We start from the raw sequence: 43258 nt of genomic DNA on the forward strand, positions 1-43258 counted from the left end.
TCCAGGGGTTCGGGCGGGGCCGCCGCCGCGGGCCCGCGGGTGCCGTCCCGGCTGCCGGTCGCCAGGCGCCCGGCGGACAGCGCCATCGCCGCGACCACCGAGGTGATCACGCCGAAGGCGCCCTCGGAGGACAGGCCCTCCGCGAGCCAGCCCGTGACGGCCGGGGCGGTCAGCACCGACAGGTAGGTGATGGTGGCGACGCCCGCGACGCCCTCGCCGGGCGTCCGGCCCCGGTCGCCCGCCGCCGCGAACACCAGCGGCAGGACGGTCGCGACCCCGATGCCGATCAGCGCGAAGCCCGCGATGCCCGGCACCGGGGTGCGGGCCGTCACCACCAGGACGCCGCCGAGCACCGCGGTCGCGCCGCCGTAGCGCACGACCCGGACCGGCCCGAACGCGCGGACGAGCCGGTCGCCGGCCAGCCGCGTCGCCGCCATGAACGCCATGAACCCGGTGAAGCTGGCCGCCGCCACCCCGGGCCCGGCGCCGGCCACCTCGGTGAGGTAGACCGCCGACCAGTCGGCGCTCGCGCCCTCGGCGAACGTCGCGCAGAAGCCGACGAGCCCGATGCCGAGGATGGACCGGTTCGGCAGCGTGTACCGGCGCGGCGCCGGTGCGTCCGCCGCCGCCCGGTGCGCGAGCAGGCTCCGGCCCGCGAGGAGGCCGGCCGCGAGCAGGGCGGCCGCCATCAGACCGAAATGGACGCGGGCGTCGACCCGCTCGTGCGCCGCCAGGACGCCGATGCCGCCCGCCAGCATGCTCCCGACGCACCACAGCCCGTGCAGTCCCGACATGATCGGGCGTCCGAGATGCCGCTCGACGTTCACCGCGTGCCCGTTCATGACGACGTCCGAGGTGCCGGCGGCCGCGCCGTAGAGGAACATCGCGGCGAACAGCCAGCCGGGCGCGGGCGCCAGCGCGGGCAGCAGCAGGACCCCGCACCACAGCACGATCAGGATGCGGACGGCGGGACGCTCCCCGATGCGGTGCGCGAGCCGGCTCGCGGTCGGCATGGCGAGGAACGCGCCGATGGACGGGCACAGCAGGGCGAGGCCGAGGACGCCGGGGCCGAGGTCGAGGCGGTGCTCGATCCAGGGGATGCGGGTCGCGAGGGTCCCCGCCACGGCCCCGTGGACGGCGAAGACGGCGGCTATCGCGCGGTGGTGGCTCATGGCCCGAGAAACTAACAGGCAGGCTTCCTGATGAAAAGAGTTTTTCGGCAGGGAGCCTGACTAATATGGGCGCCGTGAAGACCGCCGACCCCACGATGGCCCGGGCGATCAACGACCGGCTCGCCCTCGACCTGCTGCTCGAGCACGGCCCGCTGACCGCGACGCAGCTGCGCACGCTGACCGGGCTCTCCCGCCCGACCGTCGCGGACCTGATCGAGCGGCTGCGCGAGAGCGGGCTGATCGAGCCGGCGGGGGAGACGGGCGCCGACCGGCGCGGCCCGAACGCCCGCCTCTACGGCCTCGTCGCCGGACGCGCGCGCGTCGCGGGCGTCGACCTGCGCCGCGACGCCGTGCACGCGGTCGTCGCCGACATCGCCGGGACCGAGACCCGCACCGTGACGCGGCCCCTGCCGCCCGCCCCCGACCTGCCCGCGTTCATCGACGGGGTGATCACCGAGGCGCTCGGCGAGGCCGGGGCGGGCCCGGGCGCGCACACGATCGTGCTCGGCACCCCCGGGCTCGTCCGGCCGCGCACCGGCCTGGTCACCGCGAGCGGTGTCCCCGGCGGGCGCCCCGACCTCGGCCGGGAACTGGAGGCGCGCACCGGCGCGCGGGTGATCCTGGAGAACGAGGTCAACCTCGCCACCATCGCCGAGCACCGCGCCGGCGCGGCGGCGGGCCGCGCCGACTTCGCGCTGCTCTGGCTGGACGACGGGATCGGCGCCGGGATCGTCCTCGACGGGCGGCTGCGGCGCGGCGCGTCCGGCGGCGCGGGCGAGGTCGGGCTGCTCAAGGTCGGCGCCACCGACTTCTGCGGCCTGCTGGAGACGTCCGCCGTCCGCGGCCTCCCGCTGGACGCGGTCGCGGAGCGGATCGCCCGGGGAGTGTTCGCGCTCGTCGCCGTGCTGGATCCCGGTCTCGTCGTGCTCGGCGGCGCGTTCGGCCGCGCGGGCGGCGACGAGCTGGCCGCCCTGGTCGCCGCCCGGCTCGGCGAGCTGTCCCCGGCCGACACCGAGATCCGGCCCGCGGTCGTCGCGGGCGACCCGATCCTGCGGGGCGCGGTGCTGACCGCCCTCGACGCGGCCCGCGACGCCGTCTTCGGCCGCGCCGCGTCCCCGGAGCCGGCGCGGTAGGCCGCGGCGCCCTGCACCCGCCCGCCCGCTCTAAGCCCGGGCGGGGGCGACCGGACGAACGCGGGCGCCCTCCCGGCCCGCCCCGGCCCCGGTCAGCCCTTGGGCAGCCGCTCGCCGGTGCGCAGCCGGTCCAGGCCCAGCCAGATGAACTCCACCGCCATCTGCTCCGCCCGTTCGCGGGGCGTGTCCGGGTGCTCCAGCCACCACGACACCATCGACAGCATCGACCCGTACATGAGCGGGACGAGCAGCCGCGCCCGGTGCTCGTTCACCGCGAGGGCGGCGGGCGACAGCTTGGGGTCGGCGCGGCGCCGCCGCAGCAGCAGGTCGGCGAACGCGGTGCCGAGCCGGTCGCGCAGCTCCCGCAGTTCCGGCCCCACCTCGGGCTTGTCGAGGTGCCGGATGACCAGCGCCCACGCGTCCGGTTCCGCGGTGGCGTAGTCGAACAGCACCCGGATCATCGCCCGGATGCCCTCCCGGGAGTCGTGCTCGGCGAGCACCGCCGCGTTCAGCCGTCCGGTGAGCTCGGCGACGATCGCCTCGGTCACCTCGACGAACAGCTCCTCCTTGGAGGCGAAGTGCTGGTACAGCAGGGCCTTGGACACCTGCGCCGCCGCCGCCACGTGCTCCATCTGCGTCAGGTGGTAGCCGCGGCGGCCGAACTCGGCCAGCGCCACCTGCAGCAACTGCTCGCGCCGCCGGGCGTACGGCATCCGCCGCCGCACGCCCGGGGACGCGTCCCCCGTCGATCCGCTCATCTACCGTTCGTCCGCCGATCGGTCACTTGCCGAGGTACTTGCCCAGTTCGGCGCGGGCCACGGACCGGACGTGCACCTCGTCGGGCCCGTCCGCCAGGCGCAGCGTCCGCAGGCCGGCCCACATGGCGGCCAGGGGGGTGTCGTCGCTGACGCCCGCGCCGCCGTGCACCTGGATGGCGCGGTCCACGACCTCGAGCGCGACGCGCGGCGCGATCACCTTGATGGCGGCGACCTCCGACCGGGCCGCCTGCACGCCCTGCTCGTCGATCATCCAGGCCGTCTTCAGGGTGAGCAGCCGCGCCTGCTCGATCGCCATCCGCGACTCGGCGATCTGCTCCCGGACGACGCCCTGCTTGGCGAGCGGCCCGCCGAACGCCTCCCGCGACACCGCGCGCTCGCACATCAGCTCCAGCGCCCGCTCGGCCATCCCGATCGCGCGCATGCAGTGGTGGATGCGGCCGGGGCCGAGACGGGCCTGCGCGATGGCGAAGCCGCCGCCCTCCTCGCCGATCAGGTTCTCCACCGGGACCCGCACGTCGGTCAGCCGGATCTCGCAGTGGCCGTGCTGGTCCTGGTAGCCGAACACGGGCAGCGGGCGGACGATCTCGACGCCCGGGGCGTCGACCGGCACCAGCACCATCGACTGCTGCCGGTACGGGTGGCCGTCCGGGTCCGTCTTGCCCATGACGATCATGATCTTGCAGCGCGGGTCGGCGGAGCCGCTGATCCACCACTTGCGCCCGTTGATCACGTAGTGGTCGCCGTCCCGCTCGATGCGGGTGGAGATGTTGCGGGCGTCGGAGCTGGCGACGTCCGGCTCGGTCATCGCGAACGCGCTGCGGATCTCGCCGTTCAGCAGCGGCTTCAGCCACGTCTCCTTCTGCTCGGGCGTGCCGAACAGGTGCAGCACCTCCATGTTCCCGGTGTCGGGCGCCGCGCAGTTGGTCGCCTCCGGGGCGAGGTTGGGGGAGCGGCCCGTCACCTCGGCCAGGGACGCGTAGTCGGTGACGCTCAGGCCGTGCGCCGGGTCGTCGCTGTCGGGAAGGAACAGGTTCCACAGCCCGCGCCCGCGCGCCTCGACCTTGAGGTCCTCGACGACCTGGGGCACGTGGTGCTCGCGGCCCCGCTCGCGCAGCTCGCGCCGCTGGGCCGCGTAGACCGGCTCGGCCGGGTAGACGTGGGAGTCCATGAAGTCCTGGAGGCGCCCGAGGTAGTCCTGCGCCCGCTCGCTCAAACCGAAGTCCATTCCGCTAGAGTAACTGACGAGTCAGTTACTTTGGAGGGGAGTCCCCATGAGCGTCGACCGCAGCGGCTTCGACGGCACGGGCAAGGTCGCGCTGATCACCGGCGGTGCCAACGGCATCGGGGCCGCGGTCGCGCGGCGGCTCGCCGCCGGGGGCGCCCGGCTCGTCATCGCCGACGTGGACGAGCGGGGCGGCGCCGCCCTCGCCGACGAGCTGGACGGCGCGTTCGTGCGCTGCGACGTGCGCGAGCCCGCCGACAGCGAGGCGGCCGTCGCCGTCGCCGTCGACCGGTTCGGCGGGCTGGACGTCGCGTTCCTCAACGCGGGCGTCGCCGGGGGAGGCGGCGTCGGCGACGACTTCGACCCCGTGGCCTACCGCCGCGCGATGAGCATCAACCTCGACGGCGTCGTGTACGGGGCGCACGCCGCCCTCCCCGCGCTGCGCGCCCGCGGCGGCGGCGACATCGTCGCCACCGCCAGCATGGCCGGGCTCACCGCCACCCCGTTCGACCCCGTCTACGGCGCCAACAAGGCCGCCGTCGTCGGCCTCGTCCGCGCGCTCGGCCCCACCTACGCGCCCGAGGGCATCCGGGTGAACGCGCTGTGCCCCTCGTTCGCCGACACCGACATCCTCGAGGGCATCCGCGGGCACCTTCGGGAGACCGGCTTCCCCATCCTGGAGGTCGCCGACGTCGTCGAGGCGTTCATGGCGATCCTCGCCGGCGACGCCGCGGGCGAGGCGTGGTACGTCGTCCCCGGCCGCCCGCCGGAACCCTTCCGCTTCCGGGGCGTCCCCGGCCCCCGCTGACCAGCCGCCCGAGCAGAACGGAGACACCGAGAACCATGCGCGCCGTACAGATCACCGAGTTCGGCGGTCCCGAAGTGCTGAACGTCACCGAGCTGCCCGACCCGGTCGCCGGGCCCGGGCAGCTGCTCATCGACGTCGCCCGCGCCGGGATCAACTACGCCGACACCCACCAGGCCGAGAACAGCTACCTCGCCGAGTCCACGCTGCCGATGGTGCCCGGCGGCGAGGTCGTCGGCACCGCCCCGGACGGGCGCCGCGTCGTCGCGCTCGTCGGCAGCGGCGGCTACGCCGAGAAGGCCGTCGCGCCCGAGACGCTCGCCTGGGACGTCCCCGACGCCGTCGACGACGTCACCGCCCTCGGCATGGTCGTGCAGGGCGCGTCCGCGTGGGTGCTGCTGCGCCGCAACGTCCACCTGGCGCCGGGCGAGTCCGTCGTCGTGCACGCCGCCGCGGGCGGCGTCGGCACCCTCGCCGTGCAGCTCGCCAAGGCGTGGGGCGCGGGCCGCGTCATCGCCACCGCCTCGTCCGAGGAGAAGCGGGCGCTCGCCCTCGAACTCGGCGCCGACGTCGCCGTCGACGCGAACGAGCCGAACATGAAGGACGCGCTCATCGAGGCCAACGGCGGCCGCCGCGTCGACACCGTCCTGGAGATGACCGGCGGGACCGTCACCGACGAGAGCATGAAGGCCCTCGCCCCGTTCGGCCGCCTCGCGTTCTACGGCATGGCGTCCCGCAAGGAGCCCAGCCCGGTCCGGCCCGCCGCGCTGATGTCGCACTCCACCACGATCTCCGGCATGTGGCTGGCGCACGTCTTCCGGCTGCCCGGCGACGTCATGCGCACCGCCCTCACCGAGCTGTTCGGCCTCGCCGCGGACGGCCGGCTGCGGGTGATCGGCGGCGGAGAGTACGGCCTCGACGAGGTCCGCCGCGCCCACGAGGACCTGCGGGCCCGCCGCACCAGCGGCAAGCTCGTCCTCGACCCGTCCCGGTGACCGGCCCGGATCAGCCGCCGACGAGCCCGTTCTCGTACGCGTAGACCACGGCCTGCGTGCGGTCGCGCAGCGCCAGCTTCGTCAGGACGTGCCCGACATGCGTCTTCACGGTCTGCTCGGCCAGGACCAGCTCCGCCGCGATCTCCGCGTTCGACAGCCCGCGGGCGATGAGCCGCAGCACGTCCCGCTCCCGGGGCGTCAGCCCGGCCGTCGCCTGCGGGCTCGGCCGCTGGTGCCGGCGGCGCCGCGCGAAGTCGCCGATCAGCCGCCGGGTGATGGACGGCGCCAGCAGCGCGTCGCCCGCCGCCACCACCCGCACCCCGTTCACCAGGTCGGCCGCCGACGCGTCCTTCAGCAGGAACCCGCTCGCACCCGACCCGAGCGCCTCGTACACGTACTCGTCCAGGTCGAACGTGGTGAGGACCAGGACCTTCGGCCGCGCGCCCGCCGGGTCGGCCTCCCCGTTCGCCTCGCCGAGGGGCGTGCCGACCAGCTCGGCGGTGGCGGCCAGCCCGTCCATCTCCGGCATCCGGATGTCCATCACGATCACGTCGGGGTCGAGTTCGCGGGCCATCTCCACGGCCTCCCGGCCGTTCCCCGCCTGCCCGACCACCTCGATGCCCGGATCGGAGGACAGCAGCGCCGCGAGCCCGTCGCGGATCATCACCTGGTCGTCGGCGATCAGCACCCGAATCGTCACGACGCCACCTTACGGCGCCGCGCGCACCGGCCGCCGATCAATCGCCGTCGCCGTACGGGAGCTGCGCGACGACCGTCCAGCCCTTCCGGCGGCCCTCGCCCTCCGCGCCGTCCTCGCCGTCCTCGCCGTCCACGGGCCCCGCCTGCAGGTCGCCGCCCAGCATCATCGCGCGCTCGCGCATCCCGACCAGGCCGTGGCCGCCGCCGTGCGACTCCGCGGGCGTGCTGCGGGCGCCGTCGTCGGCGACCGTGACCCGCAGCGACGCCGGCCCGTACCGCACCTCGATGTGCACCCGCGAGCCCGGCGCGTACCGGGCGGCGTTGCTGAGCGACTCCTGGACGATCCGGTACGCCGACAGGTCCACGCCCGCGTTGAGCGGCCGCGGCATCCCGGCGACCACCGTGGCGACCGACAGCCCCGACCGGCGCGCCGTCGAGACCAGGTCGTCCAGCAGGTCCAGGCCCGGCTGCGGCGTCCGCTCGGCGCTCTCGTCCTCGGAGCGCAGCAGCCCCACCACCCGCCGCGTCTCGGTCAGCGCCTCGCGCGCCGCGTCCCGCACGACGCCGAACGTCTGCCGCGCCGCCTCCGGCAGCTCGGGGATCTTGTACGGGGCGGCCTCCGCCTGCATCGCGATCACCGACATGTGGTGCGCGACGACGTCGTGCAGCTCCCGCGCTATCCGCGCCCGCTCCTCCAGCACCGCCTGCCGGGCGAGGTCCTCGCGGTGCTGCTCCTCGCGGCGGCGCAGCTCCGCCATCGCCGAGTGCCGCCCCCCGACCGCGTCGCCGAACGTCAGCGCCAGCGCCGCGAGCGCGGCGAGGATCGTCCCGAACCAGCCGGGCGTCCCGAACAGCACCGCGGGCGCGATGACCCCCGCGATCGTGACCGCGCCGACGCCGACGGTCGTCTCCCGGTCGCAGCCCACCCCGACGAAGAACAGGATGACCACCATCGCCAGGATGGCCGTGACCGGCCACGGCATGAACCCCTCGCCGTGCCGGACGAGGACGATCAGCAGCATTCCCGCCGCCGCGGTCCGCCACGCCCGCAGCGGCCACCGCGCCGCGAAGATCAGCGGCGCCGCCTGCAGGACGCCGAGCGGCCAGGCGACGCCGGGGTCCATGCCGTCCGACACGATGGAGATCGCGATGGACCCGGCGGTGAACCCGATCGTCAGGGCGAACAGGAACGCCATCAGGGGGTAGCGCAGCGCCGGCTGCGAGGGCAGGAGCGTGACGCCCGGCTCGTCCCCGCCCGGCAGGACGGCGGAGCGCACGCCGGCCGTCAGCCGCGGCCGTCCCGCGTCGAAGTGGTCCGTCTCGTTCATTTGGAAGGAAGCCTAGGACGTGCGGGAACGGGCACGCCTGCACCCGTGGAGGGAGATCCGGACCGCCTCCCGGGTATCGGGCGCGCCGGCCCCGGCGCGGCGATCTTGCGCGCGCTCCAGGTCCGGGCGGACACTGCGCACATGACGGACCTGAGGCATCCGATCTTCGCCCGGCTCTACCCGCGGATCGCCGCCGCGTCCGCGAAGGCGGGCTCGGACGCGCACCGCGCGGAGCTGCTCGCCGGCGCGTCCGGCCGCGTCCTGGAGGTGGGCGCCGGGCACGGGGCCAACTTCCCGCACTACCCGCCGGAGGTCACCGAGGTCGTCGCGGTGGAGCCGGAGCCCCGGCTGCGCCGGGCCGCGATGGCCGCCGCCGCCCGGGCGCCCGTCCCGGTCTCGGTGCGTCCAGGACGCGCCGAGGACCTCGGCCTGGACACCGCCTCGTTCGACGTCGTCGTGGCGTCGCTGGTGCTGTGCTCGGTGCGGGACCCGCTGCGCGCGCTCGCCGAGATCAGGCGCGTCCTGAAACCGGGCGGCGAACTGCGCTACTACGAGCACGTCCGGGGAAGCTCGCCGCGCAAGGTCCGCTTCCAGCGGTACGCCGACCTCGTGTGGCCGTTCCTGTCCGGCGGCTGCCGCGTGGCCCGGCCGACCGACGCGTTCATCCCGCGCGTCGGCTTCACCGTCCGCGACGAGCGCCGGTTCGAGTTCCCCGGCTCGGGCCCGCCGAACCCGGCCTCCCCGCACGTCCTGGGCGTCGCCGTCCGCGACTGAGCGCGCCCGCCGCCCGCCTCGCGGGCGCCGCCCGCGCCGGCGCCCCGCATAAGACCGGCGCTCCCGGGAAGATCGCCGGGCATGACGGCATCGGACGGCGACGGGCCGGCGGCGCAGGAGGCTCCCCCCGGCCGGCCCCCCTCCCATTCGGCCGCGACCGCCGTGCTCCTCGCGGGCGCGGCGGCCCTCGGCGGCTTCCTGTTCGGCTACGACTCCTCGGTGATCAACGGGGCCGTGGGCGCGATCGAGGACCGGTTCGGCCTGAGCGAGTTCGCGGTCGGGTTCGTCGTGTCGGCGGCGCTGCTCGGCTGCGCCGCCGGAGCCTGGTTCGCGGGCCCGCTCGCCGACCGGCTCGGCCGGGTCCGGGTCATGCAGATCGCCGCGATCCTGTTCGTGCTCAGCGCCCTCGGCTCCGCGCTGGCGTTCAGCGCGGTCGACCTGACGTTCTGGCGGGTCGTCGGCGGGCTCGCGATCGGCGCGGCGTCCGTCATCGCCCCCGCGTACATCGCCGAGATCGCCCCCGCCGAACTGCGCGGGCGGCTCGGCTCGCTCCAGCAGATGGCGATCGTCCTCGGCATCTTCGCCGCGCTGGTCGTCGACTACGTCATCGTGCGGGTCTCCGAGGGCGGGGCGAGCGGCGACTTCCCCTGGGGCGGGACGGCGTGGCGGTGGATGTTCGGCAGCGAGGTCGTCCCCGCCGTCGTCTACGGCGTGATCGCCACGACCATCCCCGAGTCGCCCCGCTACCTGGTGAAGCGGCACGAGACGGCACGGGCCCGGGACGTCCTGGCCAGGCTCATGCGGCCGAGCGAGGTCGAAGCGAAGATCGGGCAGATCCGCCGGTCGCTGCGCGCCGACCGGCCGGTGCGGCTGAGCGACCTGCGCGGGCGCACGTTCGGCCTGCTGGCGGTCGTGTGGGTCGGCATCCTGCTGTCGGTGTTCCAGCAGTTCGTCGGCATCAACGTGATCTTCTACTACTCGTCCTCGTTGTGGCAGGCCGTCGGCTACAGCGAGAGCGACGCCATGTTCACCTCCGTGATCAACTCGGTGGTCAACGTGGTGTTCACGCTGGTGGCCATCGCGCTGATCGACCGGATCGGGCGGCGGCCGCTGCTGCTGACCGGCGCCGCCGGCATGACGCTGTCGCTGGGCACGCTCGCCGTCTGCTTCTCCACGGCGACCGTGGTGGACGGGGAACCGGCGCTCGGCGACGTCGCCGGCCCGGTCGCGCTCGTGGCCGCGAACGTCTTCGTCGCCTCGTTCGCCGCGACCTGGGGCCCGGTCGTGTGGGTGATGCTCGGCGAGATGTTCAACAACTTCATCCGCGCGGCCGCCCTCGCCGTCGCGACCGCGTCGCAGTGGATCGCGAACTGGGTCATCACGACGACGTTCCCCGAGCTGTCCAGCGTGTCGCTCGTCCTCGCCTACGGGCTGTACACCTTCTTCGCCGCGCTGGCGTTCCTGTTCACCTGGAAGGTCGTCCCGGAGACCAAGGGCCGCGAGCTTGAGGACATGGACAAGCTCACCGTGAGGTCCCGCCGCGCGTGACGCCCGCGCGCGGCGGCCCGCGCGCGACCGGTTCGTCCGATACATTGGGACCATGCGAGCCGCGCACGCCGACGTGTTCGAGACGACGACGCCGGGTCACCCCCGGCGCTGCGGCCGCATGTCCTGACATTGCACGCGGTGAGGCCCCGGGAGCGATCCCGGGGCCTCACCGCTTTCCGGGATCGCGCCGGAGCCCGCCCCCGGACGAAGGAGGCAGGCGAATGGACGAGCCGAAGGGGCGGGATGCGTCCGGCGCGGTTCCCGACTCGATAGCATCGGAACCCGCCGACCCCGAACCGTCATCGCGAGGAGTACCCGTGTCCACCGTGTCTGAGCTGCGCATCACCCTCGACGGGAGCGAACGGGTGGTTCCCGCCGGCTCGACCGCCGGGCAGGCCCTCGACGCAGACGGCCGCACCGTCATCGCCGCGCGGGTGAACGGCGAGCTGCGCGACCTGGCCGGTGAGCTGCACGACGGCGACAGCGTCGAGCCCGTCGAGATCGGGTCCGACGACGGCCGCGCCATCATGCGGCATTCCGCCGCGCACGTGATGGCGCAGGCCGTCCAGGAGCTGTTCCCCGAGGCGAAGCTCGGCATCGGCCCGCCCGTCGAGAACGGCTTCTACTACGACTTCGACGTCGCCGAGCCGTTCACCCCCGAGGACCTCAAGCGCATCGAGAAGAAGATGCGCGAGATCGTCAAGCAGGGGCAGCGGTTCGCCCGGCGGCCGGTGTCCGACGACGACGCCCGCGCCGAGCTGGCCGCCGAGCCCTACAAGCTCGAGCTGATCGGCCTCAAGGGCGGCGGCGCCGAGGACGCGGCCGAGGGCGCGGACGTCGAGGTCGGCGCCGGCGAGCTCACCATCTACGACAACCTCGACGCCAAGTCCGGCGAGCTGCGCTGGAAGGACCTGTGCCGCGGCCCGCACCTGCCGAGCACCCGCGTCATCCCGGCGTTCAAGCTGATGCGCTCCGGCGGCGCCTACTGGCGGGGCAGCGAGAAGAACCCGCAGCTCCAGCGCATCTACGGCACCGCGTGGGAGTCCCGCGAGAAGCAGGACGAGTACCTGAAGTTCCTCGAGGAGGCCGAGAAGCGCGACCACCGCAGGCTCGGCGCGGAACTCGACCTGTTCTCCTTCCCGCCGGAGCTCGGCAGCGGCCTGCCCGTCTTCCATCCCAAGGGCGGAATCATCCGCAAGGAGATGGAGGACTACATGCGGCGGCGGCAGCAGGAGGCGGGCTACGAGTTCGTCAACACCCCGCACATCACCAAGTCGTCGCTCTTCGAGACCTCCGGTCACCTGCCGTACTACGGCGACGACATGTTCCCGCCCTTCGAGGTGGACGAGGTCGAGTACCGGGTCAAGCCGATGAACTGCCCGATGCACAACCTCATCTTCCGGTCGCGCGGACGGTCCTACCGCGAGCTGCCGCTGCGCCTGTGCGAGTTCGGCTCGGTCTACCGGTACGAGAAGTCCGGCGTGGTGCACGGGCTCACCCGCGTGCGCGGCATGACCCAGGACGACGCCCACATCTACACCACCAAGGAGGAGATGGGCGACGAGATCAAGTCGCTGCTGGACTTCGTGCTCAGCGTCCTGCGCGACTTCGGTCTCTCGGAGTTCTACCTGGAGCTGTCCACCAAGGACGACTCCGGCAAGTTCATCGGCGACGACGCCGACTGGGCGGAGGCGACCGCGGCGCTGCGCCGTGCGGCCGAGGAGTCGGGCCTCGATCTGGTCGACGACCCGGGCGGCGCGGCGTTCTACGGGCCGAAGATCTCGGTGCAGGCCAAGGACGCCATCGGCCGGACCTGGCAGCTGTCGACCATCCAGCTCGACTTCAACCAGCCGAAGCGGTTCGGGCTGGAGTACCAGGCCTCCGACGGGACCCGGCGGCAGCCGGTGATGATCCACCGGGCGCTGTTCGGCTCGATCGAGCGTTTCCTGGGCGTGCTCGTCGAGCACTACGCGGGCGCGATGCCGCCGTGGCTGGCGCCCGTCCAGGCCGTCGGGATCCCGATCGGCGACGCGCACGTCCCGCACCTGGAGAACGTCGCCGCGGCGCTGCGCGAGCGCGGGATCCGGGTGGAGGTCGACACCTCCTCCGACCGCATGCAGAAGAAGATCCGCAACGCGCAGAAGCAGAAGATCCCGTACATGCTGCTGGCGGGCGACGACGACGTCGCCAAGGACGCGGTGTCGTTCCGCTACCGCAACGGGGAGCAGAAGAACGGCGTGCCGATCGGCGAGGCGGTCGAGGAGATCGCCGGGGCCGTCGAGGCCCGCGTGCAGATCTGAGGCGCCCGGGCGGGCGCCCGCCGCCGGACGCGCGGTGGGCGCCCGCCCGAGTTGGTAGCCTCGACGCTCATCGCGCGGGCGCGTCGCGCGGGGGAGCGAGAGAGGCTGGACGCGGATGAAGACCAGGAGGCCGGTGCGGAGCGGCCGGTCGATCTGGGGGCGGATCGCCGGGTACGGCGGCGCGGTCCTGCTCGCCGCGGCGGCCGTCGCGGTCCTGCTCATGCCCATGCTGGAGGACGGCGGCGGCGCGGACCCCGCGGGCGCCCGGGGCCCCGCGAACGGTGCGACGACGCCGGCCGACGCGCCCACCCGGCACACCGCGCCGCCCCCGACCATCGTGACGCCCGGGGCGACCGCGCCGGGGACCGGCGGGACGCCGGGCGGCGGGAGCGGCTCGTCCGGCGGGCCGGCCGGGAACGGCGGGCCGCCGATGCCCGGCGCGGGCGGCGGTACCGGCGCGTCGTGGTGCCCGCAGGGGACGGCCGTCTACCGCGCGACCGGCACGGGCGTCGACGTCGTCGTCGCGGTGGCGTCCAGCGGCGCCGTCCGGGCCGAACTCCAGCTCCAGGGGGCCGACCCGCAGTCGCAGCAGACGACGATCCGGGGCGGCAGCCCGCACACGTTCCGCTTCACCGGGGTGTCCCCGCAGCGCCTCGAACGCGTGAAGATCACCACCGTGTCGGTGGGCGTGGCGATGCAGACGTGCTACGCCCGCGCGGCCGCCTGACCGGTTCTCAGGCGGGCGGCCTGCGGACGTCCTCGACCGACACGTTGACGGCCGCGACGCGCATCCCGAGCATCAGGCCCGCCATCCGCGCCGCGTTCTCCTGCACGGCGCCGGCCACGTCCCTGATCACGCTGCCGTAGGCGACGACGATGCCGAGGTCGAGCGTCACCTCGTCGTCGCGGGTCCGCACGCGCACCCCGCCGTCGCCGTCACCGGGCGGCGCGGACAGCGCGACGACGCCGCGCACGTCCAGCGCGGCGAGCTCGGCGATCCTCGCGACCACCGCGTCCTCGATCGCGATGCGCCCCTCCACGCCCGTCCCGCCCTGCTCTCCCGCCGGACGCGCGTCGCCGTGCGGGCGCGGGGGCGGGACGGGCGCCGCGGGCTGCCGGTCGCCCGCGAACCCGGGGGCGGCGGGCGGCGGCGCGGACAGCGGCGTGCCGGGAGGCGGCGTCGGTCCCGGCGGGCCGGAGAAGAACCGCATCGGGCCGGTGTCCGGGCGCGGGGCCGGGCGGCCGGGCTCGGCGGGACGCTCGTCGGGCTCGCTCATGATCGCTCCCATGGGACGGGTCGGACCGCCATGATGGCGGACGCGGGCGGCGGACGCCGGTGGCGATCATCATCGTGGCGGAAGGCCGGGCGCGGCGTCACGGAGCCCCGCGGTCACCGGCGCGTCCGGGACGTCCGCCGGAACCCGCCTGCGGCCCCGCGGGGGCGTCTCTCTATGCTGCTGGACAGGCCGTGAACAAAGGAGACCGCCGCCTTGACCGCAGAGCCGGAGGAGCCCGTGGAGCGCGAGGAGCGGCACGGGCGCGAAGAGCCGTCCGGGGCGGACCCCGGTGACCGGCGCAGCCCCCGCCTCGAGGAGGAGCGGGGCGGAGCGGGCGTGCCCGACAATTTCCAGCGGCTCTGGACCCCGCACCGGATGGCCTACATCAAGGCGACGGGATCGGGAGGCGGCTGCCCGTTCTGCGAGATCCCGAAGATGACCGACGAGGAGGGCCTCGTCGTGTCCCGGGGTGAGACCGTGTACACGGTGCTCAACCTGTACCCGTACAACTCCGGGCACCTCATGGTCGTCCCGTACCGGCACGTCGCCGACTACGGGGACCTGGACGAGGCGGAGTACGTCGAGCTCGCGGAGTTCACCCGGCTGGCGCTGGCGGCGCTGCGCAAGGCGAGCGGCGCGCAGGGCTTCAACATCGGGATGAACCTCGGCCTGGTGGCGGGGGCGGGGATCGCCGCGCACCTGCACCAGCACATCGTCCCCCGGTGGGGCGGCGACACGAACTTCATGCCGGTCGTCGGGCACACCAACGTGCTGCCGCAGCTGCTGCGCGAGACCCGCCGGATGATCGCCGACTGCTGGCCGGGCGAGGACTGAGCGCGCCCCCGCCGTGGCGGGGGCGGACGGCCGTCTCGGCCGCCCCGCCCCCGCCGGCGTCCGGTCAGCCGGGCTCGTGCGACGCGGCGGCGACCTTCTCGGTCAGGTGCGACGGGAGCGGCTCATAGCGCAGGAACGCGCGGCTGAACGTGCCGGTGCCGTGCGACATCGAGCGCAGGTCGATCGCGTACCGGACGATCTCGAGCTGCGGCACCTCCGCCTTGATCGCGGTGCGCCCGCCGGGGATCGCGCGGGAGCCGAGGACGCGGCCGCGCCGCGAGGTCAGGTCCGACATGACCGTCCCGACGTGCTCGTCGGCGATCAGCACGTCGACCTCGTCGACCGGTTCGAGCAGCAGGATCGGCACCGACGCCGCGGCGTCCTTGAGCGCCTGGGCGCCCGCCGCCTGGAAGGCCATGTCGGACGAGTCGACCGAGTGCGCCTTGCCGTCGCGCAGCGTGACCTTGATGTCGACCAGCGGGTACCCGGCGGACACGCCGCGCTCCATCTGGTGCCGCACGCCCTTCTCGACCGACGGGATGAACTGGCGGGGGATCACCCCGCCGACGATCTTGTCGACGAACTCGAAACCCGCGCCGGACGGCAGCGGCTCGACCTCGATGTGGCAGATGCCGTACTGGCCGTGCCCGCCGCTCTGCCTGACGTGCCGGCCGAGGCCCTTGGCGGAGCCGCCGAACGTCTCCCGCAGCGGCACCCGCAGCTCCGCCCGGTCGACGTCGACGCCGTAGCGGGTGTGCAGCCGCTCGATCAGCACCTCGGCGTGCGCCTCGCCCATGCACCACAGGACGAGCTGCCGGGTCTCCGAGTTGTTCTCCAGCCGCAGCGTCGGGTCCTCGGCGACGAGCCGGGCGAGCGCCTGGCTGAGCTTGTCCTCGTCGGCCTTGGAGTGCGCCTTCACGGCGACCGGCAGCAGCGGGTCGGGCATCGACCACGGCGCCATGATCACGGGGGAGCCGGGGTCGGAGAGGGTGTCGCCGGTCTCGGCGCGGCTCAGCTTGGCGACGGCGCAGATGTCCCCGGCGATGCACGACGACACCGTCCGCTGGGTCTTGCCGAGCGGCGAGGTCAGCGCGCCGACCCGCTCGTCGACGTCGTGGTCCTCGTGCCCGCGGTCCTCGAGGCCGTGCCCGGACACGTGCACGACGGTGTCGGGCCGCAGCGTCCCGGAGAACACCCGGACGAGCGAGACGCGGCCCACGTACGGGTCGGAGGCGGTCTTGACGACCTCGGCGACCAGCGGCCCCTCCGGATCGCAGGCGACCTCGCGCGGCGGGCCGCCCGCGACCGGCGTCACGGTCGGGATGCCGTGCTCCAGCGGCGACGGGAACGCCTGGGTGATGACCTCCAGCAGTTCCTGCATGCCGATCACCGGGCCGGGACGGTCGCCGTGCGGCACCGACGTCGCCAGCACCGGGTAGAAGCTGCCGCGCGCCACCGCGGTCTCCAGGTCCTCGATCAGCGCCTTGACGTCGATCTCCTCGCCGGACACGTACCGGTCCATGAGGGTCTCGTCCTCGCTCTCCTGGATGATCCCCTCGATCAGCGAGGCGCGCTGCTCGGCGATCTGCTCCAGGTAGCGCGGGTCGGGCTCGCACTCGGTGCGCCGCCCGGTGGAGTAGTCCAGGCAGCGCTGCGTCAGCAGCCCGATCAGCCCGGTCGGGCCGCCGTCCCCGTCGGTGGGGAAGTAGACGGGGGCGACGCCCTCGCCGAAGGCGTCCTGGCAGGCCAGGACCGTGTCGTCGTAGTCGCCGCGCTGCTGGTCGATCTTGGTGATGACGACCGCGCGCGGCATCCCCACCGCCGCGCACTCCTCCCACAGCATCCGGGTGAGCCTGTCGATGCCGTCCACCGCCGAGATCACGAACAGCGCGGCGTCCGCGGCGCGCAGCCCGGCCCGCAGGTCCCCGACGAAGTCGGCGTATCCGGGGGTGTCGATCAGGTTGATCTTGATGCCCGCGTGCTCGAGCGGGGCGAGCGCGAGGTTGACCGAACGCCGCCGCCGCAGCTCGGCCTCGTCGAAGTCGCTGACGGTGGTGCCGTCCTCCACCCGGCCGGCCCGCTGGATCGTGCCGGTGGCCGCGAGCAGCGCCTCGACGAGCGTCGTCTTGCCCGCCCCCGAATGGCCGACCAGCGCGACGTTGCGCACCTTGTCGCACCCGCCGGCCGCCGGTGCCCTGCCGGCGCCTCCGGTGTGGCCTCCCTTGTCCGCCATGGCTACCTCCTCGGACGGGTCGCGGCGCGCACCTCCGCGCGCGGGCCCGCGTACGGTGGGGCCTGACCCGGCGGGCCCGGCCCTGACGTCCGAGTGCGGCGTCCGGCCTCGTCCTCGGCGTGACCGACGTCACACCCGTGTCACCACCTTTTCCCGGGATACGCGGGATCACAAGAGGTGAACGGCAAACAACGCGAATCCGTCGCGGACGAAACGGGTCGAACCCGAGGGAAGTGGTCGTTCGAGGCCCCTGCGGAGGCCGGGCCGGACGGCCGATCCCGGCGGAACCGGCGCCGCCGTGCAGGCGAACGCGGAGCGGGCCCGGGCGCACTACGATGGGCGCGCTGCGGGAGCCCGCGGGGGGTCTTCACCAGACACACGAGAACGGACGGCGATGCTCAACAAACTGAGGCCCGCGCTGGGGCGGATCCTGACGCCCATCGGGCGTGCGGTCGCGCGGACGGGGGTCTCGCCCAACGCCATCACGGTCATCGGGACCGCCGGCGTGGCCGCCGGCGCCCTCGTGCTGTTCCCGCGCGGCGAGTTCTTCTGGGGCACGATGGTGATCACCGCCTTCGTGCTGTTCGACATGCTGGACGGCGCGGTCGCCCGCGTCACCGGGAAGATCTCCCGTTTCGGCGCCTTCCTGGACTCCACCATGGACCGGGTCGCCGACGCCGCCATCTTCTCCGGGCTGATGATCGGCCTGTACCGGGACGGGCAGGAGGCGCTCGCGGGCGTCGCGCTCTACTGCCTGGTGTCCGGGGTCGTCGTCTCCTACGCCAAGGCCCGGGCCGAGGGCCTCGGCTACACCTGCGACGTCGGCATCGCCGAGCGGGCCGAGCGGCTCATCGTCGCGCTCGTCGCCGCCGGGTTGTCGGGCCTCGGCGTCCCCTACGTCCTGGCCGTCGCGCTGTGGGCGCTGGCGGCGCTCAGCACCGTCACGGTCGGGCAGCGGTTCGCGACCGTCTACGTCCAGGCGAAGGCCGACCCCGCGCCCGTCCCGCCCGGCGCCGCCCCGGCCCCCGCCGCCGACCGGCCCGACGAATCCGCCCGTGACGAGGCCGCCCGTGACGAAGCCGCCCCTAACGGCGCCGCCGACGCCGCCGAGAGCGACGATGCGGCCCGGGCGGGCGACGCCCGCGACGGTGACGCCCGCGACGGTGACGCCCGCGACGGTGACGCCCGCGGCGATGGCGGCGCCGAGACCGGCGGCCCCGGCGCGCGGGCGGCCGCGAACGCCGGCGCGGAGCGGCGGCGATGAACGTCCCGTACCGCGACGAGGCCGCGGACGCCGCCTACGCGATCGGCTGGACGGTCGTCCGCAAGATGCCCGAGCGGGCGGCCCGGCTGGCGTTCACCGCCATCGCCGACCGCACCTGGCACCGCCACGGCGCCGGGGTGCGGCAGCTCGAGAAGAACCTGTGCCGGGTCCTCGGCAAGGACGCCGTCGACGACGAGGTCCGCGTCCTCAGCAAGAAGGTCATGCGGTCCTACTTCCGCTACTGGCTGGAGGTGTTCCGTCTCCCCGAGTACGACCGGAGGCGGATCGTCGGGAAGATGCGCGTCACCGGCGAGAAGAAGATCTTCGCGAACCTCGAGGCGGGCCGCGGCGTGATCCTCGCCCTGCCGCACATGGGCAACTACGAGCACGCCGGCGCCTGGCTCGTCCACAACGGGCACCCCTTCACCACCGTCGCGGAGCGGCTCAAGCCCGAGTCGCTGTTCGACCGGTTCGTCGAGTTCCGGGAGGGGCTCGGCATGGAGGTCCTCGCGCACAAGGGCGCGTCCGCCTACGGGCGGATGGCGCGGCGGCTGCGCGAGGGACGCCCGGTCTGCCTGGTCGTCGACCGCGACCTCACCGACAGCGGCGTGGACGTCGAGTTCTTCGGCGCCACCGCCCGCATGCCCGCCGTGTCCGCCGCCCTGGCGATCCAGACCGGCGCCGCGCTGATCCCCGTGACGCTGTGGTACGAAGGGGAGTACTGGGCGGCGCGCGTGCACGAGGAGATCCCCGTGCCCGCCGAGGGCGCCAGACAGGAGAAGATCCGCGCCATGACCCAGGAGCTCGCGGACGTCTTCGAGGAGGGCATTCGCGCCCACCCCGAGGACTGGCACATGCTGCAGAAGGTGTGGCTCGACGACCTGCCGGGGAGCCCGGCGGAGGCACCCCGATGAGGGTCGGCATCGTCTGCCCCTACACCTGGAACGTCCCGGGCGGCGTCCAGCGGCACATCGCCGACCTCGCCGAGGCGCTCATCGCCCTCGGCCACAGCGTGTCGGTGATCACCCCGGCCGACGACGACGCCGACCTGCCGCCGTACGCGGTCCCGGCCGGGCGCGCCGTCCCCGTCCCCTACAACGGCTCGGTCGCGCGGCTGGCGTTCGGCTTCCTGTCGTCGAGCCGGGTCCGGCGCTGGATCCGCGAGGGCGGCTTCGACGTCCTGCACGTGCACGAGCCGGCCGCGCCGTCGCTCGGGCTGCTGGCGTGCTGGGCGGCCGACGGCCCGATCGTCGGCACGTTCCACGCGTCCTACGAGAAGTCCCGCGTGGTGTCGGTCACCGCGCCGATCCTGCAGAGCGCCCTGGAGAAGATCACCGGGCGGATCGCGGTGTCGGAGGCGGCCCGCACCACGCTCGTCGAGCACCTGGGCGGCGACGCCGTCCTCATCCCCAACGGGGTCGCCACCGAGCGGTACGCGATGGCCGATCCGCTGCCGGGCTGGCCCGGCCGCGCGGACGGCTCCGGGGACGGCTCCGGCGAGGAGGCGATCGGTTTCCTAGGCCGCATGGACGAACCCCGCAAGGGCCTGCAGGTGCTGCTGCGCGCGTTCGAGATCCTCGGCCGCGCCCGCCCCCGCCTGCGGCTGCTGATCGCGGGGCCGGGCGACGCCGACGACGTCATGTCGCGCGTCTCCCCGGAGCTGCGCGACCGCGTCGTCCTGCTCGGCATGGTCAGCGAGACGGACAAGGTCCGCGCGTACCACTCGGTGGACGTCTTCGTCGCGCCGAACCTCGGCGGGGAGAGCTTCGGGATCGTCCTCGCCGAGGCGATGGCGGCGGGCGCCCCCATCCTGGCCAGCGACATCGAGGCCTTCGACCGGGTGCTGCGCGGCGGCCGCGCCGGGGCGCTGTTCCCCACCGGCGACCACGAGGCGCTCGCCGCGGCGGCCGCCGACCTGCTCGACGACCCCGCCCGCCGCAAGCAGCTGTCCGCCGAGGCCCGCGCCGCCGTCCGCGACTACGACTGGTCGGCCGTCGCCCGCGACGTGCTGCGGGTGTACGAGACCGTGTCCCTCGACCACGCCGGCGTCGTCGAGTCCGGTCCCGGGGCCTAGGAGAGCACCGGATGCCCGACTGGATCATCGACGTCCTGTTCTGGATCGCCGTCGCGTTCCTGCTCGCCGTGTACGTGTCGTGGCGCGCGACCCGGCTCGACCGGCTGCACGTCCGCGTCGAGACGGCCCGCGCCGCGCTCGACGCCGCGCTCGTCCGGCGGGCGGCCGCCGCGCTCGAACTGGCCGCGTCCCGGCTGCTGGACCCGGCCACCAGCCTGGTCCTCGCCACCGCCGCGCACGAGGCCCGCACCGCCGACGCCGAGCACCGCGAGTTCGCCGAGAGCGACCTGTCGCGGGCGCTGCGCGCCGTCGTCGACCAGCCCGGCTTCGTCGACGCCCTCACCGGGCCCGGCGACGGGGACGGCAAGGCGGTGCTGGAGGAGCTGTCCTCCTCCGCCGCGAAGGTCGCCTACGCCCGCCGCTTCTACAACGACGCCGTCTCCCAGGCCCGCATCGCGCGCCGCAAGCCGCTGATCCGGGTGCTGCGGCTGGCCGGGCGCGCACCGCTGCCGGGCTTCTTCGAGATCGACGACGACCCGCCCGGCATCTGACCGGGCCGCGCCGGCCGGACGGGGCACGGCGCGCGTTTCGCTACCCTCTGGCAGACCTCGCGAAGGAGGGATCAGCGTGCGCACCACCCGAGGCGGGACCGCCGCCGGCCGGACGGCCGCGGGGATCGGGACGCTCGTCCTCGCCGCCGCGCTCGCCGCCTGCTCCGGCGGTGACGCGGGCCGGCGGGCCGAACCGCCGAGCGCGCCGGGCGGACCCGGCGCCGGGGCCGCGACCCCCGCGCCGACGACCCACCCGTTCGACGGCGGCACCGAGGGCCTGCGCGCCCCGGTCCTCGCCGTGAAGATCGCGAACACCCGGCGGGCGATGCCGCAGTCCGGCGTCGAGGACGCCGACATCGTCTACGTCGAGCAGGTCGAGGGCGGCGAGACCCGCCTGATGGCGGTGTACTCGTCGAAGCTGCCCGAACGCGTCGGGCCCGTCCGCAGCGCCCGGATCTCCGACCTGCACATCCTGGCGCAGTTCGGACGGCCCGCGTTCGCGTTCTCCGGCGTCCAGAGCAAGATGAAGAAGCACATCCGGCAGGCGCCCTCCTATGACGTCTCCCAGGAGAACGGCGGATCCGCCTACTTCCGGGCGGGCCCGAAACCGATCCCGTACAACCTGTACGCCGATCCCCGTGACCTGCTGGAACTCGCGCCCGAGGCCACCGGTCCGCGCGACATCGGCTTCCGGTTCGGGCCCGCGCCGGACGGCGGCGAGCCCACGCGGTCGTTCACCGCGAAATGGCCCTCGGCGACGATGGGGTTCACCTGGTCGGGCGAGGAGAAGCGCTGGCTCGCGAGCTTCGACGGCCGTCCCGACGTGTCCGCCGAGGGCGGCAGGCTCGGCGGCGCCACCATCGTCGTCCAGTACGCGAAGACCACGCGCTCGAAGTTCCACGACTCCCTCGGCCACTACACGCCGCTGATACAGACGACGGGGACGGGGCGCGCGCTCGTCCTGCGCGACGGCAAGGGATACGACGCCCGCTGGTCACGGCCGTCCGAAGGGCAGGGGACGACGTTCACCACCGCCGACGGGAGGCCGATGACGTTCGCGCCCGGCCAGGTCTGGGTCGTGCTCGTCAACGACGGCGGCCCCGTCATCCCCTGAGGCGGCCCGGCCTCCGGGATGCCGGGCGGCCGCGTCGGGCGCGGAGACCGGACGGTCTGTAAACCGGACGATCCTCGCGTTGACGGTCTGCCGGGTCCAGAGGTGGCACAAGCAGGCAATATCATGGATATCGACTAGTCATTCCGCTCACGTGAGGATTTGCCCGTGTCCACTTCCAGCCCCGCTTCCCAGAACACCGCGCCGGAGACCGGGACCGCCCGGGTCAAGCGCGGCATGGCGGAGATGCTCAAGGGCGGCGTGATCATGGACGTCGTCACGCCCGAGCAGGCGAAGATCGCCGAAGACGCCGGCGCCGTCGCCGTGATGGCCCTGGAGCGGGTCCCCGCCGACATCCGCGCCGAGGGCGGCATCTCCCGGATGAGCGACCCGGACATGATCGACGGGATCATCGACGCGGTCTCCATCCCGGTCATGGCCAAGGCCCGCATCGGCCACTTCGTCGAGGCCCAGGTGCTGCAGGCGCTCGGCGTCGACTACATCGACGAGTCCGAGGTGCTCACCCCCGCCGACTACGAGAACCACATCGACAAGTTCGCGTTCACCGTCCCGTTCGTGTGCGGCGCGACCAACCTCGGCGAGGCGCTGCGCCGCATCACCGAGGGCGCCGCGATGATCCGCTCCAAGGGCGAGGCCGGCACCGGCGACGTCTCCAACGCCACCACCCACATGCGCCAGATCCGGCAGCAGATCCGCCGGCTGCAGAACCTGCCCGAGGACGAGCTGTACGTCGCGGCCAAGGAGCTGCAGGCGCCCTACGAGCTGGTCAAGGAGGTCGCGCAGGCCGGGAAGCTGCCCGTCGTGCTGTTCACCGCCGGCGGCATCGCGACCCCCGCGGACGCCGCGATGATGATGCAGCTCGGCGCCGAGGGCGTGTTCGTCGGGTCCGGCATCTTCAAGTCCGGCAACCCCGCCCAGCGCGCCGAGGCGATCGTGAAGGCCACCACCTTCCACGACGACCCCGACGTCATCGCCAAGGTGTCCCGCGGCCTCGGCGACGCGATGGTCGGCATCAACGTCGCGTCCCTCGGCGAGGACCAGAAGTTCGCCGGCCGCGGCTGGTGATCCGCTGACGTCCCGGAGGCGGTCGCCCGGCGCGGGCGATCGCCTCCGGCCCCTCCACAGCGCGTCATTCCGGGGTTACGCTTGCGGCGCGGCCGGCGCGGGACCGGGCGCAGGGCGCGATCCCGCGGGCGGTGCCCGGCCGCGGGAGGGGAGAGCATGGCTTGGTCGGTCGCGCTGGCCTGTGCGAGCGCCGGGGAACCCGCCGACGTCTTCGGCCCCGGTCTGCGACCCGATCCGGACGCCGCCGCGCGCGTCGCCCGCGGCCTGCACCCGGCGGGCGCCCTCACCGAGACCGGCGACACCGTCCTCGACTTCGCCCTCTGGCCCTACGAGGACGAGCTGTTCGTCGGGGCCTTCGGCGCCGCCCGCGACGAACGGGCGCTGCTGGTGTGCGACCGCCGGCTGTTCCGCCTCGACGACGACGCGCGCCGCGTCGCCGACGCCACCGCCGCGGCGCTCCCGGGCGCCCGCTGCGGCGTGCTCGTCCTGCACAACGTCGTCCGCGGCTGCTGGTTCCGCTGGTACGAGGACGCCGAACTGCGCCGGGACGTCTTCCTCACCGCCGAGGACGGCGTCATCGTCGACCAGGGCGCCCGCCTCCCCGCCGAGCGCCCCTTCTGGCGCGACCTCGACGCCGGCGCCCCGGACGTCCCGCTGCCGTTCGACCCCGAGGAGTTCGGGCTCGCGCTCGCCGCCGCCCACATGTTCGGCCGCGGCATCGCCGACCGCGGCAAGGACGGGTTCCTGCCCCTGGAACTGCCCCTGCGCCGCTTCAAGCTCGGCGCCCGCGACCGGGCCGGGACCGGCGACGCCCGGTGACGCCGGGGACCCGGATCGGGAAGACGCGCACCTGACCGGGGCGTTGGACAAAGCGTCCGGACGACGGAACGTCTAGGGTTGGTCCGTCCGCATCCCCCGGAAGGTTCATTTGTGACTGCCGTACCGACCATCGGCGTCCTGGCGCTGCAGGGCGACGTGCGCGAGCACGCGCGCGCCCTCGAACAGGCCGGGGCCCGGCCCCTGAACGTGCGCCGCGCCGCGGAGCTGGAACGGGTCGACGGACTCGTCCTGCCCGGCGGGGAGTCCACCACCATGTGGCGGCTGGCCCGCGCGTTCGACCTGCTGGAGCCGCTGCGCAAGCGGATCGAGGGCGGCATGCCCGCCTACGGCTCCTGCGCCGGCATGATCATGCTGGCCGACCGCATCCACGGCGGAGCGGACGGCCAGGAGACCGTCGGCGGGATCGACATGACCGTGCGGCGCAACGCCTTCGGCCGGCAGGTCGACTCCTTCGAGTCCGACGTGCCGCTGGCCGGGATGGGCGACACGCCGTACCACGCCGTATTCATCCGCGCCCCCTGGGTGGAGTCCACCGGCGACGCCGTCGAGATCATCGGCCGCGCCGAGGGCGGCCCGAACGCCGGTAGGATCGTCGCCGTCCGTCAGGGCCGGCTGATGGCCACGGCGTTCCACCCGGAACTGACGGGCGACTTCCGCGTGCACCACTACTTCGCCGATCTGGTGCGCCGGGCGATGGTTGAGGAGGATTGAGATGTCCGGCCATTCCAAATGGGCGACGACCAAGCACAAGAAGGCGGCCCTCGACGCCAAGCGGGGCAAGCTCTTCGCGAAGCTGATCAAGAACATCGAGGTGGCGGCCCGCACGGGCGGTGGCGACCCCGACGCCAACCCCACCCTGTACGACGCCATCTACAAGGCGAAGAAGAACTCGGTCCCCAACGACAACATCGAGCGCGCGCGCAAGCGCGGCGCCGGTGAGGAGGCCGGGGGCGCGGACTGGCAGAACATCACCTACGAGGGCTACGCGCCCGGCGGCGTCGCGGTGCTCATCGAGTGCCTCACCGACAACCGCAACCGCGCCGCCTCCGAGGTCCGCGTCGCCCTGACCCGCAACGGCGGCTCCCTCGCCGACCCGGGCTCGGTGTCGTACATGTTCAACCGCAAGGGCGTCGTGATCGTCCCGAAGAACGGCACCAGCGAGGACGACGTGATGATGGCCGTCCTCGACGCCGGCGCCGAGGAGGTCAACGAGCTCGACGAGGACAACTTCGAGGTCGTCAGCGAGGCCGGTGACCTCGTCGCCGTCCGCACCGCCCTCCAGGAGGCCGGGATCGACTACGAGTCGGCCGAGAGCAAGTTCCTGCCGAGCGTCACCGTCCCCCTCGACGAGGAGAACGCGAAGAAGGTCTTCCGCCTCCTGGACGCCCTGGAGGACTCCGACGACGTCCAGGACGTCTACGCGAACTTCGACGTCCCCGACGAGGTCATGGCCGCGATCGACGCCTGAGCACGATCGTCGTCGCCGGACGCCGCCGCGCAGCCCGACCGCGCGGCGGCGTCCGCGCGTTCCCGCGCGTTCCCGCGAGTCCCCGTGAGGGCCGCCTCGCGGGCGCGGGCCGGCGGGCGCGCCCGTCCGGTGACACACGCGGGCGGGCGCTGCGCGATGTCGGCGCGGATTGGTAGCGTTGGCGGCCCGAACAGATGATCGAGAGGGGCGGCCGTGCGGGTGATGGGGGTGGACCCCGGGCTCACCCGGTGCGGGGTGGGCGTCGTCGACGGCGCCCCGGGCAGGCCGCTCCGGCTGGTGCACGTGTCCGTCGTCCGCACCGGCCCGGACGACGACCACGCCCTCCGGCTGCTGGAGGTCGAGCGCGGCATCGAGGCCGTCATGGACGAGCTGCGCCCCGAGGCCGTCGCCGTGGAGCGGGTGTTCTCGCAGCACAACGTGCGCACCGTGATGGGCACCGCGCAGGCCGCGGGCATCGCGATGCTCGCCGCCGCGCGCCGCGGGCTGCCGGTCGCCCTGCACACCCCCAGCGAGGCCAAGGCGGCCGTCACCGGCAACGGGCGCGCCGACAAGGCGCAGGTGACGAAGATGGTGACGCGGCTGCTCGCGCTCGACGCGGCGCCGAAGCCCGCCGACGCCGCCGACGCGCTCGCCCTCGCGATCTGCCACGTGTGGCGCGGCGGGGCGGCACGGCAGCCGGCGCACGCGTTCCGGTCGCGGATCGAGGAGGCGGCCCGGGCCGAACGCGAACGGCTCGCCGCCCGCAGAACAGGAGGGACCGTCCAGTGATCGCCTTCGTCAGCGGCGAGGTGGCCGCCGCCGGACCCGACGGCGCGGTGATCGACGTGCACGGCGTCGGCCTCGCGGTGCAGTGCACCCCCGCCACGCTGGCCGGGCTGCGCGTCGGCGACCACGCCCGGGTGCCGACGTCGCTGGTCGTCCGGGAGGACTCGCTCACCCTCTTCGGGTTCGCCGACGACGACGAGCGGACGGTGTTCGAGCTGCTGCAGACCGCGAGCGGCGTCGGACCCCGGCTCGCGCTGGCGATGCTGGCCGTGCACACCCCGAACGCGCTCCGCCGCGCCGTGGCCGCCGAGGACCTCGCCGCCCTCACCAAGGTCCCCGGCATCGGCAAGAAGGGCGCGCAGCGCATCGTGCTCGAGCTGAAGGACCGCCTCGGCGGCCCCACCGGCGACGACGCCGGCGGGGCGCGGGCGCCCGTCCGCGCCGAACCGTGGCGCGAGCAGGTGCAGATGGGCCTGATCAACCTCGGCTGGTCGGCCAAGGACGCCGACGCGGCCGTGGACGCGGTCGCCGCCGACCTCGACGGCGCCGAGACCCCGCCCGTCGCCACCCTGCTGAAGTCGGCCCTGAAGAAGCTGAGCAAGTGAGCGAGGACGAGCGGCTCGTCTCGGCGGACGCCGACGGGTCCGAGGAGCAGGTCATCGAGGCCGCGCTGCGGCCGAAGAAGCTCGGCGACTTCGTCGGCCAGGAACGGGTCCGCGAGCAGCTCGCGCTGGTTCTGCACAGCGCGCTGCGGCGCGGCCGGACGCCCGACCACGTGCTGCTGTCCGGCGGGCCCGGCCTCGGCAAGACCACCCTCGCGATGATCATCGCGGCGGAACTGGGGCAGCCGCTGCGGATCTCCTCCGGCCCCGCCATCGAGCGGGCCGGCGACCTGGCCGCCGTCCTGTCGACGCTGGCGGAGGGCGAGGTCCTGTTCATCGACGAGATCCACCGGCTGGCGCGGCCCGCCGAGGAGATGCTCTACATGGCGATGGAGGACTTCCGCGTCGACGTCGTGGTCGGCAAGGGGCCCGGCGCGACCGCGATCCCCCTCGACATCGCCCCGTTCACCCTGGTGGGCGCGACGACCCGGGCCGGGATGCTGCCGGGACCGCTGCGCGACCGGTTCGGGTTCACCGCCCACATGGACTTCTACGAGCCCGCCGAACTGGAGATCATCGTCCGGCGTTCGGCGGGCCTGCTGGGCGTGGAGATCACCGACGAGGCCGCCGCGGAGGTCGCCGGGCGCGCCCGCGGCACGCCCCGGATCGCGAATCGGCTGCTGCGGCGCGTCCGCGACTACGCCGAGGTGCGCGGCGACGGGACCGTCACCCGGGAATCGGCGCGGACGGCGCTGTCGTTGTACGAGGTGGACGAACGGGGTCTCGACCGGCTCGACCGTGCCGTGCTCGGTTCCCTGCTGCGCAAGTTCGGCGGCGGCCCGGTGGGGCTGTCGACGTTGGCCGTCGCGGTGGGGGAGGAGCCGGAGACGGTCGAGGTGGTGGCGGAGCCGTTCCTGGTGCGGCAGGGGCTCCTGGCCCGGACGCCCCGCGGCCGGGTCGCGACCGGCGCCGCGTGGGCGCATCTCGGGCTGACCCCGCCGCCGACGGCGCCGCTGGCCGGGACGCTGTTCGACCTGGACGACGACGCCGACCGGCCGTGACGGCGATCATCGGTAACGGGTTGGGAACTTCCCGGCACCACCGGTCGTCACGTCGTTGCCGGGGTCTGGCGTAATCTCTAGACTCCGGGTCCTGGTCCACCGTCTTCCAGCCGACGGTTCCAATGATGTGGCCGATCCGGTCACGGGCTGGGCAATCGATACCGGAAGGATGCCCCATTAATGGGCGGCGACATGATCATTGCAGCGGAGTCGGGCGGCAGCGGGGCCTTCAACCTCCTGCTTCTGCTGGCCATTCCGCTGGTCTTCTACTTCCTCCTCATCCGCCCGCAGAACAAGCGGCGCAAGGAGCAGCTGCAGATGGAGAGCTCCCTGCAGCCGGGCGCGCGCGTGATGACGACCAGCGGCATGCGCGCCACCGTGCTGTCGGTGGACGACGACGGCGTGCTGCTGGAGATCGCGCCCGGCGTCGAGGTGAGCTTCGTCAAGCAGGCCGTCATGCGGGTCCTCCAGGACGACGACGCCAAGGGCGCCGACGCCGAGGAGCTCGACCTCGACGAGGACGACGATGACCGCGACGACGCCGAGCGCGACGGTGACGCGGTCGACCTCACCAAGGACGACGCGGCCGCCGGCGCCGACGCCGACGACGAGGACGGCGACGGCGAGGCGAAGGCCGGTGCGAAGGCCGGGCGCAAGTCCTCCGACTGACGCCCCTCCGGCACCGATTCGAGACGGGAAGTAAGACGACACGTGGCTCCCCCCAAGAACGTCCCCAAGCCGGGACGCACCCTCCTCGCGCTCTTCGCGATTCTGGTGGTCCTGGCGGGAACGGCCGTACTGCAGGGAGCCACGACGCCCAAGCTCGGGCTCGACCTCGCCGGCGGGACGACCGTGACGCTGTCCGCCAGGACGCCGAACGGCGCCGCCCCGCCGGCCGAGCAGATGGAGCAGGCCGTCAAGATCATGACCCAGCGGGTCAACGGCCTGGGCGTCTCGGACGCCGAGGTGCAGAAGCAGGGCGGCGACAACATCGTCGTCAACGTGCCGGGGGCGGGCCAGAGCCGCGTCGTCAACATGATCGGCACCACCGCGAAGCTCCAGTTCCGGCAGGTGTTCGCGGCAGCGGACGGACGGCCGGCGACGGGGACCTCCCCGGCGCCGTCGCCGTCCGCGGGCGGAGGCGAGCGGGCCGACCGGGGAAGCGGTGATCGCGGCGACGGCGACGGGGACCCGAACCCCGCGCCGTCCGCCTCGGCGTCCGCCGGGGAGCCGACGCCCTCGTCGTCCGCGGCGCCGCGCGGCCGCGCCGCGTCCGGCGCGCTCACCGCCCCCACCCCCTCGGCGAACCCTTCGGAGAACCCCTCGGCCACGGCCTCCCCGTCGCCCGAGCCTCCGGCGTCGCCCGGGGACGCCGGCGCGTCCGGCGGAACCGACACGTCCGCGCTCTACCCGGGCGTCCGCGACCAGGCGGTCATCAAGCAGTTCGAGGCGCTCGACTGCTACAACGGCGACCGCCGCGCCCCCGGCTCCAACGACCCCGGCAGGGACTGGGTCGTCGCCTGCGACCAGAAGTCCGAGAACGGCGAGGTCACCAAGTACATCCTCGGTCCCGTCCGGGTGCTCGGCGAGAACGTCGACGGTGCCGAGGCGCTCCCGCCGAACGCCCAGCAGGGGCAGCCGAGCTGGTCGGTCTCCCTCGACTTCGACGGCAAGGGCGCCGACCAGTTCGGGCAGGTCACCACCGAGGCGTACGGCGCCTACCAGCAGGACCCCACCTCCGCGCGGGCACAGATCGCGATCGTCCTGGACGGCCAGGTCGTCTCCGCGCCCGCCATCAACCAGGGCCCGATCACCGGCGGCACCGCCAGCATCGACGGCCCGCCCGAGAGCTTCGGCCAGCAGTACGCCACCGACCTGGCGAACGTGCTCAAGTACGGGGCGCTGCCACTGGAGTTCGAGCAGAGCTCCATCGACGAGGTCTCCTCCACGCTCGGTTCCGACCAGCTCACCGGCGGCCTGATCGCCGGCGCCATCGGTCTCGCCCTCGTGGTCCTCTACTGCATGGTCTACTACCGCGGCCTCGGCCTGGTCGCGGTCTCCAGCCTCGCGGTCGCCTCCGCGATCACCTACCTGGCGGTGGTGGTGCTCGGCGAGAACATGGGCTTCCGGCTCTCGCTGCCGCACATCATCGGACTGATCGTGTCGATCGGCATCACCGCCGACTCGTTCATCGTCTACTTCGAGCGGCTGCGGGACGAGCTGCGCGCGGGCCGCAAGCTCCGGCCGTCCGTCGAGACGGCCTGGAAGCGCGCCCGCCGCACGATCCTGGTCGCCGACGCGGTGACGTTCCTGGCCGCGCTCGTGCTGTACTTCCTCGCGGTCGGCGGCGTCGCCGGGTTCGCGTTCGCGATGGGACTGACCACCCTCATCGACGTGATCGTGGTGTTCTTCTTCACCAAGCCGCTCGTGGCGGTGCTGTCGCGCACCAGGTTCTTCGGCCAGGGCCATCCGCTGTCCGGGGTCGACGCCAGACGGTTGCGCCGCGAACCCGGGGCCGTGCCGGCCTCCGCCGCCCGCCCGACGAGCCAGGAGGTCTGAGCCATGGCGACGCGCGCGATCATCTCCCGGATCTACCGGGGCGAGGTCAGTGCCGACATCGTCGGCCGGCCGAAGCTGTGGTACTCGATCTCCGGGCTGCTGCTCGTCCTGTCCATCGCCGGCCTGGTCGTGCAGGGCCTCAACTTCGGCGTGGAGTTCAAGGGCGGTTCGGTCTTCACCTTCCAGGCGCCGAGCGCGTCGATCGAGCAGGTGCGCGGCGCCGTCGCCGACGGCGGCGCCCACCAGACGATCGTGCAGGAGGCCGGCGACAAGTGGCGGGTGACCACCGAGAGCATGTCCTCCGCGGAGGTCACCGAGGTCAAGCAGAGCGTCACCGAGCGGCTCGGCGTCCCGGGCGACAAGGTCAGCACCCAGGTGGTCGGCGCCTCCTGGGGCGGTGAGATCCAGTCGAAGGCGTGGCAGGCCCTCGCCGTCTTCATGGTGCTGATCGTCGCGTACCTGTCCATCGCGTTCGAATGGCGGATGGCGGCGGCCGCGGTCGTCGCCCTCGTCCACGACCTCGTGATCACCGCGGGCGTCTACGCCTGGTCCGGGTTCGAGGTGACCCCGGCGACGCTGCTCGGCTTCCTGACGATCCTCGGGTACTCGCTGTACGACGCGGTCGTGGTGTTCGACATGATCAAGGAGGTCACCAAGCCGCTGGGCCCGACCTCCAAGACCACCTACAGCGAGGCCGCGAACAGGGCGCTGGCGAGCACGCTCGTCCGGTCCCTGAACACCTCGCTGGTCGCGATCCTGCCGGTGGCGGCGATCCTGTTCATCGGGACGACGCTGTTCGGCGCGGGCACGCTGAAGGACCTCTCGCTCGCCCTGTTCGTCGGGATGATCGTCGGAACGTACTCGTCGCTGTGCGTCGCGACGCCGCTGCTGGTGCAGCTGAAGGAGCGCGAACCCAAGTACCGGGAGATCCGGGCGAACATCGCGCGCCGCGAGGCCAGCGCGAAGCGGAGGTCGAAGACGGCCGCCAAGGTGAAGGCGACGGCGGGCGCGCCCGGCGGCGGCCCGGACGGGGACGACGCGGGGGAAAGCGCAGCGGACGACGGCCCGGCGGTCCCCGCCGGGGACGCCGCGAAGCCGGTCGCCGTGCGCAAGGTGGTGCAGTCGGGGCCGCGGCATCAGCCCCGGCGCGGCACGCGCCAGCAGCGCCGCGGCAAGTGACCGCGGGCCGCACGGCGGCGCGCGGAGCCCTCCGGGGCGGCAGGAAGCAACGAACGTCTCAGGGGGGCGAACGATGGTGGACCTCGGCAAGCTGATAGAGGAACGGATCCGCGACGTGGACGACTACCCGAAGCCGGGGGTCGTGTTCAAGGACATCACTCCGCTGCTCGCGGACCACGTCGCGTTCGCGGGCGTGGTGGACGCCATCGTCAACCACCACGGCCGCGGCACCATCGACAAGATCGTCGGGATCGAGGCGCGGGGGTTCATCCTCGCCGCGCCCGTCGCCTACCACTTCGGGGCGGGTTTCGTGCCCGTCCGCAAGAAGGGCAAACTCCCCGCGCTGACGCACGCCGCCACCTATGATCTCGAGTACGGGACGGAGACGATCGAAATCCACGCGGACGCCTTCGAGACCGGCGACCGCGTCCTGATCGTCGACGACGTCCTGGCCACCGGCGGGACGGCGCGCGCCGCCGCCGACCTCGTGCGGCGCTGCGGCGGCGAGGTCGTCGGCCTCTCGGTCCTGCTGGAGCTGTCGTTCCTGAAGGGGCGCGACAAGGTCGGGAATCTCGACGTTCACTCGCTGGTTACCGTCTAACGCGGAACGGGCGCCGGATACACTGGCGCAATCGAGCCCGGTGGGGTCGGGCGCTCACCCGCGGGGCGGACGGCTTGCGGCGCCCGCATGGACCGAGGAGGCTGAGTGCCCGGTGAGGTGGCATCGACCGGCGCGGTGAGCGAGGCCGCGGAGAAACCCGCGGCCGGGGCCCGCCGCGCCACGCCGGCCGCCGGCGAGGCGGCCGTCGAGCGCGCCGAGCCCGCCGGTCCAGACGCCGAGCGCGAGCCCGACCGCCCCGGCGCCCGGCCCACCGGAGACGAGCTCACTGGAAACGAGTCCCCCGGAAACGAGCCCACCGGCCCCGCCTCGACCGTCGACGCCCCGTCCCGCACCCCCGGAACCGGTCCGGCGCCGGGCGAGGCCGCCGCAGGCGCCGCACCGAAAGACGCTGCACAGAATAACGCCGCACCGAAGAACGCGGCCCCGAAGGACGCCGCTCCGAAGGACGCCGCCACGGCGGGCGCGACCCCGGGCGGCACCGGGGGCGAGGCGAAACCCGCCCGGCCCGGCCCCGCGTCCCATACCGAGGAGGACCCCGGCGACCGGGGAACCTCCGCGACCACCACGATCCCGCCGTCCGCCGCCCGGGTGCGCCGCAGGCTCGCACGGCTGGGCGCCCAGCGCGGAAGCGCCATGAACCCGGTACTGGAACCACTGATCAAGACGGTCCGCAACACCCATCCGAAGGCGGACCTCCGGCTCATCGAACGCGCCTACGACGTCGCGGCGCACTACCACCGGCACCAGAAACGCAAGAGCGGCGACCCGTACATCACGCACCCCCTCGCCGTCGCCACCATCCTCGCCGAGCTCGGCATGAACACCGAGACGCTCTGCGCGGCGCTGCTGCACGACACCGTCGAGGACACGCCCTACAGCCTGGACGAGCTCACCGCCGACTTCGGCGACGAGATCGCCGCGCTCGTCGACGGCGTCACCAAGCTCGACAAGGTCAAGTACGGCGAGGCCGCCGAGGCCGAGACCGTCCGCAAGATGGTCGTGGCGATGTCCCGCGACATCCGCGTCCTGGTGATCAAGCTCGGCGACCGGCTGCACAACATGCGCACGCTGCGTTACATGCCGCGGCACAAGCAGGAGAAGAAGGCCCGCGAGACGCTCGAGGTGTTCGCGCCGCTCGCGCACCGCCTCGGGATGAACACGCTCAAATGGGAGCTGGAGGACCTCGCGTTCGCCACCCTGTACCCGAAGCGGTTCGACGAGATCGCCCGGCTGGTGTCCGAACGCGCCCCGCGCCGGGACGTCTACCTGCAGGAAGTGATCGAGAACGTCTCCACCGACCTGCGCGAGGCCCGCATCAAGGCCACCGTGACGGGACGGCCGAAGCACTACTACTCGATCTACCAGAAGATGATCGCCCGGGACGTCAGCTTCGACGACATCTACGACCTGGTCGGCATCCGGGTCCTGGTCGACAGCGTCCGCGACTGCTACGCCGCCCTCGGCTCGATCCACGCGCGATGGAACCCGGTCCCCGGCCGGTTCAAGGACTACATCGCGATGCCGAAGTTCAACATGTACCAGTCGCTGCACACCACGGTGATCGGGCCCGGCGGCAAGCCCGTCGAGCTGCAGATCCGCACATGGGGGATGCACCGGCGCGCCGAGTACGGCGTCGCCGCGCACTGGAAGTACAAGGAGGAGACCGTCGGCGGCCGCCGCGCCGGCGACATGCAGTGGCTCCGGCAGCTCCTCGACTGGCAGAAGGAGACCGCCGACCCGGCCGAGTTCCTGGAGTCCCTCCGGTTCGACCTGTCGGTCTCCGAGGTGTTCGTCTTCACCCCCAAGGGCGACGTGATCGCCCTGCCGCAGGGGGCGACCCCGGTCGACTTCGCGTACGCGATCCACACCGAGGTCGGGCACCGCTGCATCGGCGCCCGCGTCAACGGGCGTCTCGTCCCCCTCGAGTCCACCCTCGACAACGGCGACACCGTCGAGGTGTTCACCTCCAAGTCGCAGGACGCCGGACCCAGCCGCGACTGGCTCGGGTTCGTCAAGAGCGCCCGCGCCCGCAACAAGATCAAGCACTGGTTCTCCAAGGAGCGCCGCGACACCGCGATCGAGTCCGGCAAGGACGCCATCGCCCGCGCCATGCGCAAGCAGAACATGCCGCTGCAGCGCATGATGTCCGGGGAGGCCCTCCTGGCCCTCGCCCGCGACATGCGCTACCCCGACGTGTCCTCCCTGTACGCGGCGGTCGGCGAGAGCCAGGTCTCCGCCCAGCACGTCGTGCAGCGGCTCGTGGACGCCCTCGGCGGCGTGGAGAGCGCCGAGGAGGACCTCGCCGAGATCGCGCTGCCGACCCGCCGCAAGCGGAACCGGCCCGCGGGCGACCCCGGCGTCGTCGTTGCCGACGACCCGGACGTGTGGGTCCGGCTGTCGCGCTGCTGCACGCCGGTCCCCGGGGACGAGATCGTCGGCTTCGTCACCCGCGGCCACGGCGTCTCGGTCCACCGCAGCGACTGCGCCAACGTCGAGAGCCTCCGGAGCCAGCCCGACCGGCTCATCGACGTCAAGTGGTCGCCGGGCGAGGACTCGGTCTTCCTCGTGGCCATCCAGGTCGAGGCGCTCGACCGGCCCCGGCTGCTGTCCGACGTCACCCGCGTGCTGTCCGACCAGCACGTCAACATCCTGTCCGCGTCGGTCACCACCACCCGCGACCGCGTCGCCGTCAGCCGCTTCACCTTCGAGATGGGCGACCCGAAGCACCTCGGGCACGTCCTGAAGGCCGTCCGCTCGATCGACGGCGTGTACGACGTCTACCGCGTGACGAGCGGCGCCACCCGCTGACAACACGGAAGGGCGGCCGCCGGGAACGACGGCCGCCCTTCGTCGTGCGCGCGGGTCAGCTCTCCGCGGGTTCGTCCTCGGGGACCACGTCGACGCCGGCCTCCCTGCGCTGCTGCGGCGTGATCGGCGTGGGCGCGGCGGTCAGCGGGTCGAACCCGGACGCGGCCTTCGGGAAGGCGATGACGTCGCGGATCGACTCCTGCCCGGCGAGCAGCATGACGACCCGGTCCCAGCCGAACGCGATGCCGCCGTGCGGGGGCGGGCCGAACTTGAACGCCTCGAGCAGGAAGCCGAACTTCGACTCGGCATCCTCCTTGGACATGCCGAGGACGTCGAACACCCGCTGCTGCATCTCGGCGCGGTGGATACGGATCGAGCCGCCGCCGATCTCGTTGCCGTTCAGCACGAGGTCGTAGGCGTCGGCGAGCGCGGCGCCCGGGTCGTCCTGGAAGGTGTCGGCGAACTCGGGTTTGGGCGCGGTGAACGGGTGGTGGACCGGCGTCCAGCCGATCTGCTCGCCCTTGTCGTCCTCGACCGGCTCGAAGACCGGCGCGTCCACGACCCAGACGAACTCCCACGCGGACGCGTCGATCAGCCCGCAGCGGCGGCCGATCTCCAGGCGGGCGGCGCCCAGCAGCTCCTGCGTGGCGTGCCGCTTGCCCGCCCCGAAGAAGACCGCGTCGCCGGGGGACGCGCCCGTCTTCGCGGCGAGGCCGTCCTTCTCGGCGTCCGACAGGTTCTTGGCGACCGGCCCGCCCAGCGTCCCGTCCTGCTGGACGAGGACGTACGCGAGGCCGCGGGCGCCGCGGGACTTCGCCCAGTCCTGCCAGGCGTCCAGCTCCTTGCGGGTCTGCGACGCGCCGCCGGGCATCACCACCGCGCCGACGTACGGGGCCTGGAACACCCGGAACGTGGTGCCGGCGAAGTACTCCGTCATGTCGGTCAGCTCGTTGCCGAACCGCAGGTCGGGCTTGTCGGAGCCGTACCGCGCCATGGCGTCGGCGTAGGTGATGTGGGGGATCGGCCGGGGGATCTCGTACCCGGCGATGTCCTTCCACAGCCGGGCCACGAGGTCCTCGCCGACGCGCAGGACGTCGTCCTGGTCGACGAACGACATCTCGATGTCGATCTGGGTGAACTCCGGCTGCCGGTCGGCGCGGAAGTCCTCGTCGCGGTAGCAGCGGGCGATCTGGTAGTAGCGCTCCAGCCCGCCGACCATGAGCAGCTGCTTGAAAAGCTGCGGGGACTGCGGCAGCGCGTACCAGTGGCCGGGCTTGAGCCGGACGGGCACGAGGAAGTCGCGGGCGCCCTCGGGCGTCGACCGGGTCAGCGTCGGGGTCTCGACGTTGACGAAGCCGTGCTCGCGCATCACCTCGTGCGTGAGGAACGACGCCTCCGACCGGACGCGCATGGCGTGCGCCACCGCGTCGCGGCGGATGTCGAGGTAGCGGTACTTGAGCCGGATCTCCTCGTTGACGTTGACGTCGCCCTCGATGGGGAACGGGAGCGGCGCGGCCTCCGACAGCACCTCGATCGTCTCGGCGGCGACCTCGATGTCGCCGGTGGGCAGCTCGGGGTTCTCGTTGCCCTCCGGCCGGACGCGGACCTCGCCGACGACCTTGACGCAGAACTCCGACCGCAGGTCGTGCGCCGCGTCCTCCTCCCGGAACACGACCTGCGCGGTGCCGGACGCGTCCCGCAGGTCGATGAACGTGACGCCGCCGTGGTCGCGGCGGCGGGCCACCCAGCCGGCCAGCGTGACCTGCTGCCCGGCGTGCTCCCTGCGGAGCGTCCCCGCCTCGTGCGAGCGGATCATTTCTCAAGCCTTTCTTTCAACGTCGTGACGATGTCGGCGAGGGGGACGGCGGTCTGCTCTCCCGCGGCCAGATCCTTGACCTGGGCGACGCCGTCCGCGATATCTCGCTCGCCGAGGATCACGGCGTACCGGGCGCCGGACCGGTCCGCGTCCTTCATGGCGCCCTTGAGCCTCTTGCCGCCGAACGCCGCGTCGGCGGCGATCCCGGACCGGCGCAGCTCCGCGACGAGGCCGAACATGCGGCGCTCGGCGGCGTCGCCCAGCGGCACCCCGAACGCCTCGCAGCGCGGCCGGGCGGCGAACTCGGCGCCCTCGGCCTCCAGCGCGAGGATCGTCCGGTCCAGGCCGAGACCGAACCCGATGCCGGGCAGCGGCGGGCCGCCGATGTCCTCCGACAGCCCGTCGTAGCGGCCGCCGCCGCCGATGCCCGACTGGGCGCCCAGCAGCGGGTGGTCGAACTCGTAGGTCGTCCGGGTGTAGTAGTCGAGGCCGCGCACCAGGGTGGGGGTGTCCTCCCACTCGATGCCGAGGTCGGCCAGCAGTTCCCGGACGGCGTCGTGGTGCGCCTTGCACGCCGCGCACAGGTGGTCGGCCATCAGCGGCGCGCCGGCGAGCTGCTCGCGGACCTGCGGGCGCTTGTCGTCCAGGACCCGCAGCGGATTGATCTCGATGCGGGCGCGGGTGGCCTCGTCCAGGTCGAGTCCGCGCAGGAACTCCTGGAGGCGCGCCCGGTAGGCGGGGCGGCATTCGCGGCAGCCGAGCGAGTTCAGCAGCAGCCGGACCCGCGTCAGCCCGAGGGAGCGGTACCAGTTCGCCGCGATCGCGATCGTCTCGGCGTCGACCCGCGGGTCCTCGCTGCCGATCGCCTCCAGGTCGAGCTGGTAGAACTGCCGGTAGCGGCCCTGCTGGGGGCGTTCGGCGCGGAACGCCGCACCGGTCGTCCAGACCTTCACCGGCAGCGCGCCCTGCTTGTGCAGGCCGTGCTCCAGCACGCACCGCAGGACGGACGCGGTGAACTCGGGCCGCAGCGTCAGCGAGCGGCCGCCGCGGTCCTCGAACGTGTACATCTCCTTGGACACCACGTCGGTGGATTCGCCGACGCCGCGGCGGAACAGGTTGGTGTCCTCGAAGACGGCCAGTTCCAGGTAGCCGTATCCGGCCAGCCGCGCCTGCTCGGCGAACGCCTCCCGGACCGCGTACAGCAGGTCCGCGCGCGGCGGGACGTATTCACTGACCCCCTTGGGGGCCTGGAAGCTCGAACTCATGATGTCTGAAGGTTCCTAGAGTCCCTTGCGGGGCCCGTCGGCGGGCGCGGTGTCCGCGAGGAACGGATTGGTGGCGCGCTCGCGGCCGATTGTGGTCTGGGGGCCGTGGCCGGGCAGGACGGCGGTCTCGTCGGGCAGCGACAGGCACACCCGCGCCAAGCTGGCGAGTATCTGCTCGTGCGACCCGCCCGGCAGGTCGGTGCGGCCGATCGACCCGGCGAACAGCAGGTCCCCGGAGAACATCACGTCGGGGAGCTCCCGCGTCGCGGGCGTCCGGAAGGTCACCGACCCGGGCGTATGGCCGGGCGCGTGGTCGACGGCGAACCGCAGCCCGGCGAGCTCCAGCTCGGCGCCGTCGGCCAGTTCCCGCACGTCGTCCGGCTCGGTCAGCTCCAGCCCGCCGAACAGCTGCTGGCCCGGGCCGAGCGACAGCCCCTTCGCCGGATCGGTCAGCAGGTCCCGGTCGTCCGGATGGACGAACGCGGGCACGTCCTTCGCGCCGCACACCGGCGCCACCGACCACACGTGGTCGATGTGCCCGTGGGTCAGCAGCACCGCGACCGGCTTCAGGCGATGCTCGCGCAGGATCTCGTCGATGCCTGCCTCGGCGTCCTGGCCGGGGTCGATGATGACGCACTCCTCACCCGCGGCGGGCGCCACGACGTAGCAGTTCGCGGCGAACGATCCAGCGGGGAACCCGGCGACGAGCACGGACGTCCTTCCTTAGAACCATCTCGGTGGGCGTGTTCGAGGGTACCGGCGCGTCCGCGGCCACCGCGAACGAGATCCGCGGATCGCCGTGTCGCGGAGCGTGCTCCGGCGAGCCGGGAGGGCGACCTCGCCCCCCGGCGTCCGTTTTACGGCGCTTTTACGCGCCGGTACCGCTACTATGCGCTGCACGTTCACCTGATCACAGCGAATGATCACAGCGAAAGGGCATGGCCAGTGGCGGGGAAGGACCGCAAGAAGCAGCTCGCGCGGCAACGCTACGAGCGCCAGCAGCAGCGCCGGGCGGCGGAGGCGGCCAGGGCGCGCCGGCTGAAGGTCTTCGGCTCGGCCGCCGCGGTGGCGGTGATCGCACTCGGCGGGGCGGGATTCTTCCTGTTCACCGGCGAGGACGACCCGGCCGAGGCGAACGCCGCGTCCGGCGCCGCGACGCCCGCGAACGGCGAGTGCGCGTACGGCCCGTCCGACGCGCCCGGGGCGCCGAAGGACCTCGGCACCCCGCCCGCGAAACCCGTCCACACGGGCACGGTGAACGCGACCGTCAAGACGAACCAGGGCGACGTCGTCTTCGAGCTGGACGGCGAGAAGGCGCCCTGCACCGTGAACTCGTTCGCGTTCCTCGCGGAGAAGAACTTCTACGACGACAGCCCGTGCCATCGGCTCACCAGCGGCGGGCTGAACGTCCTGCAGTGCGGCGATCCGACCGGCAAGGGCACGGGCGGTCCCGGCTACCAGTACGCCGACGAGAACCTCGACGGCGCGACCTACGGCAAGGCGACCCTCGCGATGGCGAATTCGGGGCCCGACACCAACGGCAGCCAGTTCTTCATGGTCTACGACGATTCGCAGCTCCAGCCCGACTACACCGTGTTCGGCAAGATCACCAAGGGTATGGACGTGCTGGAGAAGATCGCCGCGGCGGGCTCGGAGCCCGAGGGCGACGGCGCCCCCAAGAAGAAGGTCACGATCGAGGACGTCACGATCGGCGCCGCGGCCGGGTGACCGGTATCAGCCGAACGGGATACTAAGGTGTGGAGGGTCCGAAGGGCGTGAGCACGTTCGGACCCGCGATTCAGGAGGCAAGGGTGTCCAGCGCGACCGATCCATGGGGCCGGGTGGACGAGGACGGCACCGTCTATGTCAGGACGGCCGACGGCGAGCGGGTCGTCGGATCCTGGCAGGCGGGCGCGCCCGAGGAGGCCCTGGCCTACTACAAGCGCAAGTACGATTCGCTCGCCACCGAGATCGGTCTGCTCGAGCAGCGCGTCCGCACGACCGACCTGCAGCCCGCCCAGGCCGAGCAGAGCATCGGCCGGCTGCGCGAGGCGGTGACCGGGGCCAACGCGGTCGGCGACCTCGACGCGCTGGCCCGCCGCCTCGACGGGCTGACCGAGCGGGTCGGGCGGCGCCGCGAGGAGGTCAAGGCGCAGCGCGAGCAGCACCGGCACGAGGCGCGCGAGACCAAGGAGCGCATCGTCGCCGAGGCCGAGCGGATCGCCGCCGAGGAGACCCACTGGAAGAACGGCGGCGAGCGGCTCCGGCAGCTCGTCGAGGAGTGGAAGGCCGCCGACCGCATCGACCGGCCCACCGAGACCGCGCTGTGGAAGCGGCTGTCGTCCGCCCGCAACGCGTTCACCAAGCGCCGCAAGGCGTACTTCGCGACGCTGGACGAGCAGCGCGAGGACGCCCGCCGCGAGAAGGAGCGCCTGGTCGCCGAGGCCGAGGCGATGACCGGCTCCACCGACTGGGGCGAGACCGCCGCGGCCTACCGCGACCTCATGCGCCGCTGGAAACTCGCCGGGCGCGCCTCCCGCGACGCCGAGGAGGACCTGTGGGCCCGCTTCAAGGGCGCGCAGGACACCTTCTTCCAGGCCCGCAGCGCGGCGTTCGCCGAGCGCGACGCCGAGTTCCGCGGGAACGCCGAGGAGAAGGAGAAGATCCTCGCCGAGGCCGAGCGGCTGCTGCCCGTCCGGGACGTCCGGCAGGCCCGGCAGGCGCTGCGCACGATCCAGGAGCGCTGGGAGGCCGCCGGGATGGTGCCGCGCGACCAGCGCGACCGTCTCGAGGGCCGGCTCCGCAAGATCGAGGAAGCGGTCCGCACCGCCGAGGAGAGCGAGTGGCGGCGCACCAACCCCGAGGCCCGCGCCCGCGCCGAGGCCACGGTCGCGCAGCTGCGCAGCTCCATCGAGCAGCTGCAGGCCCGCCTGGACAAGGCCCGCGGCGCCGGCCGCGACCGGGACGCCAAGGAGGCCGAGGAGGCGCTCACCGCCCGCCGCGCGTGGCTGGAAGAGGCCGAGCGGACCCTCGCCGAGTTCTCCTGACCCGGCGTCACCCGTAGCCCGCGCCGCCGGCCCCGCCCCGGGACGTCCCGGGGCGGGGCCGGCGCGTCGGCGGGCGCGTTCAGCCGGGACCGCCGCTCGCGGACGGGGCCGCCCCGCGTTCGCGGAGCATGCCCTCCATCAGCCCGATCTCCGACTGCTGCCCCTGGACCATCGTCCGGGCCAGCCGCCGCACCCGCTCGTGGCCGGTCAGGCCGAGGACCGCCTCGGCCATCTCCACGCCCGCGCGATGGTGGGTGATCATCAGCCGCAGGTACAGCACCTCGGCGTCCCGGCCGGACGCCCGCTCCAGCCGCGCGAGCTGCTCCGGCGTCGCCATCCCCGGCATCGGCGCGGGCGCGGCGGACGCCCCGCCGTGGCCGCCGTGCCCCGACATCCACCGCATCCGGCCGCCCGGATCCGCCTTCGGCAGCTCCCACTCGTCCAGCCAGGCCGTCATCATGCCGATCTGCTGCGACTGGGTGTTGGCGATGTCGTAGGCGAGCAGGCGCACGCGCGCGTCGTCGGTGCGGTCCCGCACGATGAACGACATCTGCACGGCCTGGGCGTGGTGGGTGCTCATGTCCCGCGCGAACCCGGCCTCCGGGCCGCCGGTCCCCGGCCGTCCCGACCGCAGCACGGCCGGGACGGCGAGGACGGCCGCGCCCACGAGCACGGCGACGGCGAGGACGACGGTGGCCCGGCGGCCCCGCCCGCCGCGGGCCGGCACGTCACCGGCTCCGCCGGCCGGGGCGTCTTCGGCTCCGCCGGCCGGGGCGTCGTCCGGTGCGGCGCGGCCGTCACCGTCTCCGCGCGTCACGGGGTGGCCTTGGCGCCGGTGCAGGCGGCGCCCGGTTCGGGGGTCTGCGGGCCCTTCACGAACGCCTTGATGAACGCGTCGAGGCGTGCGTCGCCGGCGTCCTGCAGCTCGAGCTGGTTGCCCCAGGCGGTGAGCGTGATCGGGGAGTCCTGGGACGGGTACGGGCTCATGAACGTGTAGCTCGTCGACTCGACCTTCTCGCGCAGCGCCTCCACCTGCTCGGCGGGGAGGCCCGGCCGGTAGGTGATCCAGACCGAGCCGTGCTCCAGGGAGTGGACGGCGTTCTCGTTGCGCAGCTCCCGGTCGTAGACGACGGCGTCGCAGTTCTGCCACATCGGATCGTGGTCGCCGCCCATCGGCGGGTCGGCCTCGTAGTCGACGCTCGCCCGGGTGTGGCCGTTGGCCAGGCCGTCCTTGGTGACGACGCCCGCGATGGACGCGCCGCCGTCCGACGACGACCTCGACTGGAGGAAGGCGTAGGAGACGGCGACGACCGCCACCAGGCCGATCACTGTGAAGAAGGCGATGCCGCCCCAGGGCACCTGCCGCTGCGTGAGGGCGTTCTTCCGCGGGTTCCTGTTGCCGGTGCCGCGGCCGCGGGCGCCGTTGTGCTTCGCGGTGTCGTGCTTCGTGTTGTCGTGCTTCGTGTTGTCGTGCTTCGTGGTCTTGTGCTTCGCGGTGCTGTTCCTCGCCGCGGTGTTTCCGGCGCTCTTGCTCCGGGCGTTCTTGTTCCGGGCGCTCTTGGACATGAGAGCGGTCCTCTCGAGGATGGTTCGGCTGATCGGGGACACGAAGGCCCCGCCGTACCGTTCGGGCGGGCACGGCGGCGCGGCGGCCTGGGCGGCCGGTCTCCTACAGCCGGAGGACCTGGAGCGCGGAGAGCGAGGGTGCGGAGAGCATCCGGCCGGTGGGCGGAGCGAGCACGCGCGCGGTGCGGGCGGGCAGCCGCAGGAACGGGCGGCGGGCGGCGCCCGACAGCACGAGGGCCAACAGCGTCAGCAACACCGCCAGGCACAGGCAGACGTCCCCGGGAGAGGGCCCGGGCAGGTCGACCGGCATCGGTCCCGCGTCGGCGTGAACGCCCGCCAGAGGCCCGCTGAGGGCGCCGGACGCGGGCCCGGCCGCGGCGTCGGGCGGCGGGCCGGACGCGCGGGACGCGCTGGACGAGCCGGCCGATGGGCCGCCCGGCGCCGCGGCGGCCGC

General features: G+C 73.4%; 40 protein-coding genes. 27 read left to right on the plus strand and 13 right to left on the minus strand.

The features are described from left to right. Positions 1-1172 (minus strand): MFS transporter (locus ACFQ11_RS24290; RefSeq protein ID WP_378302451.1); only part of this gene is annotated, 1172 nt, incomplete at its 3' end. Between the two features lie 74 nt (positions 1173-1246). On the opposite strand from ACFQ11_RS24290, the gene ACFQ11_RS24295 reads away from it, so the two are divergent. Further along, complete coding sequence (locus tag ACFQ11_RS24295) at positions 1247-2305, plus strand: ROK family transcriptional regulator (RefSeq protein WP_378302453.1); 1059 nt, start codon at positions 1247-1249, stop codon at positions 2303-2305. A gap of 92 nt (positions 2306-2397) precedes the next feature. On the opposite strand, the gene ACFQ11_RS24300 is transcribed toward ACFQ11_RS24295, so the two are convergent. Both ACFQ11_RS24300 and ACFQ11_RS24305 read right to left on the minus strand, forming a co-directional pair. Continuing rightward, complete coding sequence (locus ACFQ11_RS24300; RefSeq protein ID WP_378302455.1) at positions 2398-3063, minus strand: TetR/AcrR family transcriptional regulator; 666 nt, start codon at positions 3061-3063, stop codon at positions 2398-2400. Positions 3064-3085: 22 nt separating this feature from the next. Beyond that, on the minus strand, positions 3086-4309 hold the full coding sequence (locus tag ACFQ11_RS24305) for an acyl-CoA dehydrogenase family protein (RefSeq protein ID WP_378302457.1): 1224 nt from the start codon (positions 4307-4309) through the stop codon (positions 3086-3088). Between the two features lie 46 nt (positions 4310-4355). Here ACFQ11_RS24305 and ACFQ11_RS24310 point away from each other — a divergent pair, with 46 nt between their 5' ends. Both ACFQ11_RS24310 and ACFQ11_RS24315 read left to right on the plus strand, forming a co-directional pair. Then, on the plus strand, positions 4356-5114 hold the full coding sequence (locus tag ACFQ11_RS24310) for an SDR family oxidoreductase (RefSeq protein WP_378302459.1): 759 nt from the start codon (positions 4356-4358) through the stop codon (positions 5112-5114). A 35-nt stretch (positions 5115-5149) separates the two neighbouring features. Beyond that, positions 5150-6106 carry a quinone oxidoreductase family protein gene (locus tag ACFQ11_RS24315; RefSeq protein ID WP_378302461.1) on the plus strand — a complete coding sequence of 319 codons (957 nt, stop codon included), beginning with the start codon at positions 5150-5152 and terminating at the stop codon, positions 6104-6106. 10 nt (positions 6107-6116) lie between these two features. Here ACFQ11_RS24315 and ACFQ11_RS24320 read toward each other — a convergent pair whose 3' ends face one another. Both ACFQ11_RS24320 and ACFQ11_RS24325 read right to left on the minus strand, forming a co-directional pair. Continuing rightward, positions 6117-6770, minus strand: coding sequence for a LuxR C-terminal-related transcriptional regulator (locus tag ACFQ11_RS24320; RefSeq protein ID WP_378302531.1), 654 nt, complete (start codon positions 6768-6770; stop codon positions 6117-6119). Positions 6771-6843: 73 nt separating this feature from the next. After that, positions 6844-8133 (minus strand): sensor histidine kinase, encoded by a 1290-nt coding sequence (locus tag ACFQ11_RS24325; protein ID WP_378302463.1) that lies wholly within the window; start codon positions 8131-8133, stop codon positions 6844-6846. Positions 8134-8274: 141 nt separating this feature from the next. Between ACFQ11_RS24325 and ACFQ11_RS24330 the strand changes: the two genes are divergently transcribed. From ACFQ11_RS24330 to ACFQ11_RS24345, 4 genes are all read left to right on the plus strand, one after another. After that, positions 8275-8907 (plus strand): class I SAM-dependent methyltransferase, encoded by a 633-nt coding sequence (locus ACFQ11_RS24330; protein ID WP_378302465.1) that lies wholly within the window; start codon positions 8275-8277, stop codon positions 8905-8907. Between the two features lie 81 nt (positions 8908-8988). After that, positions 8989-10455, plus strand: a complete 1467-nt coding sequence (locus tag ACFQ11_RS24335) for a sugar porter family MFS transporter (protein WP_378302467.1) — start codon at positions 8989-8991, stop codon at positions 10453-10455. Between the two features lie 317 nt (positions 10456-10772). Continuing rightward, positions 10773-12755, plus strand: coding sequence for a threonine--tRNA ligase (gene thrS / locus ACFQ11_RS24340; protein WP_378302469.1), 1983 nt, complete (start codon positions 10773-10775; stop codon positions 12753-12755). A gap of 115 nt (positions 12756-12870) precedes the next feature. Continuing rightward, a complete protein-coding gene (locus ACFQ11_RS24345; protein ID WP_378302471.1) occupies positions 12871-13482 on the plus strand; it encodes a hypothetical protein in 612 nt (203 codons plus the stop codon). 7 nt (positions 13483-13489) lie between these two features. Here the strand turns inward: ACFQ11_RS24345 and ACFQ11_RS24350 are convergent, their stop codons facing one another. Beyond that, positions 13490-14032, minus strand: a complete 543-nt coding sequence (locus tag ACFQ11_RS24350) for an Asp23/Gls24 family envelope stress response protein (RefSeq protein WP_378302473.1) — start codon at positions 14030-14032, stop codon at positions 13490-13492. A 213-nt stretch (positions 14033-14245) separates the two neighbouring features. On the opposite strand from ACFQ11_RS24350, the gene ACFQ11_RS24355 reads away from it, so the two are divergent. Beyond that, the gene (locus ACFQ11_RS24355) at positions 14246-14866 is read left to right on the plus strand and encodes an HIT family protein (protein ID WP_378302475.1); all 621 of its coding nucleotides are present in this window, start codon (positions 14246-14248) and stop codon (positions 14864-14866) included. A gap of 64 nt (positions 14867-14930) precedes the next feature. On the opposite strand, the gene ACFQ11_RS24360 is transcribed toward ACFQ11_RS24355, so the two are convergent. After that, entirely contained in the window at positions 14931-17099 is a 2169-nt protein-coding gene (locus ACFQ11_RS24360) for an elongation factor G-like protein EF-G2 (protein WP_378302477.1), read from the minus strand. A gap of 394 nt (positions 17100-17493) precedes the next feature. Here ACFQ11_RS24360 and pgsA point away from each other — a divergent pair, with 394 nt between their 5' ends. The 17 genes from pgsA to ACFQ11_RS24445 all read left to right on the plus strand — a co-directional run bounded on the left by pgsA (position 17494) and on the right by ACFQ11_RS24445 (position 35110). After that, positions 17494-18363, plus strand: coding sequence for a phosphatidylinositol phosphate synthase (pgsA, locus tag ACFQ11_RS24365; RefSeq protein ID WP_378302479.1), 870 nt, complete (start codon positions 17494-17496; stop codon positions 18361-18363). Continuing rightward, positions 18360-19277: a phosphatidylinositol mannoside acyltransferase gene (locus ACFQ11_RS24370; RefSeq protein WP_378302482.1), complete on the plus strand. Its 918-nt coding sequence runs from the start codon at positions 18360-18362 to the stop codon at positions 19275-19277. Before pgsA ends, ACFQ11_RS24370 begins: the two co-directional genes overlap by 4 nt. Further along, the gene (locus ACFQ11_RS24375) at positions 19274-20437 is read left to right on the plus strand and encodes a glycosyltransferase family 4 protein (RefSeq protein WP_378302484.1); all 1164 of its coding nucleotides are present in this window, start codon (positions 19274-19276) and stop codon (positions 20435-20437) included. The genes ACFQ11_RS24370 and ACFQ11_RS24375 overlap by 4 nt, the downstream gene beginning before the upstream one ends. An 11-nt stretch (positions 20438-20448) precedes the next feature. Then, positions 20449-20988, plus strand: coding sequence for a LemA family protein (locus tag ACFQ11_RS24380; RefSeq protein ID WP_378302486.1), 540 nt, complete (start codon positions 20449-20451; stop codon positions 20986-20988). Positions 20989-21064: 76 nt separating this feature from the next. Next, the gene (locus tag ACFQ11_RS24385; protein WP_378302488.1) at positions 21065-22102 is read left to right on the plus strand and encodes a DUF3048 domain-containing protein; all 1038 of its coding nucleotides are present in this window, start codon (positions 21065-21067) and stop codon (positions 22100-22102) included. Positions 22103-22267: 165 nt separating this feature from the next. Beyond that, positions 22268-23185 carry a pyridoxal 5'-phosphate synthase lyase subunit PdxS gene (pdxS, locus tag ACFQ11_RS24390; RefSeq protein WP_378302490.1) on the plus strand — a complete coding sequence of 306 codons (918 nt, stop codon included), beginning with the start codon at positions 22268-22270 and terminating at the stop codon, positions 23183-23185. Between the two features lie 156 nt (positions 23186-23341). After that, positions 23342-24004 carry a DUF6928 family protein gene (locus ACFQ11_RS24395; protein ID WP_378302492.1) on the plus strand — a complete coding sequence of 221 codons (663 nt, stop codon included), beginning with the start codon at positions 23342-23344 and terminating at the stop codon, positions 24002-24004. A gap of 111 nt (positions 24005-24115) precedes the next feature. Then, a complete protein-coding gene (gene pdxT, locus ACFQ11_RS24400) occupies positions 24116-24736 on the plus strand; it encodes a pyridoxal 5'-phosphate synthase glutaminase subunit PdxT (RefSeq protein WP_378302495.1) in 621 nt (206 codons plus the stop codon). A gap of 1 nt (position 24737) precedes the next feature. Continuing rightward, positions 24738-25493: a YebC/PmpR family DNA-binding transcriptional regulator gene (locus tag ACFQ11_RS24405; protein ID WP_378302497.1), complete on the plus strand. Its 756-nt coding sequence runs from the start codon at positions 24738-24740 to the stop codon at positions 25491-25493. 213 nt (positions 25494-25706) lie between these two features. Beyond that, entirely contained in the window at positions 25707-26282 is a 576-nt protein-coding gene (gene ruvC, locus ACFQ11_RS24410; RefSeq protein ID WP_378302499.1) for a crossover junction endodeoxyribonuclease RuvC, read from the plus strand. Continuing rightward, positions 26279-26884 (plus strand): Holliday junction branch migration protein RuvA, encoded by a 606-nt coding sequence (gene ruvA / locus ACFQ11_RS24415; protein ID WP_378302501.1) that lies wholly within the window; start codon positions 26279-26281, stop codon positions 26882-26884. The genes ruvC and ruvA overlap by 4 nt, the downstream gene beginning before the upstream one ends. Next, positions 26881-27942, plus strand: coding sequence for a Holliday junction branch migration DNA helicase RuvB (gene ruvB / locus ACFQ11_RS24420; RefSeq protein ID WP_378302503.1), 1062 nt, complete (start codon positions 26881-26883; stop codon positions 27940-27942). Before ruvA ends, ruvB begins: the two co-directional genes overlap by 4 nt. A 192-nt stretch (positions 27943-28134) precedes the next feature. Then, on the plus strand, positions 28135-28611 hold the full coding sequence (gene yajC, locus ACFQ11_RS24425) for a preprotein translocase subunit YajC (RefSeq protein ID WP_378302505.1): 477 nt from the start codon (positions 28135-28137) through the stop codon (positions 28609-28611). Positions 28612-28653: 42 nt separating this feature from the next. Beyond that, positions 28654-30501 carry a protein translocase subunit SecD gene (gene secD / locus ACFQ11_RS24430; protein ID WP_378302507.1) on the plus strand — a complete coding sequence of 616 codons (1848 nt, stop codon included), beginning with the start codon at positions 28654-28656 and terminating at the stop codon, positions 30499-30501. Between the two features lie 3 nt (positions 30502-30504). After that, complete coding sequence (gene secF / locus ACFQ11_RS24435; RefSeq protein WP_378302509.1) at positions 30505-31680, plus strand: protein translocase subunit SecF; 1176 nt, start codon at positions 30505-30507, stop codon at positions 31678-31680. A 73-nt stretch (positions 31681-31753) separates the two neighbouring features. Then, positions 31754-32281 (plus strand): adenine phosphoribosyltransferase, encoded by a 528-nt coding sequence (locus ACFQ11_RS24440; protein ID WP_378302511.1) that lies wholly within the window; start codon positions 31754-31756, stop codon positions 32279-32281. A 105-nt stretch (positions 32282-32386) separates the two neighbouring features. Then, positions 32387-35110, plus strand: a complete 2724-nt coding sequence (locus tag ACFQ11_RS24445; RefSeq protein ID WP_378302513.1) for a RelA/SpoT family protein — start codon at positions 32387-32389, stop codon at positions 35108-35110. Positions 35111-35165: 55 nt separating this feature from the next. On the opposite strand, the gene aspS is transcribed toward ACFQ11_RS24445, so the two are convergent. Genes aspS through ACFQ11_RS24460 form a run of 3 tightly spaced genes read right to left on the minus strand, consistent with a single transcriptional unit; the run spans position 35166 to position 38902 of the window. Continuing rightward, positions 35166-36926 (minus strand): aspartate--tRNA ligase, encoded by a 1761-nt coding sequence (gene aspS, locus ACFQ11_RS24450; RefSeq protein WP_378302515.1) that lies wholly within the window; start codon positions 36924-36926, stop codon positions 35166-35168. Next, the gene (gene hisS / locus ACFQ11_RS24455; RefSeq protein WP_378302517.1) at positions 36923-38191 is read right to left on the minus strand and encodes a histidine--tRNA ligase; all 1269 of its coding nucleotides are present in this window, start codon (positions 38189-38191) and stop codon (positions 36923-36925) included. Before hisS ends, aspS begins: the two co-directional genes overlap by 4 nt. Positions 38192-38206: 15 nt before the next feature. Then, positions 38207-38902 (minus strand): MBL fold metallo-hydrolase, encoded by a 696-nt coding sequence (locus ACFQ11_RS24460; protein ID WP_378302519.1) that lies wholly within the window; start codon positions 38900-38902, stop codon positions 38207-38209. A gap of 234 nt (positions 38903-39136) precedes the next feature. Between ACFQ11_RS24460 and ACFQ11_RS24465 the strand changes: the two genes are divergently transcribed. Together ACFQ11_RS24465 and ACFQ11_RS24470 are read left to right on the plus strand one after the other, a co-directional pair. Further along, entirely contained in the window at positions 39137-39919 is a 783-nt protein-coding gene (locus ACFQ11_RS24465; RefSeq protein WP_378302521.1) for a peptidylprolyl isomerase, read from the plus strand. 83 nt (positions 39920-40002) lie between these two features. Next, on the plus strand, positions 40003-41238 hold the full coding sequence (locus ACFQ11_RS24470) for a DUF349 domain-containing protein (protein ID WP_378302523.1): 1236 nt from the start codon (positions 40003-40005) through the stop codon (positions 41236-41238). 79 nt (positions 41239-41317) lie between these two features. Here the strand turns inward: ACFQ11_RS24470 and ACFQ11_RS24475 are convergent, their stop codons facing one another. From ACFQ11_RS24475 to ACFQ11_RS24485, 3 genes are all read right to left on the minus strand, one after another. After that, a complete protein-coding gene (locus ACFQ11_RS24475; RefSeq protein ID WP_378302525.1) occupies positions 41318-41965 on the minus strand; it encodes a DUF305 domain-containing protein in 648 nt (215 codons plus the stop codon). A gap of 86 nt (positions 41966-42051) precedes the next feature. Then, positions 42052-42804 (minus strand): DUF3105 domain-containing protein, encoded by a 753-nt coding sequence (locus ACFQ11_RS24480; RefSeq protein WP_378302527.1) that lies wholly within the window; start codon positions 42802-42804, stop codon positions 42052-42054. A 103-nt stretch (positions 42805-42907) separates the two neighbouring features. Then, on the minus strand, positions 42908-43258 hold a 351-nt coding region (locus ACFQ11_RS24485; RefSeq protein WP_378302529.1), incomplete at its 5' end, for a hypothetical protein.

The organism is Actinomadura sediminis (assembly GCF_042675525.1).
In the GTDB taxonomy this organism is placed as follows: domain Bacteria; phylum Actinomycetota; class Actinomycetes; order Streptosporangiales; family Streptosporangiaceae; genus Spirillospora; species Spirillospora sediminis.

Coding starts and splice junctions, on each gene's coding strand:
- ACFQ11_RS24300 (WP_378302455.1), bottom strand. CDS start 3,063: ATGAGCGGATCGACGGGGGACGCGTCCCCGGGCGTGCGGCGGCGGATG.
- ACFQ11_RS24345 (WP_378302471.1), top strand. CDS start 12,871: ATGAAGACCAGGAGGCCGGTGCGGAGCGGCCGGTCGATCTGGGGGCGG.
- ACFQ11_RS24380 (WP_378302486.1), top strand. CDS start 20,449: ATGCCCGACTGGATCATCGACGTCCTGTTCTGGATCGCCGTCGCGTTC.
- pgsA (WP_378302479.1), top strand. CDS start 17,494: ATGCTCAACAAACTGAGGCCCGCGCTGGGGCGGATCCTGACGCCCATC.
- yajC (WP_378302505.1), top strand. CDS start 28,135: ATGATCATTGCAGCGGAGTCGGGCGGCAGCGGGGCCTTCAACCTCCTG.
- ACFQ11_RS24395 (WP_378302492.1), top strand. CDS start 23,342: ATGGCTTGGTCGGTCGCGCTGGCCTGTGCGAGCGCCGGGGAACCCGCC.
- ACFQ11_RS24310 (WP_378302459.1), top strand. CDS start 4,356: ATGAGCGTCGACCGCAGCGGCTTCGACGGCACGGGCAAGGTCGCGCTG.
- secF (WP_378302509.1), top strand. CDS start 30,505: ATGGCGACGCGCGCGATCATCTCCCGGATCTACCGGGGCGAGGTCAGT.
- ACFQ11_RS24350 (WP_378302473.1), bottom strand. CDS start 14,032: ATGAGCGAGCCCGACGAGCGTCCCGCCGAGCCCGGCCGCCCGGCCCCG.
- aspS (WP_378302515.1), bottom strand. CDS start 36,926: ATGATCCGCTCGCACGAGGCGGGGACGCTCCGCAGGGAGCACGCCGGG.
- ACFQ11_RS24405 (WP_378302497.1), top strand. CDS start 24,738: ATGTCCGGCCATTCCAAATGGGCGACGACCAAGCACAAGAAGGCGGCC.
- ACFQ11_RS24360 (WP_378302477.1), bottom strand. CDS start 17,099: ATGGCGGACAAGGGAGGCCACACCGGAGGCGCCGGCAGGGCACCGGCG.
- ACFQ11_RS24320 (WP_378302531.1), bottom strand. CDS start 6,770: ATGATCCGCGACGGGCTCGCGGCGCTGCTGTCCTCCGATCCGGGCATC.
- ACFQ11_RS24325 (WP_378302463.1), bottom strand. CDS start 8,133: ATGAACGAGACGGACCACTTCGACGCGGGACGGCCGCGGCTGACGGCC.
- ACFQ11_RS24440 (WP_378302511.1), top strand. CDS start 31,754: ATGGTGGACCTCGGCAAGCTGATAGAGGAACGGATCCGCGACGTGGAC.
- ACFQ11_RS24480 (WP_378302527.1), bottom strand. CDS start 42,804: ATGTCCAAGAGCGCCCGGAACAAGAACGCCCGGAGCAAGAGCGCCGGA.
- ACFQ11_RS24330 (WP_378302465.1), top strand. CDS start 8,275: ATGACGGACCTGAGGCATCCGATCTTCGCCCGGCTCTACCCGCGGATC.
- ACFQ11_RS24335 (WP_378302467.1), top strand. CDS start 8,989: ATGACGGCATCGGACGGCGACGGGCCGGCGGCGCAGGAGGCTCCCCCC.
- hisS (WP_378302517.1), bottom strand. CDS start 38,191: ATGAGTTCGAGCTTCCAGGCCCCCAAGGGGGTCAGTGAATACGTCCCG.
- ACFQ11_RS24375 (WP_378302484.1), top strand. CDS start 19,274: ATGAGGGTCGGCATCGTCTGCCCCTACACCTGGAACGTCCCGGGCGGC.
- ACFQ11_RS24315 (WP_378302461.1), top strand. CDS start 5,150: ATGCGCGCCGTACAGATCACCGAGTTCGGCGGTCCCGAAGTGCTGAAC.
- ACFQ11_RS24370 (WP_378302482.1), top strand. CDS start 18,360: ATGAACGTCCCGTACCGCGACGAGGCCGCGGACGCCGCCTACGCGATC.
- ACFQ11_RS24305 (WP_378302457.1), bottom strand. CDS start 4,309: ATGGACTTCGGTTTGAGCGAGCGGGCGCAGGACTACCTCGGGCGCCTC.